Origin of the sequence: Micromonospora sp. CA-259024 (assembly GCF_050936255.1) — a bacterium.
GTDB lineage: Bacteria > Actinomycetota > Actinomycetes > Mycobacteriales > Micromonosporaceae > Micromonospora.
Genome location: NZ_JBNJND010000001.1, coordinates 2277044 through 2332320 on the forward strand (window position 1 = coordinate 2277044; position 55277 = coordinate 2332320).

58 protein-coding genes (1 of these 58 cut by a window edge) are annotated in these 55277 nt (G+C 71.8%); 25 read left to right on the forward strand and 33 right to left on the reverse strand.

All coding sequences use genetic code 11. The features are described 5' to 3' along the window. The 3 genes in view from ACQEUX_RS09945 to ACQEUX_RS09955 are tightly spaced (at most 2 nt apart) and all read right to left on the reverse strand, a layout consistent with a single transcriptional unit that may run on beyond the window. Nucleotides 1–151: the 5' portion of a carbohydrate ABC transporter permease gene (locus tag ACQEUX_RS09945; RefSeq protein ID WP_433044542.1), read on the reverse strand. The gene continues 713 nt to the left of window position 1, outside the view; the window shows 151 of its 864 coding nt (coding positions 1–151); the start codon lies at nt 149–151; the stop codon falls past the left edge of the window. A gap of 2 nt (nt 152–153) precedes the next feature. Beyond that, complete coding sequence (locus tag ACQEUX_RS09950; RefSeq protein ID WP_433044545.1) at nt 154–1152, reverse strand: carbohydrate ABC transporter permease; 999 nt, start codon at nt 1150–1152, stop codon at nt 154–156. Next, a complete protein-coding gene (locus ACQEUX_RS09955; RefSeq protein WP_433044548.1) occupies nt 1149–2456 on the reverse strand; it encodes an ABC transporter substrate-binding protein in 1308 nt (435 codons plus the stop codon). Before ACQEUX_RS09955 ends, ACQEUX_RS09950 begins: the two co-directional genes overlap by 4 nt. A gap of 138 nt (nt 2457–2594) precedes the next feature. Here ACQEUX_RS09955 and ACQEUX_RS09960 point away from each other — a divergent pair, with 138 nt between their 5' ends. Then, nucleotides 2595–3638, forward strand: a complete 1044-nt coding sequence (locus tag ACQEUX_RS09960; protein WP_433044551.1) for a LacI family DNA-binding transcriptional regulator — start codon at nt 2595–2597, stop codon at nt 3636–3638. Between the two features lie 224 nt (nt 3639–3862). After that, nucleotides 3863–4900 (forward strand): LacI family DNA-binding transcriptional regulator, encoded by a 1038-nt coding sequence (locus ACQEUX_RS09965; protein WP_433044554.1) that lies wholly within the window; start codon nt 3863–3865, stop codon nt 4898–4900. A 127-nt stretch (nt 4901–5027) separates the two neighbouring features. On the opposite strand, the gene ACQEUX_RS09970 is transcribed toward ACQEUX_RS09965, so the two are convergent. The 3 genes from ACQEUX_RS09970 to ACQEUX_RS09980 all read right to left on the reverse strand — a co-directional run bounded on the left by ACQEUX_RS09970 (nt 5028) and on the right by ACQEUX_RS09980 (nt 8064). Continuing rightward, entirely contained in the window at nt 5028–5792 is a 765-nt protein-coding gene (locus tag ACQEUX_RS09970) for a peptidylprolyl isomerase (RefSeq protein ID WP_433049725.1), read from the reverse strand. Between the two features lie 129 nt (nt 5793–5921). Then, nucleotides 5922–7178 carry a D-alanyl-D-alanine carboxypeptidase family protein gene (locus tag ACQEUX_RS09975; protein ID WP_433044557.1) on the reverse strand — a complete coding sequence of 419 codons (1257 nt, stop codon included), beginning with the start codon at nt 7176–7178 and terminating at the stop codon, nt 5922–5924. Between the two features lie 136 nt (nt 7179–7314). After that, nucleotides 7315–8064 (reverse strand): MerR family transcriptional regulator, encoded by a 750-nt coding sequence (locus tag ACQEUX_RS09980; protein ID WP_433044560.1) that lies wholly within the window; start codon nt 8062–8064, stop codon nt 7315–7317. A 166-nt stretch (nt 8065–8230) separates the two neighbouring features. On the opposite strand from ACQEUX_RS09980, the gene ACQEUX_RS09985 reads away from it, so the two are divergent. Next, on the forward strand, nt 8231–10525 hold the full coding sequence (locus tag ACQEUX_RS09985; protein WP_433044563.1) for an ATP-binding cassette domain-containing protein: 2295 nt from the start codon (nt 8231–8233) through the stop codon (nt 10523–10525). 64 nt (nt 10526–10589) lie between these two features. Here the strand turns inward: ACQEUX_RS09985 and ACQEUX_RS09990 are convergent, their stop codons facing one another. The 3 genes from ACQEUX_RS09990 to ACQEUX_RS10000 form a co-directional block, all read right to left on the reverse strand. Further along, nucleotides 10590–11009, reverse strand: a complete 420-nt coding sequence (locus ACQEUX_RS09990) for a protein-tyrosine phosphatase family protein (RefSeq protein ID WP_433044567.1) — start codon at nt 11007–11009, stop codon at nt 10590–10592. Nucleotides 11010–11638: 629 nt separating this feature from the next. Then, the gene (locus ACQEUX_RS09995) at nt 11639–12196 is read right to left on the reverse strand and encodes a hypothetical protein (protein ID WP_433049728.1); all 558 of its coding nucleotides are present in this window, start codon (nt 12194–12196) and stop codon (nt 11639–11641) included. A 940-nt stretch (nt 12197–13136) separates the two neighbouring features. Next, nucleotides 13137–13919 (reverse strand): DedA family protein, encoded by a 783-nt coding sequence (locus ACQEUX_RS10000; protein ID WP_433044570.1) that lies wholly within the window; start codon nt 13917–13919, stop codon nt 13137–13139. Between ACQEUX_RS10000 and ACQEUX_RS10005 the strand changes: the two genes are divergently transcribed. The 3 genes from ACQEUX_RS10005 (at nt 13918) to ACQEUX_RS10015 (ending at nt 15775) form a co-directional block, all read left to right on the forward strand. After that, the gene (locus ACQEUX_RS10005; RefSeq protein ID WP_433044573.1) at nt 13918–14688 is read left to right on the forward strand and encodes a carbon-nitrogen hydrolase family protein; all 771 of its coding nucleotides are present in this window, start codon (nt 13918–13920) and stop codon (nt 14686–14688) included. The genes ACQEUX_RS10000 and ACQEUX_RS10005 overlap by 2 nt on opposite strands. Before the next feature lie 101 nt (nt 14689–14789). Continuing rightward, nucleotides 14790–15230, forward strand: a complete 441-nt coding sequence (locus ACQEUX_RS10010) for a VOC family protein (protein WP_433044576.1) — start codon at nt 14790–14792, stop codon at nt 15228–15230. 47 nt (nt 15231–15277) lie between these two features. Beyond that, nucleotides 15278–15775: a DinB family protein gene (locus ACQEUX_RS10015; protein WP_433044579.1), complete on the forward strand. Its 498-nt coding sequence runs from the start codon at nt 15278–15280 to the stop codon at nt 15773–15775. 9 nt (nt 15776–15784) lie between these two features. Here the strand turns inward: ACQEUX_RS10015 and ACQEUX_RS10020 are convergent, their stop codons facing one another. After that, nucleotides 15785–16660, reverse strand: a complete 876-nt coding sequence (locus ACQEUX_RS10020) for an alpha/beta fold hydrolase (protein WP_433044582.1) — start codon at nt 16658–16660, stop codon at nt 15785–15787. A gap of 101 nt (nt 16661–16761) precedes the next feature. Between ACQEUX_RS10020 and ACQEUX_RS10025 the strand changes: the two genes are divergently transcribed. After that, complete coding sequence (locus ACQEUX_RS10025; RefSeq protein ID WP_433044585.1) at nt 16762–17286, forward strand: GNAT family N-acetyltransferase; 525 nt, start codon at nt 16762–16764, stop codon at nt 17284–17286. Here ACQEUX_RS10025 and ACQEUX_RS10030 read toward each other — a convergent pair. The 6 genes from ACQEUX_RS10030 to ACQEUX_RS10055 form a co-directional block, all read right to left on the reverse strand. Further along, nucleotides 17276–17917: a histidine phosphatase family protein gene (locus ACQEUX_RS10030; protein WP_433044588.1), complete on the reverse strand. Its 642-nt coding sequence runs from the start codon at nt 17915–17917 to the stop codon at nt 17276–17278. The two genes, ACQEUX_RS10025 and ACQEUX_RS10030, sit on opposite strands and share 11 nt — an antisense overlap. 33 nt (nt 17918–17950) lie before the next feature. Beyond that, nucleotides 17951–19432, reverse strand: coding sequence for a serine/threonine-protein kinase (locus ACQEUX_RS10035; protein WP_433044591.1), 1482 nt, complete (start codon nt 19430–19432; stop codon nt 17951–17953). A gap of 132 nt (nt 19433–19564) precedes the next feature. After that, entirely contained in the window at nt 19565–19768 is a 204-nt protein-coding gene (locus ACQEUX_RS10040; protein ID WP_433044594.1) for a hypothetical protein, read from the reverse strand. A 2-nt stretch (nt 19769–19770) separates the two neighbouring features. After that, entirely contained in the window at nt 19771–20814 is a 1044-nt protein-coding gene (locus ACQEUX_RS10045) for a LacI family DNA-binding transcriptional regulator (RefSeq protein WP_433044597.1), read from the reverse strand. A gap of 157 nt (nt 20815–20971) precedes the next feature. After that, entirely contained in the window at nt 20972–21853 is an 882-nt protein-coding gene (locus ACQEUX_RS10050; RefSeq protein ID WP_433049731.1) for a helix-turn-helix domain-containing protein, read from the reverse strand. A 147-nt stretch (nt 21854–22000) separates the two neighbouring features. Then, a complete protein-coding gene (locus ACQEUX_RS10055) occupies nt 22001–22240 on the reverse strand; it encodes a DUF397 domain-containing protein (RefSeq protein WP_074309213.1) in 240 nt (79 codons plus the stop codon). Nucleotides 22241–22508: 268 nt separating this feature from the next. On the opposite strand from ACQEUX_RS10055, the gene ACQEUX_RS10060 reads away from it, so the two are divergent. Further along, nucleotides 22509–23159, forward strand: a complete 651-nt coding sequence (locus ACQEUX_RS10060; protein ID WP_433044601.1) for a GGDEF domain-containing protein — start codon at nt 22509–22511, stop codon at nt 23157–23159. A 16-nt stretch (nt 23160–23175) separates the two neighbouring features. Here ACQEUX_RS10060 and ACQEUX_RS10065 read toward each other — a convergent pair whose 3' ends face one another. From ACQEUX_RS10065 to ACQEUX_RS10075, 3 genes are all read right to left on the reverse strand, one after another. Further along, complete coding sequence (locus tag ACQEUX_RS10065; protein ID WP_433044604.1) at nt 23176–24219, reverse strand: phosphotransferase enzyme family protein; 1044 nt, start codon at nt 24217–24219, stop codon at nt 23176–23178. 61 nt (nt 24220–24280) lie between these two features. Continuing rightward, nucleotides 24281–24754, reverse strand: a complete 474-nt coding sequence (locus tag ACQEUX_RS10070; protein ID WP_433044607.1) for an SRPBCC family protein — start codon at nt 24752–24754, stop codon at nt 24281–24283. Next, complete coding sequence (locus ACQEUX_RS10075) at nt 24738–25082, reverse strand: ArsR/SmtB family transcription factor (protein ID WP_433044610.1); 345 nt, start codon at nt 25080–25082, stop codon at nt 24738–24740. The genes ACQEUX_RS10070 and ACQEUX_RS10075 overlap by 17 nt, the downstream gene beginning before the upstream one ends. Nucleotides 25083–25254: 172 nt before the next feature. On the opposite strand from ACQEUX_RS10075, the gene ACQEUX_RS10080 reads away from it, so the two are divergent. Continuing rightward, nucleotides 25255–25905 carry a flavodoxin family protein gene (locus ACQEUX_RS10080; protein ID WP_433044613.1) on the forward strand — a complete coding sequence of 217 codons (651 nt, stop codon included), beginning with the start codon at nt 25255–25257 and terminating at the stop codon, nt 25903–25905. Nucleotides 25906–25969: 64 nt separating this feature from the next. Here ACQEUX_RS10080 and ACQEUX_RS10085 read toward each other — a convergent pair whose 3' ends face one another. Then, on the reverse strand, nt 25970–26461 hold the full coding sequence (locus ACQEUX_RS10085; protein ID WP_112676409.1) for a type II toxin-antitoxin system PemK/MazF family toxin: 492 nt from the start codon (nt 26459–26461) through the stop codon (nt 25970–25972). Between the two features lie 101 nt (nt 26462–26562). Between ACQEUX_RS10085 and ACQEUX_RS10090 the strand changes: the two genes are divergently transcribed. Genes ACQEUX_RS10090 through ACQEUX_RS10105 form a run of 4 tightly spaced genes read left to right on the forward strand, consistent with a single transcriptional unit; the run spans nt 26563 to nt 29297 of the window. Further along, the gene (locus tag ACQEUX_RS10090) at nt 26563–27078 is read left to right on the forward strand and encodes an NUDIX hydrolase (RefSeq protein ID WP_433049734.1); all 516 of its coding nucleotides are present in this window, start codon (nt 26563–26565) and stop codon (nt 27076–27078) included. Between the two features lie 26 nt (nt 27079–27104). Further along, a complete protein-coding gene (locus tag ACQEUX_RS10095; protein WP_433044617.1) occupies nt 27105–28346 on the forward strand; it encodes a hypothetical protein in 1242 nt (413 codons plus the stop codon). Then, complete coding sequence (locus ACQEUX_RS10100; protein ID WP_433044620.1) at nt 28343–28558, forward strand: helix-turn-helix domain-containing protein; 216 nt, start codon at nt 28343–28345, stop codon at nt 28556–28558. Before ACQEUX_RS10095 ends, ACQEUX_RS10100 begins: the two co-directional genes overlap by 4 nt. Continuing rightward, nucleotides 28551–29297 (forward strand): phosphotransferase family protein, encoded by a 747-nt coding sequence (locus ACQEUX_RS10105; RefSeq protein WP_433044623.1) that lies wholly within the window; start codon nt 28551–28553, stop codon nt 29295–29297. Before ACQEUX_RS10100 ends, ACQEUX_RS10105 begins: the two co-directional genes overlap by 8 nt. A 17-nt stretch (nt 29298–29314) precedes the next feature. On the opposite strand, the gene ACQEUX_RS10110 is transcribed toward ACQEUX_RS10105, so the two are convergent. The 6 genes from ACQEUX_RS10110 to ACQEUX_RS10135 all read right to left on the reverse strand — a co-directional run bounded on the left by ACQEUX_RS10110 (nt 29315) and on the right by ACQEUX_RS10135 (nt 35041). Beyond that, the gene (locus ACQEUX_RS10110; RefSeq protein ID WP_433044626.1) at nt 29315–30454 is read right to left on the reverse strand and encodes an FUSC family protein; all 1140 of its coding nucleotides are present in this window, start codon (nt 30452–30454) and stop codon (nt 29315–29317) included. A gap of 295 nt (nt 30455–30749) precedes the next feature. After that, on the reverse strand, nt 30750–31298 hold the full coding sequence (locus tag ACQEUX_RS10115) for a DUF2267 domain-containing protein (RefSeq protein WP_433044629.1): 549 nt from the start codon (nt 31296–31298) through the stop codon (nt 30750–30752). Nucleotides 31299–31339: 41 nt separating this feature from the next. Then, nucleotides 31340–31738, reverse strand: coding sequence for an NUDIX hydrolase (locus ACQEUX_RS10120; RefSeq protein ID WP_433044632.1), 399 nt, complete (start codon nt 31736–31738; stop codon nt 31340–31342). A 61-nt stretch (nt 31739–31799) separates the two neighbouring features. Next, nucleotides 31800–33152, reverse strand: a complete 1353-nt coding sequence (locus ACQEUX_RS10125) for an MGH1-like glycoside hydrolase domain-containing protein (protein ID WP_433044635.1) — start codon at nt 33150–33152, stop codon at nt 31800–31802. Between the two features lie 29 nt (nt 33153–33181). Continuing rightward, nucleotides 33182–34003 (reverse strand): TIM barrel protein, encoded by an 822-nt coding sequence (locus tag ACQEUX_RS10130; protein WP_433044637.1) that lies wholly within the window; start codon nt 34001–34003, stop codon nt 33182–33184. After that, on the reverse strand, nt 34004–35041 hold the full coding sequence (locus tag ACQEUX_RS10135) for a zinc-dependent alcohol dehydrogenase (protein WP_433044640.1): 1038 nt from the start codon (nt 35039–35041) through the stop codon (nt 34004–34006). Nucleotides 35042–35156: 115 nt separating this feature from the next. On the opposite strand from ACQEUX_RS10135, the gene ACQEUX_RS10140 reads away from it, so the two are divergent. The 4 genes from ACQEUX_RS10140 to ACQEUX_RS10155 are packed head-to-tail and all read left to right on the forward strand — an operon-like array spanning nt 35157 to nt 39030. After that, the gene (locus ACQEUX_RS10140; protein WP_433044643.1) at nt 35157–36551 is read left to right on the forward strand and encodes an ABC transporter substrate-binding protein; all 1395 of its coding nucleotides are present in this window, start codon (nt 35157–35159) and stop codon (nt 36549–36551) included. Beyond that, nucleotides 36548–37504: a carbohydrate ABC transporter permease gene (locus ACQEUX_RS10145; protein WP_433044646.1), complete on the forward strand. Its 957-nt coding sequence runs from the start codon at nt 36548–36550 to the stop codon at nt 37502–37504. Before ACQEUX_RS10140 ends, ACQEUX_RS10145 begins: the two co-directional genes overlap by 4 nt. Further along, complete coding sequence (locus ACQEUX_RS10150) at nt 37504–38370, forward strand: carbohydrate ABC transporter permease (protein ID WP_433044649.1); 867 nt, start codon at nt 37504–37506, stop codon at nt 38368–38370. The genes ACQEUX_RS10145 and ACQEUX_RS10150 overlap by 1 nt, the downstream gene beginning before the upstream one ends. Before the next feature lie 54 nt (nt 38371–38424). Continuing rightward, nucleotides 38425–39030 (forward strand): class I SAM-dependent methyltransferase, encoded by a 606-nt coding sequence (locus ACQEUX_RS10155; RefSeq protein ID WP_433044652.1) that lies wholly within the window; start codon nt 38425–38427, stop codon nt 39028–39030. A gap of 33 nt (nt 39031–39063) precedes the next feature. Here the strand turns inward: ACQEUX_RS10155 and eccB are convergent, their stop codons facing one another. Then, on the reverse strand, nt 39064–40440 hold the full coding sequence (eccB, locus tag ACQEUX_RS10160; RefSeq protein WP_433044655.1) for a type VII secretion protein EccB: 1377 nt from the start codon (nt 40438–40440) through the stop codon (nt 39064–39066). Nucleotides 40441–40566: 126 nt separating this feature from the next. On the opposite strand from eccB, the gene ACQEUX_RS10165 reads away from it, so the two are divergent. Both ACQEUX_RS10165 and ACQEUX_RS10170 read left to right on the forward strand, forming a co-directional pair. Next, on the forward strand, nt 40567–41286 hold the full coding sequence (locus ACQEUX_RS10165; RefSeq protein ID WP_433044658.1) for a spermidine synthase: 720 nt from the start codon (nt 40567–40569) through the stop codon (nt 41284–41286). A gap of 211 nt (nt 41287–41497) precedes the next feature. Continuing rightward, complete coding sequence (locus ACQEUX_RS10170; protein WP_433044661.1) at nt 41498–41674, forward strand: hypothetical protein; 177 nt, start codon at nt 41498–41500, stop codon at nt 41672–41674. 12 nt (nt 41675–41686) lie between these two features. Here ACQEUX_RS10170 and ACQEUX_RS10175 read toward each other — a convergent pair whose 3' ends face one another. Next, nucleotides 41687–43489, reverse strand: coding sequence for an acyl-CoA dehydrogenase (locus ACQEUX_RS10175; protein WP_433044664.1), 1803 nt, complete (start codon nt 43487–43489; stop codon nt 41687–41689). A 151-nt stretch (nt 43490–43640) separates the two neighbouring features. Between ACQEUX_RS10175 and ACQEUX_RS10180 the strand changes: the two genes are divergently transcribed. From ACQEUX_RS10180 to ACQEUX_RS10195, 4 genes are all read left to right on the forward strand, one after another. Beyond that, nucleotides 43641–44063: an MmcQ/YjbR family DNA-binding protein gene (locus tag ACQEUX_RS10180; RefSeq protein ID WP_433044667.1), complete on the forward strand. Its 423-nt coding sequence runs from the start codon at nt 43641–43643 to the stop codon at nt 44061–44063. A 189-nt stretch (nt 44064–44252) separates the two neighbouring features. Then, the gene (locus tag ACQEUX_RS10185) at nt 44253–45290 is read left to right on the forward strand and encodes an L-dopachrome tautomerase-related protein (protein WP_433044670.1); all 1038 of its coding nucleotides are present in this window, start codon (nt 44253–44255) and stop codon (nt 45288–45290) included. 115 nt (nt 45291–45405) lie between these two features. Further along, nucleotides 45406–46011 (forward strand): DUF4291 domain-containing protein, encoded by a 606-nt coding sequence (locus ACQEUX_RS10190; RefSeq protein WP_433044673.1) that lies wholly within the window; start codon nt 45406–45408, stop codon nt 46009–46011. A gap of 46 nt (nt 46012–46057) precedes the next feature. Then, nucleotides 46058–46753: an alpha/beta fold hydrolase gene (locus ACQEUX_RS10195; protein WP_433044676.1), complete on the forward strand. Its 696-nt coding sequence runs from the start codon at nt 46058–46060 to the stop codon at nt 46751–46753. A gap of 30 nt (nt 46754–46783) precedes the next feature. On the opposite strand, the gene ACQEUX_RS10200 is transcribed toward ACQEUX_RS10195, so the two are convergent. From ACQEUX_RS10200 to ACQEUX_RS10210, 3 genes are all read right to left on the reverse strand, one after another. Next, on the reverse strand, nt 46784–48043 hold the full coding sequence (locus tag ACQEUX_RS10200; RefSeq protein ID WP_433044679.1) for an MFS transporter: 1260 nt from the start codon (nt 48041–48043) through the stop codon (nt 46784–46786). Then, the gene (locus tag ACQEUX_RS10205; protein WP_433044682.1) at nt 48040–48636 is read right to left on the reverse strand and encodes an ArsR/SmtB family transcription factor; all 597 of its coding nucleotides are present in this window, start codon (nt 48634–48636) and stop codon (nt 48040–48042) included. Before ACQEUX_RS10205 ends, ACQEUX_RS10200 begins: the two co-directional genes overlap by 4 nt. A 64-nt stretch (nt 48637–48700) precedes the next feature. Then, entirely contained in the window at nt 48701–50284 is a 1584-nt protein-coding gene (locus tag ACQEUX_RS10210; protein ID WP_433044685.1) for an LLM class flavin-dependent oxidoreductase, read from the reverse strand. Nucleotides 50285–50397: 113 nt separating this feature from the next. On the opposite strand from ACQEUX_RS10210, the gene ACQEUX_RS10215 reads away from it, so the two are divergent. Then, nucleotides 50398–50985, forward strand: coding sequence for a MarR family winged helix-turn-helix transcriptional regulator (locus tag ACQEUX_RS10215; protein ID WP_433044688.1), 588 nt, complete (start codon nt 50398–50400; stop codon nt 50983–50985). 42 nt (nt 50986–51027) lie between these two features. On the opposite strand, the gene ACQEUX_RS10220 is transcribed toward ACQEUX_RS10215, so the two are convergent. Next, nucleotides 51028–53025: a Xaa-Pro dipeptidyl-peptidase gene (locus tag ACQEUX_RS10220; protein WP_433044691.1), complete on the reverse strand. Its 1998-nt coding sequence runs from the start codon at nt 53023–53025 to the stop codon at nt 51028–51030. A gap of 129 nt (nt 53026–53154) precedes the next feature. Further along, entirely contained in the window at nt 53155–53817 is a 663-nt protein-coding gene (locus ACQEUX_RS10225) for a hypothetical protein (protein WP_433044694.1), read from the reverse strand. A 492-nt stretch (nt 53818–54309) separates the two neighbouring features. On the opposite strand from ACQEUX_RS10225, the gene ACQEUX_RS10230 reads away from it, so the two are divergent. Beyond that, nucleotides 54310–55272 carry a helix-turn-helix transcriptional regulator gene (locus ACQEUX_RS10230; protein WP_433044697.1) on the forward strand — a complete coding sequence of 321 codons (963 nt, stop codon included), beginning with the start codon at nt 54310–54312 and terminating at the stop codon, nt 55270–55272. Nucleotides 55273–55277 lie beyond the last annotated feature (5 nt).

Below are 55277 nucleotides of genomic sequence, written 5' to 3' on the forward strand. Positions count from 1 at the left end.
GGGTGGTGCGGAAGCCACCGACGATCACGTAGACCACCGGGGCGATGGAGACGGCGGCGACCGCGAAGGCCAGCCCGTAGGTCAGCGGACTGCCCCACGAGAACGGACGGCGGTGCGGCGACGAGGGGGACGTCAGCGCGTTCTCGGCCACGGTCAGTTCCTCCTTCCGGTGACGGCGCCCTCGATGTCGCGACGGAGGAGAAAGCGCTGGAACAGCAGCGCCGCGACGAACGAGATGACGAACAGGATCACAGCCACCGCGTTGCCGTAACCCCAGAGCCGGGCGAAGAAGCCGTTGTCCACCATGTAGGTGGCCATGGTGGCCGAAGCTCCGAGCGAGCGGACCGCGGGCACCGAGGTCACCCAGATCACGTCGAAGACCTGCAACGAACCGATCATCGACAGGAACATCCAGATCCGGATCGTCGGGCCCAGCAGCGGAAGCGTGACGTGACGCTGGGTCTGCCACCAACTCGCGCCGTCGATGGCGGCGGCCTCGGTCAGCTCGGGCGGCACGTTCGACAGTCCGGCGAGCAGGAGAATGATCGCGAAGCCGACGTACTTCCAGGTGAGGACGACCAGCAGCGTCCAGATGACGATGTCGAGGTCGGCGAGCCACGCCTGCACCAGGCTGCCCAGGCCGATCTGCCGCAGCAGCACGTCGATGGTCCCACCGCCGGTGAGGATCAACTTCCACATGATGCCGACGGTGACCTCGGCGAGGACGTACGGCACGAACATCAGGAGCCGGAACATGGTGCGGCCGCGGAAACGACGGTTGAGCAGCAGGGCCACGGCTAGGGCGATGGGGCCCTGGAGCAGCAGTGACCCGAACACGATGATGGCGTTGTTGCGCAGAGCGTCCAGGAAGATCGGGTCCTGGAAGGCGAGGATGTAGTTGTTGAATCCGACGAACTCGGTGGGCGGCCCAACCCCGCGCCAGCGGAAGAGGCTGTAGTAGACCGCGAAGCCCATCGGCACCAACACGAACATCACGTAGACGGCGACCGCCGGCGTGGTGAGCCCGATGATCTCGTACCACTTGCGTCTGGTCTCGGCAGCGCGGGACGACGGGCGCCGGGCGGCCGGGGGGCCCGCCGGCGGCACGGATGCGCCGCCGGCGGGGCTGAGGGTCGGGTTGGTGGAGGTCACTTCTTCGCGGCCGCCTTCATCGCCTCGACGACCTTCTCCGGGGTGCCGCTGCCGGCGAAGATGGCGACGACCCCGTCGTTCATCGCGTTGCCGACGGTGCTGCCGAACGCCGTGTCCAGCCAGAGCTGCACATACGTCGCACCGGAGGTGGCCTCCAGGATGGACTTCAGGCCGGGGTCGGTGACGCCGGCCTCCGCACCCTTGGCGGCGGGCAGGCCGGTGCCGGTCTCGGCGTAGCCCTTCTGCACCTCGGGGCTCACGATGTACTTGAGGAACTCGACGCACTCGGCCGGGGCGTTCTTGGCACAGGCGAACCCGTCGCCGCCGCCGAGGGCCGCCTTCGGGTCACCGGCGGAGCCGGCGATCGCCGGTACGGGGAACCAGCCGAGGAACTTCTTGAGCGCCTCCGGGTCCGCGGCGACGGTCTCCAGGGTGCCGCGGTTCCAGTCGCCCATCAGCTCCATCGCGGCCTTGCCGTTGGCGAGCAGACCGTTGGCGCTGGTCGGGTCGTTCTGGCCCGGCGTGGCGATGAAGTTCGGCTGGAACGGGTTGGTGCCGATGAAGGACTTCAGGTCCTGGCCCGCCTTGACGAAGCACGGGTCGTCGAAGACCAGGTCCACCGACGCCTTCTTCAGCGTGTCGACCGAGCAGGCACGCAGCGCGAAGTTGTACCACCAGTGCGCGGCGGGCCACTTGTCACCGGCGCCCAGGGCGATCGGGATGACGTTGATCGCCTTGAGCTTCGTGACGGCCTGGTTGAGCTCCTCGATGGTGGTGGGAGGAGTGGTGATGCCCGCTCGCGCGAACATGTCCTTGTTGTACCAGATGCCCTCGATGCCCATCCGGTACGGCAGGCCGTACTGCTTGCCGCCCACCTGCCAGATCTCGGCCGCGCTGCCGACGTTGGCAATCTCGGCCTTGGCCTCGTCGGTGATGTCCTTGAGGTAGTCGGCCTCCACCTGTTCACGCATCTCGCCGCCGCCCCACGCCTGGAAGATGTCCGGCGGGTCGCTGCTCAGCAGCGCAGCGGGGAGGCGGGTGCGCTGGAGTTGGTTGGTCTCGATCCCCTCGATCTGGATCGTGACGGTCGGGTGCAGTGCGGAGAAGTCCTTCGCGACCTTCTCCCAGTACGTCTTGCCAGGCCCGTCCTGGGAGGCGTTGTGCCACCAGGTCAGGGTCACCGGGTTCTTGTAGAGCTCGTTCTCGGCGGGTGCCTCGCTGTCGCCGCCGTTACACCCGGCGACAAGCAGTGCGGTGGTCACGAACAGCGCCAGGGTGGCGCCCGCGCGGTGCTTCATCGCCATCGACACGTCTCCTCGACTAGCAGTGGCGGTACTTAGGTGCGGCGAGTTTTACAGTCCCGTAACGGGGTGTCAACCGTTGTCGATAACGTTTTCGATTCCCTTGCGAGGAGTCCCAGCTGGCCCTCTATCATCGTCGGCGTGACGTTCCCCGAGCGTGTCAAGATGTCGGACGTGGCCCGTACGGCCGGCGTCTCGGTGGCGACCGTGTCGAAGGTCGTCAACGGTCGCTACGGCGTGGCGCAGGCGACCGTGGCGCGCGTCCGGGAGGTCATCCACCAGCTCGGCTACGAGGCCAGCCTCGGAGCGCAGAGCCTGCGCAGCCATCGGACGAACGTCCTGGGCATCCTGGTCGCCGAGTTCGAGCCGTTCTCGACCGAGCTGCTCAAGGGCGCGTCGAAGGAGGTCGCCGGGACCGGCTACCAGCTGCTGGCCTACTCCGGCGGCGACGGCGACGGCACGGCCGTCGGCTGGGAGCGGCGCTCGCTGGCCCGCCTGTCCGGGACGCTCATCGACGGGGCCGTGATCGTCACGCCGACGGTGGTCGAGACCAAGCAGGGCTTCCATGTCGTGGCCGTCGACCCCCACACCGGCCCGTCGGGGCTGCCCACCGTCGACTCCGACAACTTCGCCGGCGCGGTGCTCGCGACCAACTATCTGCTGTCACTCGGTCACCGCCGCATCGGCCACGTCAGCGGTCGCCCCGACCTCGAGTCGGCGCGCCTTCGCGAGGCCGGCTTCCGCCGGGCCATGGCCGACGCGGGCGTCGCGGTCGACGAACGACTCGTCCGCGTCGGCGGTTTCCGGGTCGAGAGCGCCGCCGCCACGGCCGCGGATCTGTTGGCCCTACCCGACCGGCCGACCGCCGTCTTCGCCAGCAACGACCTCTCCGCGATCTCCACGATGGACACCGCCCGGAGCATGGGCCTCAGGGTGCCCGACGACCTGTCCGTGATCGGCTTCGACAACATCCCCGAGTCGGCGCTGGTCACCCCGCAGCTCACCACGATCGCGCAACCCCTGCAGCGCATGGGCGCCGAGGCGATGCGGCTGCTTATCGACCTCGTCGGCGGCGTCGAACGCGACCCGCACGTCCGGCTGCCGACCGAACTGGTCGTCCGGTCTTCCTGCGCCCCGTACACCCCCTCCCCCGGGCCTGATCGGCCGCCGTCGGCCAGCGGCTGAACGGCGAGGTCACGGGCGCTGCGCCGGGTCCGACGACGCGCCGGCCCGTGCCGATCAGCCGGACTTCCGGGAATTCTCCGCAACCTCCCGGAACACGGCGGCGATGCGCCCTGTCGCCAGCCCCCCGGTCCGTGCGGCAAGATGACCGATGGGACGGGCACGCTGCTCCGGGGCATCCCGGTGCCGGCGTTCGGCCCGCTCCCGAAAGAACAAAGGAGACGCGGGTGGACGCGGACGACGGACGCAGGGTCACCATCAGCGCCATCGCGCGAGAGGCCGGAGTCTCGGTGCCGACCGTGTCCCGGGTGCTCAACAACCGCTCAGACGTGGCCCCCGGCACCCGGGAACGGGTCGAGGAGTTGCTGCGCCACCACGGCTACCGGCGTCGCGTCAGCCGCACGGTGCAGCCCGCCGGCCTGGTCGACCTGGTCTTCAACGACCTGGACAGCCCCTGGGCCGTGGAGATCATCCGCGGGGTCGAGGACGTCGGGCACGCCGCCGGCATGGGCACCGTGGTCTCCGCGATACACCGACAGTCCACCGCCGCCCGGCAGTGGCTGCAGAACCTGCGCACCCGGGCCACCGACGGCGTCATCTTCGTGACCTCGCACGTCAGCCCGCCGCTCTACGCCCAACTGCGGCGACTCAACGTGCCCGTGGTGGTGGTCGACCCGGCCGGCGTGCCCGCCATCGACGTGCCGACCATAGGGGCCACCAACTGGGCCGGCGGACTCGCCGCGACCGAACACCTGCTCTCGCTCGGGCATCGGCGGATCGGGTTCGTGGCCGGGCCGACGCACCTGCTGTGCAGCCGAGCCCGGCTGGACGGCTACCGGGCCGGGCTGGAGGCCGCCGGCCTGCCGCTGGAGGAACACCTGCTCCGACCCGGCGACTTCTACCACGCGTCCGGCTTCGCCGCCGGGTCCTCGCTGCTGGACCTCGACGAGCCGCCGACGGCGATCTTCGCGGCGAGCGACCAGATGGCGTTCGGCGTCTACGAGGCGATCCGGCAACGCGGCCTCCTGGTCCCGGGCGACGTCAGCGTGGTCGGCTTCGACGACCTGCCCGAGGCGCGGTGGGCGTCGCCGCCACTGACCACTGTGCGGCAACCGCTTGTCGAGATGGGTCGGCTTGCCGCGCGGACCGTCCTGCGACTCGCCCAGGGCGAGGCCATCGACTCCCCCCGGGTGGAACTCGCCACCGAACTGGTGGTCCGCGACAGCACGGCCGCGCTGCGGGTCGGGTCGTCGCGAGCGTCGTGACGGCCGACCCGCAGCCGCCGGGCGGCCCCGAGCACTTCCGGTCCGGGCCCGAGAATTCCGCCAAAACCGCCGGCGACGCCGCGCCGGCCGGATCGGTTCCCGGTCGGCGCGGCGCCGAGATGAGCCGTCAGCGGTGGTGGTGCCGCAGGGCCTTGCGGATGTCGACCGGCAGCGCGGGCGCGCCGTCGACAGGCGCCGGGTCCTCCTCGGTCGGGGCCACTCCCCCCGCCGCGATCCGGTCGAGCGTGGCCAGCCCGGCCGGGTCCACCGAGCCGAAGACGGTGTAGTTCGGCCGCAGCGCCGAGTCGGCGTAGACCAGGAAGAACTGGCTGCCGTTGGTGTCCGGGCCGGCGTTGGCCATGGCGAGCGTGCCCCGGGCGTAGAGCCGGCGCTCGCCCGTCGGATCGGTGGGCGCCGGGGGCAGGTCGGTCGGCAGCTCGTCGGCGTAGCGATAGCCGGGCCCGCCGGAACCGGTTCCGGACGGATCCCCGCACTGCAGCACGCTGAGCGTGGGGTACGCGGTGAGCCGGTGGCAGAAGGTCCGGTCGTAGAAGCGGTGGCGGGTCAGGTGCAGGAAGCTCTGCACCGTGCACGGCGCCGCCGCCCGGTCCAGGAGCAGCCCGATCGGGCCGTGGTTGGTCCACAACGTGACAGGGACGGTGCCCCGGTCCGGCGTACGTCGCGGGTCGGGCGGCAGCGGGACCGGTCGGGCTGCCGGCTCCTCCGGTGTGGCGAGATAACCGCACGGGCCGTGGGTGCCGCCCGAACCGGCCGGGGCGACGGCCGGGGCGGCCACCGCAGCGGCGCCGCCGGCGGCGACCAGCGCCCCGACGAGCAGCGCCACGCTGGCGAGGCGGGTCAGCGTACGGGTAGGGCGGCGCGGGTCGGGAATGGACTGCGGTCGAGGTTCACGCGACACGGGGATCCTCCTGGACTCGTGGTGCCGGAGCGACCGGAGTCTATGGATCCCGTCAGCGCTTGTCGATCCGTGGCCGACCGACCGGCGGCTGGCCCACCCGAGTCAGGGCGCCTGCCGGCGGGCGGCCCGACGGCGCCACAGCAGCCCGGCGAGCAACAGGACTGCCGCGGCGCCGATCAGCCCGGCCGCCGCCCACACACCCGACGTCCCGCCGCCGACCGGACCGCTCGCGGCGGCCGGTCGCGCCCGTCCAGGGGCGGCCGGCGAGGACGGGGTGACCGTCGGTGTCGCGGACAGCTCCCCGGGCTCGACCAGCCGACCGACCGAGGCCGACCGAGGCAGCGCGAATCCCCAGTCGAGCAGCGCAGCGCCCTGCTCCCAGCCACGCATCGGCTGCGGCTCGCCGCCCAGCAGTGTGACCACCAGCCGGCGACCGTCGCGCTCGGCGGCACCGACGTAGGTGTGCCGGGCCAGGTCGGTGAAGCCGGTCTTGCCACCCAGCGCACCCGGGTACTGGTAGATCAACTGGTTTTCGTTCTGGATCTGGAAGCCCTTGGTCCGCTTGGCCGGCTGGGCCGGGATCTGGGTCCGCTCGGTGAGCACGTACCGACGGAAGGTGGCGTCGGCGAAGCACTCGCGGGCGATCAAGGCCAGGTCGTACGCGCTGGTGAACTGCCCGCGTCCATCGAGCCCGGAGGGGGTGACCGCGTGCGTCTGGAGCGCGCCGAGCCGGCGTGCGTACTCGTTCATCGCCCGCACCCCGCCGGCCGCGCCATCGGCGCCTCCGCCCAGCCGGGCCAGCACGTTCGCCGCCTCGTTGCCGGAGTTGAGCAGCAGCCCCAACCAGATCGTCTCGACGCTGTACCGGCCCCCTTCGACCAGACCGACCGCCGACGACCCGGGCTCGATCTCCATGTCCGCCGCCGTGACCGTCACGACCTGCTTCGGGTCCAGCCGCGGCAGCATGGTCGCGGCCAGCAGCAGCTTCTGCACGCTGGCCGGGGTCCCGTATTCGTGCGGGCCGCAGCCGCCAAGCACCCGCCCGGTGTCCAGGTCGGCGACCAGCCAGGAAGTGGCGGTGATCTTCGGCGGCGCGGGCGCCCCTGCCGGCACGGCCAGCCCGACGGTGTCCAACTCCGGCCCGCCCACGACCCGGTCCTCGGGCACCACCGGCGGCGGGGACGGGCGCGGGGGCCGGGAAACCGCCGGCGCCACCGCCCGTGGGCAGGGCACGCTCTGCGCCGCGCCGCCTCGCCCCGCCCATTCGGCGGCCGGGGCGGGGTGGCCGGCGGCCGGAACGGCCCCGCCGGTGGAGAGCAGGACGGCGGTCGCCGTGGTCGCCAGCAGCCGGACTCTCATGCCAAGCACCCTAATCCGGGACGAGATCCCGCCGGAGGGGGACCACGGGCTGGACCGGTGGCGGCATGCCGTACACGTGTCCTCGGACCGATCGTCGACCACCGGGATCTGCTCGTGCTGCGCTGAGGCCGACCGGTCAGCCAGCCCCGGGTCCGGCCGCCCCGGCGGACGCCCGGTGGCACAGGTAGTCGTGCAGCGCCGCGGAGGCCCGCAACCGGCGCAGGCTGCGGGCGTGCAGCTCCTGCTCACGGCGGGCCAGCTCGGCGCGGACCCGTTGGGCGCTGCCGGTGGTGCGCAGCTCGCCCAGCACCGCCTCGATGATCTCGAACGGGTAGGCGCCCCGGCGCAGCAGCGCGACCACCTGCGCGGCGCGTAACTCGGCCTCGTCGTACACCCGGTAGTTGGTGCCCGGGGCGCGGCCCGGCCGGAGCAGGCCACGTTCCTCCCACAGCCGCAACTGCGGGGTCCGGACGCCGACCAGAGCGGCGACCTCGCCGATGCGGGCGCCACGCCGTGGCGCGGGCCGGGCCGTCGGTGGGCCGGCCAGCACGGTCTCGAAGGCGCCGAGCACCCGGCGGATCTCGGCGCGCTCCCGGTCCAGCTCGGCGTGGCCGTTGTCGAGCGCGGCGAGGGCCGCCGGCAGGTCGCCCCGGTGCACCGCCGCCATGATCTCCCGGGTACGGCTCCAGCCGTGCCCCTCGGCCAGCCGCCGCGCCACGGTCAGCGCCCGCGCGTGCTCGGTCGTGAAGATCCGGTAGCCGCTCGCGGTACGTCGCACCGCTGGCAACACTCCCATCTCGACGTAGTTGCGTACCTGCTGCACGGAGATCCCGACGGTGGCCGCGAGGTCCACGGCGCGCAGGCGATCCTTCGGCCCGGTGTCCACGGCAGCGACCGTACCGCTTGTCACGTGATTTGAGACTTAACGGAGCACTTCTTCATGCCCAGCAGCGGAGTCTCGGCAAAAGTCTCTACACGGGGATGAATGAGACAATGGAACCCGCAACTGCCCAGGGGGAAGAAACCCCGCCACGATTCCGTGAAGGGTTCGCATGTCGCAGCCAGCATGGTCCGCCGCCGACAGCCACGAGATGATCGAGGTACGCGGAGCGCGGGAGAACAATCTCGCCAACATCTCGGTCGACATACCCAAGCGCCGGTTGACCGTCTTCACCGGTGTCTCCGGGTCAGGCAAGTCGTCGCTGGTCTTCGGCACCATCGCCGCCGAGTCCCAGCGCATGATCAACGAGACCTACAGCGCTTTCCTCCAGTCGTTCATGCCGAACCTCAACCGTCCGGACGTCGACTCGCTGCGCAACCTCAGCGCGGCAATCGTCGTCGACCAGGAACGGATGGGGGTCAACTCCCGCTCCACCGTCGGCACTGCCACCGACGCGTACGCCATGCTGCGGATCCTTTTCAGCCGCCTCGGCCAGCCGTCCATCGGCGGCGCCGGGGCGTTGAGCTTCAACCTGCCCGAGGGCATGTGCCCCACCTGCGAAGGGCTGGGCCGGGTCTCCGACCTCGACGTCAACGAGCTGGTCGACGTCGAGCGCTCCCTCAATGACGGGGCGATCACCGTGCCCAACTTCGCTGTCGACTCCTGGTACTGGCAGACCATCGTCGGCTCCGGCCTGTTCGACCCGGACGTCAAACTCCAGGACTTCACCCCGCAACAGTGGGAGGACTTCCTGCACAAGCCGGCCACCAAGATCAAGGTGGGCAGCAACAGCTGGACGTACGAGGGTCTGGCCGTCAAGGTCAAGCGGCTCCTCCTGGCCAAGGACCGCGAGTCGATGCAACCGCACATCCGCGCCTTCGTCGACCGGGCGGTCACCTTCACCAGCTGCGGCGACTGCGGCGGCACCCGACTCAACGCGGCGGCCCTGTCGTCGCGGATCGCCGGGCACAACATCGCCGACTGCTCGGCCATGCAGATCAGCGACCTGGCCGCGTTCGTCAGGGGTATCGACGACGCGGCGGTGGCGCCGCTGATCGCCAATCTGCGCGACCTGCTGGACTCCCTGGTCGAGATCGGTCTGGGCTACCTCAGCCTGGACCGTGAGTCGGCGACCCTCTCCGGCGGTGAGGCGCAACGGGTGAAGATGGTCCGGCACCTCGGCTCCAGCCTCTCCGACGTCACGTACGTCTTCGACGAACCCACCGTCGGCCTGCACCCGCACGACATCGCCCGGATGAACGACCTGTTGCTGCGGCTGCGCGACAAGGGCAACACCGTGCTGGTGGTGGAACACAAGCCGGAGACGATCGCGATCGCCGACCACGTGGTCGACCTCGGTCCGGGGGCCGGCGCCGACGGTGGCCGGATCTGTTTCACCGGCGACGTCCCCGGGCTGCGCCGCTCCGACACGCTCACCGGCCGGCACCTGGATCACCGGGTGACCCTGCGCGACGAGGTACGCCGACCGACCGGGCAACTCGCCATCCGCCAAGCCGACCTGCACAACCTGCGCGACGTGGACGTGGACATCCCGCTCGGGGTCCTCACCGTGGTCACCGGCGTGGCCGGCTCCGGCAAGAGCTCACTGATCCACGGGTCGCTGCGCGGTCGCTCCGGGGTCGTCATCGTCGACCAGTCCCCGATCCGTGGCTCACGGCGCAGCAACCCGGCCACCTACAGCGGGCTGCTCGACCCGATCCGTACCGCCTTCGCCAAGGCCAACGGGGTCAAGGCCGCGCTGTTCAGCGCCAACTCGGAGGGCGCCTGCCCGGCCTGCAAGGGGATCGGGCTGATCTACACGGACCTGGCGATGATGGCCGGCGTGGCAAGCGTCTGCGAGCGGTGCGAGGGACGGCGGTTCACCGACGAGGTGCTCACGTACACGCTGCGCGGCAAGAACATCAGCGAGGTGCTGGCCATGTCGGTCACCGAGGCGTACGCGTTCTTCCCCAGCGGGGCGGCCCACGTCATCCTCGGCCGGCTGGTCGACGTCGGGCTGGGCTACCTCAGCCTCGGCCAGCCGCTGACCACCCTGTCAGGCGGGGAGCGGCAACGGCTCAAGCTCGCCATCCACCTGGCCGAGAAGACCAGCACGTACGTGCTGGACGAGCCGACCACGGGCCTGCACCTGGCCGACGTGGACCAGTTGTTGGCCCTGCTGGACCGGATGGTCGACGCCGGCAACACGGTGATCGTCATCGAGCACCACCAGGCGGTCATGGCACACGCGGACTGGCTCATCGACCTCGGCCCGGGCGCCGGGCACGACGGCGGCCAGATCGTCTTCACCGGCACGCCCGCCGAGCTGGTCGCCCACGGCGACACCCTCACCGCCAACCACCTCCGCGAGTACGTCCGCGAACCGGCGGCGGTCGTTCAGAGGTAGGCGCGTCTGGGGTGCGGGCTGCCTCCGCGGCCCGTCGCACCCGCCGTCGCGTCTGTGACGGCGCTCAGGCGACGCGGCGCAGCCAGCGCCGCTGCCAGGGGGTCTCCACCGCCTTCGGGTGGTAGCCCGCCCGGACCCACGGCACCGCACGCTCGACCGGCAGGCCGTCGAGGATCGCCAGCGCGGCCAACGCCGTTCCGGTACGCCCCACCCCACCCCGACAGGCCACCTCGACGCGTTCACCGTCGTGCGCCCGCCGCAGCGCCACCCGCAGGGCGTCGAGGGCATCCGCCCGATCGAGCGGCACCCAGAAGTCGGGCCACCGGATCCGCCGGTACGGCCAGGCCGGCTCCGGCCCGGCCGCCAACAGCAGGGCGAAGTCGGAGGGCGAGGTCGCCGCACCGATGCGGCGTCCGCGCACCGTCGCACCGCCGGGGAGTACGAGCACACCCGGCTGCTCGGACCAAGGCTGAGCAACAGTCACTCGAGCATTGTGCCGCCATCATCCCGACGGGGCGGACACAGACAGCGCCGCCCCCGGCCGGTGGGCCGGGGGCGGCGCTGGTGTCGGTGTGCAGGTCGCCTCTCGGCGAGTGGCACGACGCGGCTCCAGCCGAACGGTATTCCGCGAAGGCAATATTAGGTGAGGCCCGGGGACACTGAGTCACACCGACACTGTCCACAACCAGCCCGACCCCCACCTTGTTCCCCCGACCCCACACGCCACTGGCCGGCACCCTGTCCCCCGCATCCACCCACCGCCGCGCGCCACCGCGCCATCCCGCCACCGCGCCATCCCGCCACCGCGCCGGATGGTTGCGCCGCCGCACGGGCCGCCAGGTCAGCGGGGCGACGCTCAGCGTCATCCCGGCACCGCTGATCGCGCCACCCCACAGTCGCGCAGCGAGATCTTGGACAGATTCTGCTAGCAACCAACAAGAACTGTCCAAGATCTGCGGCCAGCCACCGCGTGGGGCAAGGGTCATTCGCTCTCGCACGCACCGACCAACGCGTCCCGCAGCCCACACCAGCCCGATGCGGATATGCCGCTGGCCGGCACCCCGGGTGTGGGGTGCCGGCCAGTCGGTGTCGTGCTCGGTGTTGTGCGGTGGGTCAGCTGTTCCAGTGCTGGGCGACCAGGTCGGTGGCCTGCTGCTCCCACTGGGCGTACGCGTCGGGGTAGGCGGAGACCTGGACGGTCTGCGCGGCGTCGGTCAGGGGCATGTCCTGCCACCCGTCGACCTGCTTCAAACCCTTGAGGAACGCCGCCGTCGAGTAGGCGGGGTCGGTGATCTGCTCCGGCGTACCCCAACCCGAGCTTGGGCGCTGCTGGAACAGGCCCAGCGAGTCGTGGTCGTTCATGTCGCCGAGGTGACCCAGGTTCTCCAGCTTCGACTCCTGCAGACTCGTCGCGATCGAGATCACCGCGGCCCGCTCCGGCAGGCCGGCCTTCTTCGTCGCGGCGATGATCGCCTTCACGTTCGCGGTCTGCTCATCGTTCAAAGTGATGTGCGACTGCTCGCCCTGCGGCTTCGGCGCCGACTGCATCGCGACCGCGACCGGCTTGGTATCGGCCGGGTTGGCGTGGGCGGCGATCGGACCGGCGAACACACCACCGGCGAACGCGAGACCAGCAACGGACAGCATGCTCTTACGAATGATCGTGTTCATGAGAGTTAGCTCCTTCGGGGGTAAGGACACCCGCACGCGCCGATAGGGGGTCGGCACCAGCAGGGTGAGCACCTCGTCCGGGCGCATCAAATCCAAGGGGAAAAGTCTTCGGGGGGTCGGCGCCTACGCTGTGTCTCGGCGCCGGGGTCGGCGGCCTACGAGCGGAGGGCTCGTGGCGCCGGGTCTGTGTGTAACGACCGGGGGCCGCGGGCCATTCCCCGGGCGGCCCATCGGCACCCTCATGGAGGCGGTGACCGGGCGGTCGTTCGTGGGGACCGTAACGACCGGGGGCCGGAGGTCATTCCCCCGGGCGGCTGAATGGCAGCGCGGCCGGGCGGTCGTTCGTGACGACCAACGAGGCCCGGCATTCCAACCCGGGAGGCCGGGCGGCGGGCGGGTGGTGCTGCGATCGTCAGGATATGTAACGACCCCGGCCCGGCCATGATTCCAGGCCACGGGTGCCACCGGTCACACCCCAGACGAACACTCGACCGGACAAACCACCCAGACAGCCCGGCCGAGGCAGGCACAAACCGCATCAGCCAGGCGTGATCCACTCGGGATCACCAAAACCGCGGTATCTGGGACGCGGGGACACCCCGACATCCGCAAACCGGAGTTGATCACGAAGCCACCGACAAACGCCCCCGACAACACCACCACCGCCACCGCCACCGCCACCGCCACCGCCACCACCGCCACCGCCACCGCCACCGCCACCGCCGAGCAGCGGACAGAAGGGCCCTGCCGAGGTCTGCGGGGCTTGGCACCGGGCGCGGCTCGCGCGGGCGGTTGCTGGCGCTGCGGAAGTGCCTGGAGGAACGGGGACATCCACCTGCGGGCTCCCGCCTGTGGGATCACCCCGGAGCGACGGGAGCCCGAAACGACCGTCCGGGCCCAAAACGGGCGCCAGCACCCACCCAGGCAGACGGTGTCGGGGCTAGTGCTTGTCGGATGCCCAGGAGCCGCCCCGGTAGAGGGTGCCGCGACCATCCGGGTCGGGCACACCGTTGAACGGGCCCGGCTCAGGGCTGGCCGGTTCGGGGTTGCGGGCAGCACGCCGGGCTCGCAGCACGCGGGACCCGACGAACCAGGCAGCCGCCGCCACGCAGACCACGATCACCACTTTCTGGAGCGCGCCGACGTACCCCTCGACGAGGTGCCAGTTGTCGCCGAGCAGGTAACCGGCGAGCACGAACGTGGTGTTCCAGATCAGGCTGCCCAGCGTCGTGTAGAGCAGGAACGTGCTCACCGGCATGCGCTCCACCCCTGCGGGGATGGAGATCAGGCTCCGGAAGATCGGAATCATCCGGCCGAAGAAGACCGCCTTCACGCCGTGCCGGAGGAACCACGCCTCGGTCCGGTCCACGTCGCTGAGCTTCACCAGCGGAAGCCGGGCCACGATGGCGCGCATCCGATCGCGCCCGAGGGACGCGCCGATCAGGTAGAGCGCCAGGGCACCCACCACCGAGCCCAGTGTGGTCCAGAAAATCGCACCGATCAGGCTGATCCGGCCCTGCGCGGCGACGAACCCGGCCAGCGGCAGGATCACCTCGCTGGGGATCGGGGGGAACAGGTTCTCCAGCGCCACCGCCAGGCCGGCGCCCGGACCGCCAAGCCGTTCCACCAGGTCACTGACGTAGCCGACGATCCCACCCTGCGGCGGTTCCGCTGCGGCGGTGGGGGTTCCGGTGGCGAACACGGCGTGGGACGTTCGAATCATGCCCACACCGTACGAAGTGATCCTGAGAGCCGACCATCCGGCCGCGCGGGTCGGCCACACCCCCGCGAGTGCGGACAGCCGTACCCCGCTGCGGCTCGCGGCGGTGCAGCCGCCGTGCGTACCCCGGGATGTCGCGGCGAACGCGGGGGCACACGCCGACGCGGTCCGCGCGGCGCGTGCCCGGGTGGTGGTCTTTCCGGAGCTGTCGCTGACCGGGTACGAGTTGGATGCCCCGGTCGTGTCGGTCGACGACCCGCGGTTGGCGCCGCTGGTCGAGGCGTGCGCCGAGACGGGCGCGCTGGCCCTGGCCGGCGCACCGGTCGCGGGCGACCACATCGCGATGCTGGCCGTGACCGGGGCCGGTGTAACGGTGGCGTACCGGAAGATGTGGCTCGGGGACGCGGAGTCCCGCCGGTTCCGGCCGGGCGACACGCCGGTCGTGCTCACTGTGGACGGATGGCGGGTGGGGTTGGCGATCTGCAAGGACACCGGCGTCACCGCGCACGCGTCGCGAACCGCGGCGCTCGGGATCGACGTCTACGCGGCGGGCGTACTGGAGTTGGCGCGCGACTCCGCCGTGACGGACCAGCGGGCGCACCGGATCGCCACCGCCCACCGGGTCTGGGTGGTGGTGGCGAGCTTCGCCGGGTCGACCGGGGGTGGCTACACCGAGGCGGCGGGGCGGTCGGGGGTCTGGACACCGGAGGGCGAGGTGTACGCCCGCGCGGGCACCGAGCCAGGAGAGGTGGTCAGCGCCAGCGTCAGTTGAACCGCTGTCAGTGTCGTGGACGCGAGTACCGCGCTCGCCGTCGTGCCGGAGGAGCGGTGAATGCCTGGTGAAGTGTCGTACGTCTCAGGCAGGATCAGCACATGAGCACACTTCCCTCTCGACTGTCCGTGGTCACGGTGGGAGCACGTGACATCGCCGCGCTGCGGTCGTTCTATCGATCGTTGGGGTGGCCCGAGTTGCCGGCCAGCGATGACGGCTGGTCGGCCTTTCTGCTCGGTGGCGTCCTGCTCGCGCTCTTCCCGCTGCCGGAGCTGGCCGCCGAAGCGGCGCCGGGCGTGTCCGAACCGGCCGGTGGCTGGTCCGGCGTCACCCTGGCCTGCATCGTCGACAGCCGCGAGGAGGTCGACACGGCCTTCGCCGCGGCCGTCGCGGCGGGCGCGAGGGTGGTGGCGGAGCCGATCGACCGGCCGTGGGGCGGCCGCTCCGGCTATATCGCCGACCCCGAGGGCAACCGCTGGGAGATCGCGTGGGCGGGCACGGCACGCTTCGACGCGCGCGGCGCTCTCGTCTCCTTCGGCTGAAGGGTGTGCTGATTGATCCTCGACGACGGTCTTGGGATGCTTCGCGGGTGACTTCCTTTCCGGGGACCTTCGCTGAAGATGTCATCAGCCAGCCGGCCCAGGCCCAGTTCGAGGCGTTCATCGACGAGCACCGCAGGGCGCTCAACGGCTACCTGGACGGGCTGACCGAGGAGCAGGCGCGCCGCTCGTTGGTGGCGTCCCGGACCACGCTGCTGGGTCTGGTGAAGCACGCCGCGTTCGTCGAGAAGGTCTGGTTCGACGAGGCCATCACGTGTCGGCCCCGCTCCGAGATCGGCATTCCCGCGACGCCGGACGAATCGTTCATCCTTGACGACGACGACACGATCGCCACCGTCCAGCAGGCCCACCGCGAGGCCTGCGAAGCGTCCCGCCGTGCGACATCGTCGCTGGGTCTGGACGACCTGCTCCGCGGCAACCGGCGTGGGCCGCTGCCGCTGCGCTGGGTCTACCTGCACGTGCTGCGCGAGTTCGCTCAGCACTGCGGGCACGCGGAGATCCTGCGTGAGCAGCTCCTGGCCGAGTGACGCGGTCGGTCAGCCGGCGTCCAGCACCTCCCGCAACCGTGCCGCGAACTCCTCGGGCTTGCCCGCGTAACCGAACTCGCCACCGAGGAAGCCGCCGTGGTGACTCGGGAACACCAGGGCCTTCTGACCGAGCATGGCCGCCAGGCCGAGGGCCGTCCGCGCGGTGTACGTCCCCGCCGACTCCTCGCCGACCGCGATCACGATCCGGGTCGGTGCTGCGGTGAGCAGGCCCGCGTCGGGCCGGTAGTCGGAGATCGCCCACGAGCTCTGCGACAGCAGCGGGTCGTCGCGGGTGCCGTCGTCGTCGGTCGACATGCCGAACATCGCCGGGTCGGGCGCGGGCTGGGCGAAGTAGGCATCGGTGAACTCGCCCTGCCACGACGTCATCGCGATGAACGCGGCCATACCGGCACCGGTGCCCTTCGCCTGGTACGCCTCGTAGAAGCCGGCCCGGGCGCGCTCGGCGGCACCGGCATCGGGGAGCACCGCGTTGATCGGCGGCTCGTGCGCCACCAGCGTGACGACGTCGCGCGGGCAGGTCGCGACGAGTTCGAGTGCCGTCACCGCACCGCCGCTGCTGCCGAACACGTCGACCGGGCCGGCGCCGAGCGCCTCGATCAGCAGGTGCAGGTCGGCCGCCTGCTGCTGCGGTGTGTGGTCGATTCGGCCGTCCTTGCGGATGCTACGGCCCAGCCCGCGCGGGTCGTAGGTGACGACGGTGCGGTCCGCGAAGTGCGCGGTGAGCGCGTTGAAGCCCTCTGCCGTCATCGGTTGGCCGATCATGAGCAGCGCGGGGCGCCCGCCGGACGGAGGTAGCGGGCCGCGGACGTCGTAGACCAGGTCGACGCCGGGTAGGGCGAGGGTGCGCGTCTGCGTTGTCGTCATGTCGGTGAGACTACGGTCGACGGTAACCGGTGGGCGACTACGCCGTGCTGGCGACATCCATCGGGCTTTCTCGGGTTCCGGGCCGCCGCTACCATCGCCGCATGCCGGAGTTGGTCGCGCCCACCGTCCGCCTGCACGCCGCCTGGTTGGAGGCGCACGACGAGTGGGGTCCCGGCCACCACGAGGACGGTTTCGGGCTGCGGTCGACCGACGAGGTGCGCTCCCCGGGCGGGTTCGCGGCCTGGGTGACCCGGCTGTCCGACCGGTCGGATCCGGAGAAGCCCCTGCACGCTGGCCAGGTGCGGTGCACCTACCGTTGGATCGTCGAGGATGACCGGGTGCTCGGCGGGATCGCGCTGCGACACGAGCTCAACGACTACCTGCTGCGGGTCACCGGCCACATCGGCTACGGCATCCGGCCGTCCGCGCGCCGCCGCGGGCTGGCGACGTGGGCGCTGGGCCGGATACTCGGTGAGGCACGGGCGCTCGGGCTGGATCGGGTGCTGCTCGCCTGCGCGGCGGACAATGTCGCCTCGACGAAGACGATCGAGCGCCACGGCGGCGTCCTCGAGGGCATTCGGGACACTGAGCTCGGCCCCGCACGGCGGTACTGGATCACGCTTTAGCCCACCGGCCGGTGTCACCGAAACGACGGAGGGTCCAACGGGCCGGCGGCCAACCGCCCGGGTCGTGGTCGGTGGTCCACTCGGTGATCGAGGCCGGCGGCACGTCCAGGTCGAACGCCCGAAAGACCGGCTGCGCGGCGAGCGCGTGGAACGCACCCTCGACGGTCTCGCTGTGACCGACCAGGACCACTGTGGCGCCCCGGTGCCGGTGTGCGATCTCCATGATCGCGCGGCTGACGCGGACCACCAGTTCGGCCCAGCTCTCGTTGCCCTCCTCGAACGGCCGGAAGACACCCCCACCAGCCACCGCGTGTTCCGTGCGGAAGCGGGTTGTCGGCAGGCCGTCGGCGTACGGGGGTGTGTGCCAGGTGCACAGGCCGCAGTCGGCCACGGGTCGGACGCCGAACGCCGCCGCGATCGGTTGGGCGGTCTCGACAGCCCTGCGCAGCACGGACGAGTAGACCGCCACCGGTCGGTCGGCGGCGACGTCACCGGAGAGCAGATTGGCCAGTTCGTGTGCCTGCTCGTGGCCGAGGGCGGTGAGGCCCCGACAACCACGTGGTCCACCCACGATTCCCTCGATCTGGTGGAGCGACTCGCCATGTCGCACGAAGATCAGACGTGTCCGCATCGGGACATCATGCCAGCGGCATCGACGGGGATATCAGTCGTCCGTACGGCCGGGAGAAAAGCCACCGGCCTGAGAGAGCAGAACGTCGAGCTGGGCACCCGTCTGCGCTGGTAGCCGGTCGCGCTGCACCAACTCGGCGATGCGTTCCCGCAGGTCGGCGACGCGCTTGGCCCGGTCCCTGGTGCGGCGGTTCAGGTCGGCGAGTTCGTCGCGCAGATCTTCGGCGGTTCTCGGGTCGACGTCGCCGCGGGCGACCGCGGCGGCGAGGACGGCGGCGAACTCGCTGGTCACCTCCCGGAGGCTGACCGGTACCTGCTGCCCGACGGTCGGGGGCGGGGTGCTGGTGGCGGGTGGCGGCGAGGACGGTGCGGCCGGCGTCGGCGATTGCGTCGTGGGCGCCGGGGCGGAGGTCGACGACGGGGCGGCGAGCTGGGCGGAGTCGCCTGTGCCCGGGAGGTTGCCCTGGGACAGCAGTGCGCCGAGGCCGACCAGTACGGCGAGGCCGGCCGCGACCAGCACGGCGAGGGGCCGGCGCGATCGGCGGCGGGCGGGCACGGCGGCAACCGGGGCGGGACGGGCTGCCGAGCGGTCGATCAGGGTGGGCGGGTGGGCCGCCGGCAGGATGCGCAGCAGCTCGGTGGGTGGTTGGGCCGCCGGCAGGATGCGCAGCAGCTCGGTGGACGGCTCGACCGGCTGGCCGGCTCCGAAGCGGCGGGCCAGGTGCGCGGCGCTGGGCCGGTCGGCCGGGTTGGCGGCAAGGCAGGCGACGGTCAGCTCGGCGATGTCGGCGGGCAGGCCGGGCACCTGCAGCGGCGGCACCGGAGTGGCGCGCCGGTGCACCTCCAGAGCGTCCTCCCAGCTCTGCACGGGCAGCGGCGCCCGCCCGGTGAGGGTGCGGTAGAGCAGTGCGCCAAGAGCGTAGACGTCGCTGGCGGGGTCGGGCGGACCGGCAGCCAGCCGCTCCGGGGCGAAGTAGGCGGGCGTGCCCATCAGCGGCCCGCCGGACTGACCGTCGAGCCCGCCGAGTGCGGCGATGCCGAAGTCGAGCACCTTGGCGCCGGTGTCGGTGAGCATGACGTTGCCCGGCTTGACGTCGCGGTGCACGACGCCGATGCGGTGCGCGGCGGCCAGTGCGGCAGCGATCTGCCCGGCCACCCGGACCGCCTCCGGCCAGGGCAGCGGCCCGGTCCGCAGTCGGTCGGCGAGGTTGTGGCCGTCGACGAGTTCCATCACCAGGTACGGGACCACGACGCCGCCGGCCAGGGTCGCCTCGGCGTAGTCGTACACCTGGGTCACGTGCGGGTGGGCCAGCCGGGCGGCCGCGCGGGCCTCGCGTTGGATGGTGGCCCGCAGTTGCGGGTCGGCGGCGAGCTGCCCGGCGAGGACCTTGATCGCGACGGGCCGGCCGAGCACGTCGTCGTCGGCCCGCCACACCTCGGACATGCCGCCGAGGCCGATCCGCTCGCGCAGGACGTAGCGGTCGTGGAGACGGAGGGTGGGGATGAAGGGCGACATGGCTTCACCAGTTTGCCTGGCCGCGCCCTCCTCGACCACCCTCCGTCCCCAGCTCCGCACTGTTCGTCACGTCCGTACCGAAATGCGTCCTGGACAGGCCCGGCCGGTGGTCGGCCGGGCCCCCCGAGTCGGTCAGGAGCAGCGGGGACCGGCGGGCAGTGGTCGCGGCTGGATCCGGTCGGCGAGCCGGCGCAGGGCGACGGCGGCGGCCTGCCGCGTCGGGCTTAGCAGCGCCGGCCGGGCGCGTTCGACCTGGACCGGGGCATCCGGTCGGGCCGAGTTGACGTGTCGGTTCATGGCGTCGAGCGCGCTGATGTATCCGGTGGGAAGTTCCATGGTCATCTCCTCGGGACGGGTCCGGTGGAGCCCCGGACGACGAGTGCGGTGGGCAACAGCACATGGCCGGCTGCCGCGTCGGCCGGTGGATCGAGAAGGAGCTCGGCGGCAATGCGGCCCTTCTCCTCGGCGGGTTGCCGAACGGTGGTGAGGCCCGCCGCGGCGGCCTCGGGGACGTCGTCGAATCCGGTCACCGAGACGGGTGGACGACTGCCGGCCGGCCGCTCGGCCAGCGCGTCCAGCACCCCGAGGGCGAGCACGTCGGAGCCGGCCAGCACGGCCGTCGGCGGCGCGGGCCGGTCGAACAGCCCGGCGACGGCCGCAGCCCCGGCCTGACGGCTGTTACCCGGGGCGTTGATCAGGGTCAGGTCGGCCCAGTCGACGCCGACCTCGGCAAACGCGTCGGCGAACCCGGCGAGCCTGCCGTGGGTGGTCGGGTGCGGCACCTGGTCGACCCCGGCCAGGGTCAGTGGGCCGGCCGGCGCGTCGGGCAGCACCGAGTCGGCGAGCAGGGCAACCTGGCGGTGGCCCAGGCCGGCGACGTGCGCGGCGACGCTGCGGGCAGCGGCCCGCTCGTCGATGCCGACGAACCGCTCGTCGGGGCCGGCGTCCGCACGGGCGGCCGTGCTGACGAAGGGCAGCCCACGATGCCGAATCACCTCCAGCGCCCAATTCTCGTCGGCGACGCAGTAGACGCAGAAACCGTCGACCGCGGCGTTCTCCACCGCGCGGCGGGCGTCGGGCTCGGCCCGTGACAGCGGCACCAGCAGCATGCTGGTGCCGTGCCGCTCGGCGGCCGCGCCCACACCGGCGAGGAAGCGGACCGCGAACGGGTCGGTGAAGGCGTAGGACAGTTGCGAGGTGAACAGCACCCCGATCGAGCCGACGAAGCCTCGGCGCAGCGAGCGCGCGGTGGGGTTGGGGCCGGGGTAGCCGAGCTGACGGGCGGCGTCCATGATCCGTCCCCGAAGGGCGGCGGAAAGCTGGTCCGGACGGCTGTAGGCGTTGGACACGGTGCTGCGGGAGACGCCGACAGCGTCCGCCACGGCTTGCAGTGTTGGCTTCACCCGGCACCCCTCTGTATCGATCCAGTCTGTATCGATACAGAGGCTAACCCGACGAGTCGGTGTCGGTCAATACGGTGTGCGGTCGAGCGGGCCGGGCGCGGTCAGGTCAGGCGGGCCCGAGGTGATGCCCGGGAGGTCACGCCGGGTAGAGGTCGTCCAGCAGGCGGCCGAGGATCTCCGACGTACGCTCCGGTGGCTCGGCCTCGACACAGAGCCGTTCCATGGCCACCGCGTAGTAATCCAGATCGTCGCGCTTGTCGAGGTAGAGGGCGCTGGTGAGCTGTTCGATGTAGACGATGTCGGGCAGCTCCTGGTCACCGAAGCGCAGGATGGTGAAGGCGCCCCCGGCGGCGGCGTGGCCGCCCGCGGCGAACGGGATGACCTGAAGCCGGATATGGGGTGACTTCGTCGCCTCGATGAGCGCGGTGAGCTGGTCACGCATCACCGCCGGGCCGCCGATCGGGCGACGCAACGCCGCCTCGTCCACCACGGCCCAGAGCTGCGGCGGGCTCTCCCGGCGGAGCAACTGCTGACGTTGCATCCGCAGGGCGACGCGCCGGTCGATCTCGGCCGGACCGGCCGTGCCGTGCCCGAGCAGCACGACCGCCCTGGCGTACTCCCGGGTCTGCAACAGGCCGGGCACGAATTGCACCTCGTAGCTGCGGATCAGCGCGGCCGCTGCCTCCAGGCCCAGGTACGACTGGAACCAGGTGGGCAACACGTCGCCGTAGCGGTGCCACCACCCGGGATTGTTGGCGTCCCGGGCGAGCTTGAGCAGCGCCTCGCGCTCGTGCTCCTCGGTGACGCCGTAGAGGGTCAGCAGGTCGGAGACGTCACGCTCCTTGAAGCCGACACGGCCCAGCTCCATCCGGCTGATCTTGGATTCGGAGGAGCGGATCTCCCAGCCGGCGCCCTCCCGGGTCACCCCGCTGGATTCCCGCAGACGGCGCAACTGGGCGCCGAGCAGTATGCGCAGCACGGTCGGCCCGGTTGTCGGGCCACCCTCGGCGGGAACCATCGTCACGTGCGGACCTCCGGATACCGACCCACTGCGGCCGGGCACCCCGGCCCGGCCGACGTGTAAGCATGCCATGGACCGACAGTGAGGTGAACTCCTCCGGACCGGTGAAGTCATCGTCGCCGGGACGGTCCCGCCCCGGGACGCTCAGTTGATCAGATGGTCGAAATCGCCGTCACGTGCGCCGAGCACGAAGGCGGCGATCTCATCCACCGTGTAGATCAACGCCGGCCCCTCCGGATGTCGTGAGTTGCGAACCGCGATGCCCGCTCCCCCGGGCAGTTCGGCGAGTTCGACGCAGTTGCCGCTGGGGTTGCTGCGGCGGCTTTTCTGCCAGCTCAGCGGAGGCAACTGATGGATCGGTACGCCATTGGGTGGCTGCTGCATGTTGGCGTCTTTCTGCTCACGAGCCCGCCGGTGGCCGTGGGAGGAGCGGTGACGGCGAGGGGTGCGGTATCGACATTGGACAGTCCTGCACGTGCATCTGCTATTGCATCTGCACCGGACGGCGAGCATGATAACGCACGTGATCGGTGCTTATCCGTTCACTTTGAGTTACCCCGATCGGGGCAACGAGCAGGGAAAACTGGGCCCGACGCGGCACGCGCGCCGCGTCGACCGATGGCTGGAGGCGGTCGCGGCGATGGGAGGTCTCGTGCCGGATCCGATGAGTGTCGCCTCCGGCATCTGTGCGGCAGGAGCCCTGCTCTCCTCCTGGCAGCTCCGTCGGCGGGCACTGCGGGCCGAGGCCGAGATCGAGCACCTCCAGGCCGAGCTCGCCGCCGAACGGCACGCCGCCAGCCACGACCCGCTCACCGGGCTGCCCAACCGCCGCGCCTTCTACCGCCTGGCGGCTGCCCTGCTCACCGACGCGGACGGCCAGCCGTTGATCGCCGTCGTGCTCGACCTCGACGACTTCAAGCAGATCAACGACCGGTACGGGCACGCCGCCGGCGACCAGGTGCTGATCAGCGTGGCCGAGCGGCTCGCCGGTTTCGCCGGGGACAACCTCATCGCCCGCCTCGGCGGCGACGAGTTCGCCGGCCTGCTCTCCAGCCCCACCATCGACCGGCGCTGGATCGAGCACTCCACCCGCCGACTCAGCGAGACCGTCGCCGCGCCGATCCGGCTGAGCGGGTGCAGCGTCCGGGTCACCGCCTCCGTCGGGCTCGCCCCGGTGACCGGCCCGGCCCAGCTCTCCGAGGCGCTCAGCCGCGCCGACGCGGCCATGTACCAGGCGAAGAGCCTGGGCGGCGCCCGGTCGCCCCGGCAACTGGTCGACAGTGCCCACCTGGCGGACCGCTGACCGGTCCGCCGCCCGCTCAGGTGGGTGCCCCGAACCACCGGGGCCGCCGACTGAGCTCACGCAGCGCCGCGTCGGCGAGAGTGACCAGGCCGACCGGTGACACCAGCCCCCGCACGATCCGCGCCGCCCGATCCCGGTCGGCCGCCCCGGCGTCGGCATTCAAAGCCTGGTCGGTCCAGTCGCTGAGATCGTCGAGGGCGCGGACCGCGAGGAACCAGGCCCGGCGGGCCGGGTCGATGTCGACCGGGCCGTACCCGGCGAGGGCAGCCTTCTGCTGCTCGGCGGTGACCGGCGCGAAGGCGAGCACCCCGCCGACGACGAACATCAGGTCACACTCGGGCGGAGCGAGTACCGCGTCGTCCCAGTCGATCAGCCAGACCTGCCCGTCCGCGCCCAGCAGCAGGTTGCCCAGGTGCGGGTCACCGTGGCAGACCACGCCCGGCCCCGGTCGATCCCGCTGATCGGCGGCGAGGCGCTCGATCTCGCGGCTCAGTGTGCTGACCCGGTCGGCCGCCGCCGACCACACCCCCGCCAACTCCGCGACCAACGAGCCGGCGAGGTCGCTCGGGTCCGGGTCGCGCAGCCGCTCGGCCATCGCGCGGGTCGCGGCCACGATCGACGGGTACGCCGCCCCGCCGGGCGGCAGCAGCCGCCTCAGCTCGTCGATCACCGGCACCGCGTGCACGGCGGCGAGCACCTCGCCGTACGCGCGCCAGTGCGCCTCGGTCATCGGGCCGTCAAGCGCCCGCAGGCCAGAGGCCCACGGCACCACCGAGAGCCGCTGGCCGTCGTGCTCGACGAACAGCCGTCCGTCGTGGGTCCGCAGCGGCGCGGCGATACCCGGCACCCCCTGCCCGGCCAGGTACGCCGTCACGACCAGGCCGGCCGGGGTGCCGCCACCGCTCAGCTTGACCGCGTACCGGGCGCCGTCGGCGGCCTGGGCCAGCCACAGTCGGGCGTGCTGGTCCGCACCGTGGGCCACGTCGTCCATCCTGGACAGAGAAAGCCCGAAGTCCGCCCGGACCCGGTCGACCACCTGCCGCCGCACGTCCTCGATCATGCGGACACCATGCCAGCACACGGGCCAGCGACCCACCGGTTAGTCCGCTCGCGGCCTCAGGTCAGCGCAGCGTGGTCAGGTATCGGTCCAGCGCGGCGTACGACTCGGCGGCACCCTGCGCCATGCCGGAGTCGACCATGCCGTCGCGCTCCGCAGTGGTGTCGAAGCGGGTGGTGCTCGTGAGGATGGTCCGTCCGTCCTGCTCGGTGAAGACCAGCGTCTCCACCGCCACATGGCCGGGCATGCCCTCGAACTCGAAGGTCTGCACGATCCGCTCCGGCACGACGATCTCCCGGTATTCACCACGGAAGGCGTAGTCGTTGCCGTCCGAGGCGTGCTCGACGCAGCGGTAGTGGCCGCCCTCCCGGAAGTCGATCTCCACGTCCAGCGGGTTGCCCCGCCCCCACCAGTGCTTGAGGTGCTCGGCCTTGGTGTGCGCGGCGTAGACCAGCTCGCGCGGGGCGTCGAAGGACCGGGTGAGGGTGATCTCCCGGTCGGACGGTAGGTCGATGGTCAGCTCAGGGTGCTCGCTCATCGTGGGTCTCCTTCAGGTCGCGTAGGTAGTCGTCCAAGGTGTCGTAACGGTCGTCCCAGAGCCGGCGATACTGGTCGACCCAGTCGGCGAGCGTCCGCAGCGGCGCCGGGTCGAGCCGACAACGACGCCACTGCGCCTCGCGGGCCCGCACGATGAGCCCGGCGCGTTCCAGCACGGCGAGGTGCTTGGAGATCGCCTGAACGCTGATCGGGAACGGCGCCGCCAACTCGTTGACCGTGGCCTCGCCGGTCGCGAGCCGGGCCAGGATCGCGCGCCTGGTCGGATCTGCGAGCGCGGCGAACACGGCACTGACCGGATCTGCTGTCATTTGTCGCTCTCAACCATGTGGTTAATCAACCCTTGGGTTGAATATACAACTCCCCCCGTCCATGTCAACGGCCTTCCGCCACATCGGGGCCAACGCCGCGGCGGGTGTTTCCGGGATGCCCTCCGGGTATGAGAAGAGCGGCATCCTCAGACGACGGCCGGAAGGAACCGATGTGGCGAGCATTCGCGCCCTCGTTCTCAACTGCACCCTCAAGCCGTCGCCGGCCCCGTCCAGCTCGGAGCAGCTCGCTCGGGAGGTGCTCGCCGAGTTGGCCAGGCAGGGCGTGGAGGGTGAACTGGTCCGGGTCGTCGATCACGACGTGCGCTTCGGGGTGTCCACGGATGAGGGCGACGGCGACGGTTGGCCGGCGATCCGTGCCAAGCTGCTGGCGGCCCAGGTGCTCATCATCGCCACACCGATCTGGCTCGGTCAGCCCGCCAGCGTCTGCAAGATGGTGCTCGAACGCCTCGACGCCGAACTCTCCGAGACCGACGCCGAGGGCCGGCTCCTCACCTACGGCAAGGTGGCCGGTGTCGCCGTCGTCGGCAACGAGGACGGCGCGCACCACACCATCGGCCAGGTGCAGCAGGCACTCAACGAGGTCGGGTTCACCCTCGCCGCTGCCGCCGCGACCTACTGGGTCGGCGAGGCACTGCACACGGTGGACTACCGCGATGCCGGCCCCAAGCCCGACACGACCGGGCGCACCACGAAGGCGCTGGCACTGAACACCGCACACCTGGCCCGGCTGCTCGCCGACCAGCCGTACCCGCCGCCGGACGCGCAGGGGGCCGCGGTAGGCCCGAGCCACGAGCCGGCCTGACCACTGGACATCTCGACACCGCGTCCTGGGACGCCTCGAACAGCGAGCAGAACTACCGGCGAGGTCAGCGCCAGCCGTAGCCGGCGCGCAGCGCCTGCCCGATCCGGTCGAACCGTGGCCGGTCCAGCACCGCGCCCTCACGGCGGATGCTGTCCTCGCGCATCGTGAGCACCCGGTCCAGCCGGACCCAGCTCGGCCGGTTGTCCCGGTCCCACTCACCCGGCCCGAGCGCGAACCAGTGCCGCTGCCCGTCCCGCTCACTCTGACTGGACAGCATCAGCCCGAACAGCGTCCGGCTGTGCCGCCCGACGACGAGCACCGGCCGGTCCTTGCCCTGCCGGGGGTCGTCCTCGTACGGCACCCATGTCCAGACGATTTCCCCCGGGTCGGCCTGGCCGTCCCGCTCCGGGGCGTAGGTCAGCTCCCGACGCTGCAGCGCACTCACCTGACGGCGGCGGGCCACCTGCGCGGGGGCCGGCCCGGTTCGCCGGGGCGACGGAATCACCGCACCCACCCGAGAGATCCGAGCCGCGACATTCCTCAACAGACCAGCCACGGCGGGCAGCCTACCCGCCGCCGTGCCGGCCGCCCGCATGGGCGTTGCTACGGCAGACTGGTGCCCCGCATCACGACGACGTGGAGGTGCTCGCAGTGACCATGAGTGAGGTGCCGCGTGACCTGCCGATCCTGGAGCGACGTGCGGTGCGGCTGGTGGTCACCGACGACACCGACCGCGTGTTGCTGTTCCACACCCGCGACCCGGACCATCCACGGCTGGGCACCTGGTGGGAGCTGCCCGGCGGTGGCATGGACCCCGGGGAGACCTACCGTGACACGGCGGTGCGGGAGCTACGCGAGGAGACGGGCATCGTGGTCACCGTCGACGAGGTGGGCGCCCCGACCTGGCGACGACGGGCGAGCTTCCTGCACCGTCAGGTACGGCACGTCCAGGACGAGGTGATCGTCGCCGTACGGCTGGCGGTCCCCGGTCCGGACGTGGACGAGGCGCACCGGCTCGACTACGAGCGGGAGGACTACTTCGGCTTCCGCTGGTGGCCGGTGCCGGAGGTGGTGGCAAGCCGGGAACGGTTCTACCCCGGGCAGCTCCCCGGTCTGATCACCCCCTTTCTCGCGGGCACGGAGATCGACGAGCCGTTCGAGCTGTGGTCGTGAGCCGGACGGGCGGGCAGAGTAGGGGCATGCCGACCCACCTGCACGGGCCGCTCTCCACGTACGCCGCTCGATTGCACGCCGCGATCGGCGACCGGCACCACGTCGCCTCGCCGCTCGGCGCCTGGCTGCTGCTCGCGGTCTGCGCCACCGCGGCGGCGGAACCCGACCCTGCGGCCGAGGAACTGGCCCACGCCCTGGGCACCGACCTGGCCAGCGCGGCCGAGGTCGCCCGAACGCTGCTGGACGCACCGCATCCGCTGGTCGCGTCCGCCACCGCGCTGTGGCACCGGGCGGGTCAGGTCGACGGCGGGCCGGCGGAGTGGCGGACCGCGCTGCCCACGACGACCGACGTCGGCGCGCTGCCCGACCAGGCCGGGTTGGACGCCTGGGCGCGCGAGCACACCCTCGGCCTGATCGAGACGTTCCCGCTGCGGGTCGGGCCGGACGTGGTGCTGGCTCTGGCCAGCGCGGTGGCCACCCGGGTCTCCTGGGCGACCCCGTTCGAGGTCGCGGACGCCCGCGCGCTCGGTGCCGGCAGCGGCTGGGCCCGCCGGTTACGACGGGCGCTGCGGAGTCCGAGCCACGGCCACCGATGCGCCATCGTGTCGACCAGGCGGGCCGGTGACGTGATCCTGCACGCCGCGCCGGCCCGGATGACCGACGGAGCGGGGCTGGTGGTCCTCTCGGTGGCCGCCGCACCGCAGGTGCCGCCGGCCGAGGTGCTGGCCGTCGCATACGACCTGAGCACCGGCGCGGCCGACGGCGCGCAACCGGCCGGCAGCCGCTCCCTGTTCGACCTGCCGCTCGGCGACACTCCCCTCTGGACGCTGCGCGAGGAGCGGGTACGAACCCGGGCCCGCGACGGCCGCGAGGAGCGACACGTCGCGGTGCTCCCCTGCTGGTCGGCCCGGAGCGAGCACGACCTGAGCGCTTCGTCGCTCGGCTTCCCGGCCGCGTCGGCAACGCTGGCGAAGACGCTGGCTCTTCCGCTGGAGAGTGTCGAGGCGCGACAGACGGCGATGGCCCGGTTCGGCCGGTTCGGTTTCGAGGCGGCGGCGGTGACCGGCATGTTCGGGCTGACCAGCCTGCCGCCGGAGGGCGTCGCCCGCACCGCCGAGTTGCGTTTCGGCCATTCGTACGCCGTGGTGGCCATCGCGACCGACACCCGGGCCGACGGTGTCACCGGGCCGTGGCACGGGGTGCCGGTCTTCTCCGGCTGGGTCGATGAGCCGGAAGAGCTGCCCGAGGCCGACGCCGTCGACCGGTGACCCGGGCCGGCGACCAGAGGCGCGGTCCGAGGAACAGCGCCGAAGCCGCCGGCGTGTCCCCCATGACCGTGTACCGGCACTTCCCGACAAAAGAGGACCTCGTGCTCATCGACCAGCACACCCCACTCGTCGCCGAGCGGATCGTCGCATCGCCGGCCACGCAGCCCCTGGTCCGCCGCATCGGCGGCGCGCTCATCCGCCGGGATGCGTGATGAGCCGCCTCCCGAAGGACCAGGTGGCCAGGACGCTCAGTTCGAGGACGAGGTGGTCACGATCGAGCGGCGGTTGACCGGTACGACCTTGGCGGGCGCCCTCGCCGCCGGCACCATGCCGCGCGAGGACGCGTACGCGGTCATCGTCGAGGTCGTCGCCGCGCTTGCCGCTGGTGGCGCACTCCCGGCGGCCCGAGAGCTGGCCGTGCTGGGCGAGAACTCCCCGCTGTTCGCAGCCGGAGAGGACTTTTCGGTGGCACTCGCGCGGCTCGCCGAACGCCGGGCCGAACGTTTCCGGCCGGTGTTGAGCCGGGCCGTCGTCGACTTCGACGAGAAGGCCGCCGCGCTCACCGGACGCCTGGTCGACGTCGACAGTGGCCGCCGAGCCGTGATCCACGGTGACCTGATCCCGGGGAATGTCCTGGTCGACGCCTCAGGCAGGCCGAGTGCGGTGCTGGACTGGGGCTTCCTGACGACCGAGGGCGACCCGGCGTTCGACGCGGCGGTCACCGCGGCGATCTTCGACATGTACGGGCCGGAGGCGCCGGACGTCGAGCAGGATCTCCTCGACCGCTTGGAGGCGCGGATGGGCTGTGACCGGACGGCGATGCTCGTCTACCGGGCCGCCTACTCGCTGATCACGGCGAACGCCTACGACCCGACGGGTCAGGACGGCCACTTCGCCTGGTGCGTGGCGGCGCTCAACCGAACCGACGTCACCAAGGCGCTCCTGGGCTGACCTGCGCTTGGATGGGCTCACCCGCCGGGGTGGACGGAGTCCTCGCCGGCCTGCGCCGCCTTCCGTACCTCGTCGTTCGCCGCGGTCGCGTCGTAGCCGGCTGCGCGGAGCAGGTCGCTGGCGGCGGTACGCAGCTGGGTGACCACCGCGTCCCCGAACTCGTCGACGCCCCGGGCGCGGGCACGGCCAGCCTGGTGGACCGCGTCGCGTACCGCTTCGCCGGTTCTCTCGGTCGGTCGCCCGGCGCGATGTTCCTGGCGCAGCAGCTCAACCGCGTCGGCGAGCCGTCCGACGCTGGTGGGCAGATCGCGGGGAATCGGCTCGTTGTACTGCAACGCCATCGCTGATCGGCGGGCCACTCCCCGGCTGTGCTCGATGACCCGTTCCACCTGCTGGCTCGCGCGGGCGAACCGCTCCACATCCTGCCGGCGTAGCCAACGGGCAGGGGCGAGGCTGACCACCTCTTCGGCGCCACTCAGTGCCTGGTGCATCCGGTCAAGGTCGGGGCCCATGTTGCGTAGTGCGTCCAACGCTCGGACTGCCCGCTGCTGATCACCGGTGGTCAGCGCTGCGGACACCTCCCTCAGCTGACCGGCGAGGCAGTGGTAGATCGGGGCGGCGTCCCGGTCGAGGATCCGCATCGGGTTCAGCGGCACCAGCAACGCGACCACCACGAGGCCCACGGCGCCGCCGACCATCGCCTCGACGATCCGAGGCCATTCGAGGTCGCTCTGAGCAGGAGCGAGGGTCGCGAGCAGCACCGCCGTACCGCCGGCCTGGCCGACGGCCGCCCCGCTGCGTCCGAACAGGACGAGCGTGGCAAGGACGGCACACCCGACGACGAATCCGGTCTGCCAGAACCCGGTGCCCAGAAAGGTCAGCAGGAGGTCGGTGGTGGCGATGCCGAGGCCAACTCCGAGCAGCAGTTCGATGGTCCGGTGGGCACGTTGGCCGAGCGCGGCGACGATCGTGCCCACGGCGGCGGAGGGGGCGAAGATCGGCGCGGGGTTGCCCAGCAGATCATGTCCGATCGACCAGGCCAGAGCTGCCGCGAGCCCCGCCTGCACCGAGATCACCAGGGCCGCTTCCAGCTGACTCAGCCGCAGTCGCCCCGCCCGGCCACCTCGACCGCGAAGCTGGGCAGCGGCCGCCTTCATGCGTTCCACCGCACGGCCGCGCCGAGTGTGGCTGACGCCATGCCGGCGGCGACCATCGGGATCCACCGAGCACTCGTACCACGCCGCACCCCGGCCAGTCCGGACAATCCCGACACCAGCAGCGAGGATCCCTCGCCCGACAAGCGTGCACCGGCAGGTCAGCGGCCGCTCGGAGCGCCGTGATCGACTCGGGTTCCCGGACCTGGGGGTGTCACGGGCACGGGGATGCCCCGATTTCCAGGAACGCGAGTGGATCTCGCCGGACCGGGAAGGGACGGGCCGGGAGCGCGCCGGGTCAGGGCTCGTACCGCTCGGGCGCGGCCCTGCCGTCGCCGTCGCGCGGCAGTCGCGCCACCATCTCCCGGAACTCCCGTACGGTCATCGCCTCGCGCAGGGTCGCGAAGACGGCTCCGGTTCCCGCCCGGGCGGTGGCCGGGTCCACCCCGGCCCGCTGCCCCACCCGACGAAGGAACTCCGCCGGGCCGGCACCCGCCGGCGGTGGAGCCGCGGCAGCGCCACCGACATCCGGACCCAGCCCGGCGTCCAGCCCGTCCACGTCGAGGCCCGGGCCGACCGCCCCGGTCGGATGCGGAGGAGGGTCAAGGCCCCCGGCCCGGCCCGTGGTGGGGGCGGTGGTCCCGGCCGCATCCGGGGCCGGACCGGTCAGGTAGCCGTCGACCTCGTCCGGAAGGTGCCCGACGAGGTCGTCTGGCGCTCCGCCGGTCACCCGCTCGGCCATCGTCTGCAGCACGGCACGGGCGAGGGCGGCGGCCTGCTCGGTCGGCAGGCCGGACCGCCGGGACACCGCGTCGATGAAGTACGGAAACCCGTCGCCGTCGGTCACGCCCGGGCGGTTACCCCCGGTCGGCGTCGGCAAACTGTGCGTCAGCGCAGCAGGCCCTCCGCCAGCAGGTGGTCGAAGATGAGGTGGTCGACCGGCGAGGTGCGGTGCCGGTCGGCGTACCCGAGCCACGCCATCTCGGCGATCTCGCTGGCGGGCCGCAACCGCCCCTGATATCCGCCCCGGTAGCAGGTCATCCGTACGGTGACGCCGGCCGGGTGGCTGTGCGCCTGGCTGGTGAAGGTGCCCAGGTGCACCGCGTCGCGCACGTCCACCTCGACGCTCAGCTCCTCGCTGATCTCCCGACGCAGGGTTTCCAGGTCGGTCTCGCCCGGCTCGCGCTTGCCACCCGGCAGGTACCAGACGTCCTTGCCCGCAGACCGGGTGCTCAGGACCCGCCCGTCCTCGATGAGGATCCAGGCCACCTTGTCGATCTCGGGCACGCCACCCCTTCCGGTCGATGAGAACGGGCACGCTACCACCCTGCCCCTGCCGGAAACAGGATCAGGGCCCGGGTTCGTCGACCAGCAGGTCGAGCAGCAGCGCGGCGGTCCAACTGAACGCCGGCGAACCCAGCCCGGCACCGGTGTCCGGGTGGAAGTACTCGTGGCAGCCGGCACCGGCGACCAGCCCGATCATCGATCTGCGCAGCCCGGCCGCCAGCTCGGGGTGCCCGTGCGCGAGCAGCCCGCGCCGGACCAGCCAGCCGATGTTCAGCCAGCTCGGCCCCCGCCAGTAGCGCAGCGGCTCGAAGTCGGGCGCGGTGCGGTCGTAGGTGGGCAATGGCCGGTCCATTCGCCGGGCGACCCCGAAGCGCGCCGACCGGGCCTCGACGACCAGCGCGCCGACCTGTCGGCTCGGCAGGTCGGGCAGGATCAGCGGCGTCAGCCCGAGCACGGTACGGGCGTTGAGCAGCCGGTCGGTGCGCAGGTCGCGGGGCTGGAACGTGCCGGTGCCCGGGTCGTAGAGCCGTCGTACCAGGGCTTCGGTGATCCGGGCCGCGCGGGCCCGGTGCGGCCCCGGGTCGTCGCCGATGAGCGCGGCGATCTCGGCGAGGGCGTGTTCCGCAGCCCCGAACGCGGCGTTGAACAGCGGGCACTCCACCAGGAACGGGTGACCGCCGGCCAGGTCCCGGTCGGAGTAGCCTCGGTCCCGGTAGGCGGCGACGATCGCCAGGTAGCGCGCGTAGTCCAGGTCCGTGGGGCGGTGCGCGGCGTCGGCGTGCGTGGTGTCGTGCCGACGGTACGCGCGCATGACGGCCGCCTCGGCCGGGACCGCGGCCATCGGCTCGTCCCAGGCCGGGCTGTTGTCCAACCCGGACTCCCACGGGTGCACGATGCAGACCAGCCCGTCGCCGGTCAGATCACGCCGCCCGGCCAGGTAGCGCTGCTGGGCGACCAGGGCGGGATAGAGCCGGCGAAGCGCGGCCAGGCCAGCCGGGTCGGGTGCCCACCGGTACGCCAGCCACGCGGCGAGCGCGTGCACCGGCGGCTGGACCAGGCCGGAGGTGTCCGCAGCCGGCGCGCCCTGGGCGTTCGCCGAGCGCCACATCTCCGGCCCCGGGAAGTACGCGCCGACCCGCATCGCCGGGTTGAACACGATGTGCGGCACCCGTCCGTCGGCCCACTGCGCCCGGAACAGGCTCGCCAGCTCCCGCCAGGCCCGTTCGGGGCGGACCTGGGCCAGCCCGATCGCGATGAACGCGGAGTCCCAGCTCCACTGGTGCGGGTAGAGCGTGCGCGACGGCACCGTGTGGTCGTGCTCCCAGTTGGCGTCGAGCGTGTCGACCGCGAGCTGGCGCAGCCCGGCCGAGTCGGCCGGCCCACCGGTGCGGACGGGGTCGGAGGCGGCGGTCACACCGACGCGCCTCGGTCTGGCACCGGCGGTCACGCGGCGGCCCGCCGGGGCAGCGCGTGTCGCAGCACCGTGGCGGCCTGCTGCAGGGCTCGGACCGGGTCACCGCGCAGGCGACACTCCAGGGCCAGCCAGCCCCGGTAGTCCAGTTCCAGCAGGGTACGCACCAGTGCCGTCCAGTCCAGGTGCCCCGCTCCTGGCTGGTACCGGTTGGAGTCGCTGACCTGCACGTGCCCGAGGTACGGCGCGGCGGCCCGCAGGGCGCGGTGCATGTCGTCCTCCTCGATGTTCATGTGGAAGGTGTCGGCGACCACCCGGACGGAGGGCAACCCGAGCGCGGCGCAGAGCGCGACCGCCTCGTCGAGACGGTTGACCATGTGGTCCTCGTACCGGTTGAGGGGTTCCAGGAAGAGGGTGACCCCCTCGGCCCGGGCGTGCTCGCCCAGCGCGCCGAGGGCGTCGAGGAGCACCTGCCGGTCGCCGGCCGGCGGGCGCGGCGGCTCGAACGGCGGTAGCCGCCGGGAGAACATCCCCCAGGCCGCCGGGGTCATCACCCCGACGCCGCCCAGCTCGGCTATCACCGAGAGCTGGGAGCGCAGGTTGCGGACGGCGTCGGCGGACCGCGCGGGGTCGAAGTCGCCGATGAAGTGGTCCATCTCGACGCAGACGGTGGGCATCACCACCCCGGCGGCGCGGGCTCGGCGCAGCTCCGGCAGCCGGCGGACGAACGCGAGGTCACCGCGCCCGCGTAGCTCGATGCCCTGGTAGCCGAGAGCGGCCGCGAGGGCGTACTTCTGGATCAGGTTGGTGCCCGGCAGGAGTTGTTCCTGGCAGGCCAGCGCGATGGTGGTCATCTAGAACCTCAACACCACTTGGAGGACGTCACCGGCGCCGCGGTCGAGCAGCGCGAGGGCGTCGGCGACCGCGCTGGCGTCGACGATGTGGCTGACCAGCGGCAACGGGTCGACGCTGTGTTCGGCCACCAGGTCCATGAAGGTCTGCGCCACCCGGTCTCCGGTCCACCGGCCGGCCATGCTCGGCGCGGGGGTGGGGCCGGAGACCTGGGCGGCCACCAACTGGATGCGGTTGTGGTGGAACTCCTCGCCGAGGCCGAGCGCGTCGGCCTGGCCCTGGTAGAAGCCGGCGGCCACGACCCGGCCGGCGTGTGTGGTGGATCGGATCGCCTCGTGCAGCGCCGGGTACGCGCCGGACAACTCCAGGCAGACGTCCGCGCCCCGGCCACCGGTGGCCCGACGGAGCACGGCGGCGGCGGACTCGGCACCGGCGTCCACGGTGGTTCGCGCCCCGTAGCGGGCGGCGTGTTCCAGCCGGTCGGGCACCCGGTCGACGGCCACCACCCGGGCGCCGGAGAGCACGGCGAGCCGGGTGGCGAGCAGCCCGATCACGCCCTGCCCGAAGACACCGACCCAGTCGCCGAGGTGCAGGTCGGCGGCGAGCACAGCGGTCAGCGCGATGGCGCCGGGCCGGGCGAAGACCGCAGCGAGTGGGTCCAGCCCGGCGGGGAGCGGACGGACCGCCCCGGCCGCGAGCACGGCCTCGGCCCGGTGCCCCCAGATGCCCCAGACGAGCTGTCCCGGGTGTCGGTCGGTGACCTCCGGTGCGACCTCGACGACCTCGCCGACCTCCTCGTAGCCGAAGCCGATCAGCGGGTAGGGCACCGGGGTCTGTCGGGGCACGAACATCCGGGCGGCGTCGTCCCAGTCCTTGCTGAGCCGGGGATTGCTGCCTCGGTAGAGGGTGAGCTCGGTGCCGGCGGAGATGCCCGAGTAGCGGGTGCGGACTCTGACCTGGCCGGGGCCGAGCGGATCCGGTGGGCAGGGCTCGAGGCTGATCCGTCGAGGCCCGGCGAGAGAGACCACCCAGTTGCCCATGTGTCACATCCCGGTAGCACTGGGTTCCAGGATAGCAAAAAATGGCTATATGTCTTGTCATTGATCAATCGAAGGTGTTGAATCCGGCATGTACCCTTCGAGAGGAGTGCCACCGATGTCAACACCTCCGAGGCGGATACTCGCCACCACCCTGATCCTGGCACTGGCAACGTCCACCCTGCTGGCCTGCGGAGATGACGAACCGGACAGCAACAACAAAAAGATCACCGTCTGGAGCCTGGAGGACGTCGCCGACCGGGTCACCGCCACCAAGGCGATCATCGCCGACTTCACCGCCAAGACCGGGATCCAGGTCGACCTCGTGACCGTCAACGAGGACCAGTTCCCCTCCCTGATCGCCGCCAACGCCGCCGCCGGCGACCTGCCCGACGTGGTCGGCTCGGTCTCCCTGGCCGGCATCCGTACGCTCGCCGGCAACGAGCTGCTGCACACCTCGGCGAACGCGGAGATCGTCGACAGGCTGGGCCGGCAGACGTTCTCCCCCCGGGCGCTGGAGCTCACCTCCGACGACGGCACGCAGCTCTCCGTCCCCAGCGACGGGTGGGGGCAGTTGCTCGTCTACCGCAAGGACCTGTTCGCCGCCGCCAACCTGCCCGTCCCCGACACGTACGAGCGGATCACCGCCGCCGCCACGAGGCTCAACACCGGCGGCGTCGCCGGAATCACCGCGGCGACCGCCCCCAGCGACGTGTTCACCCAGCAGACCTTCGAGCACCTGGCGCTTGCCAACGGCTGCCAGCTCACCGACGACTCCGGCAAGGTCACCCTGGATTCACCCCAGTGTGTCGAGGCGTTCCGCTTCTACGGCGACCTGATCCGCACCAGCTCGGTGAAGGGCGCGCAGGACGTGGACACCACCCGAGCCACCTACTTCGCGGGCAAGGCGGCCATGGTGATCTGGTCGCCGTTCATCCTCGACGAGCTGGCCGGGCTGCGCAGCGACGCCAAGCCGACCTGTGCGCAGTGCCAGGCGGACCCGGGGTTCCTCGCGAAGAACAGCGGGTTCGTCACCGCGATCAAGGGCCCGAACGGCACCGAACCGGCACAGTACGGCGAGATCAGCTCCTGGGCCGTGCTGGACGCCGCGGCGACCGACCCGGCGAAGTCCTTCGTGGAGTACATGCTCAGCGACGGTTACCCGCGCTGGTTCGGCATGTCCCCCGAGGGCCGCTTTCCGGTGCGCAAGGGCACCCCGGCCGAGCCGGAGGCGTACCTGACCGCCTGGAACACCAGCCAGGCGGGCGTGGACGCGAAGAAGCCGCTCGCCGAGGTGTACGGCGACGAGGTGCTCGCCACGCTGCGCCGCAGCCCGGACACGTTCGGCCGGTGGGGGCTCAGCCAGGGGCAGGGCAAGCTGGTCGGCGCCATGCTCGGCGAGTTGCCGGTGCCCAAGGTGTTGGGCGACCTCATCTCCGGCAAGTCCGACGCGGCGGCCGCCGCCACCCGCGCCAAGAAGGACGTCGACGCCATCAAGGCCGGCGTCAATTGACCACCACCGCACCCGGCCCCGGCCGCTCCCCCACCCGGGAGCGGCCGGCGCCGGCCCGCCGCCGACCGCTGACGCTGCGCCGCCGCGAATCCCGTGCCGGGCTCGCGCTGGTCGCGCCGACCCTGCTCGTCACGATCGCCGTGATCGGCATCCCGATCGTGTGGACCGTGGTGCTCGCGTTCCAACGCGTCCGGCTCGCCACGCTGCGCAAGACCGGCCTGTTCGGCGAGTTCACCATGGACAACATCGATCGGGTGCTGCACACACCCGGCTTCGCCGACACGCTCTGGGTCACGCTGATCTACAGCCTCGGCGGCACCGTCGGGTCGATCCTGCTCGGCCTGGTCGCCGCCCTGGTGGTCCGCCGGCCGTTCCGGGGCCGCACCCTGGTCCGGGCGTCCATGCTGCTGCCGTACGTGGCGCCGGTGGTCGCGGTGACCTTCGTCTGGCAGGTGATGCTCGACCCGCAGCTCGGCATCGTCAACCACTGGGGTCAACGGCTGCTCGGCTGGGACGCCCCGGTCCCGTTCCTCTCCCAGGAGTCGACCGCGCTGGCCACGGTGATCGTGTTCGAGGCGTGGCGGTACTTCCCGTTCGCCTTCCTGTTCCTGCTGGCCCGACTCCAGGCGGTGCCCGGCGAGTTGGAGGAGGCCGCCCGGGTCGACGGCGCCACCCCCACCCAACGGTTCCGGCACATCCTGCTGCCGCAACTGCTGCCGGTGATCGCCCTGCTGGGCGTGCTGCGCTTCATCATGACGTTCAACAAGTTCGACGACGTCTACCTGCTCACCGGCGGGGCGGCCGGCACCGAGGTGGTCAGCGTGCGGGTGTACGAGTTTCTCACCGCTCGTACCGACATCGGCGCCGCCGCCGCGCAGGCGGTGGTGCTGGCCGTGGTGCTCATCGTGTTCGTGCTGATCTACCTGCGCTTCTTCGGACGGAGGGTGAACTGATGGACCGGGACGTGATCGAGACGGTGAGCCTGCGCTGGCTGCGCCGCCTGGTGATCGCCGTGTTCCTGGTGGTCACCGTCTTCCCCTTCTACTACATGCTGATGCTCTCGGTGCGCCCCATCGAGCGGCTGCTGCTCGACCCCGGCGCGTTGGTGGTCGGCTTCGGTGAGCTGACCGTGGCCACGTACGCCGAGGTGCTCAAGGCCACCGACGACGGCGGACAGGGGTTCCTCACCTTCATCCGCAACAGCGGGCTGGTCGCGGTCGCGGCGACCCTGCTCACCCTCGTGGTGGCGATCCCCGGGGCGTACGCGGTGGCCCGGCTGCGGTTCTTCGGCCGGCGGCAGGTCGACTTCCTGTTCCTGGCGGTCTACCTGTTCCCGTCGATCGTCATCGCGATCCCGTTGTTCGTGGTCTTCACCCGGGCCGGGCTGCGCGGCTCGCTGTTCGGCCTGGTACTGGTCTACATCTCGCAGACGCTGCCGGTGTCGGTCTACATGCTGAAGAACTACTTCGAGACCATCCCGGTCAGTCTGGAGGAGTCCGCCGCCATCGACGGCGCCGGTCGGCTCGGCATCATCCGGCGGGTCAGCCTGCCCCTCGCCATGCCGTCGATCATGGCGGTCGCGCTCTACGACTTCATGATCGCCTGGAACGAGTTCCTCTTCGCCCTGCTGTTCCTCGTCGACAAACCCGACCGGTGGACGGTGTCGCTGGGGCTGTCCCTGCTCGCCGACGGAGTGGAGGTGCCCAAGACGGTGCTGATGGCCGGGTCGGTCGTCCTCACCCTGCCCATCGTGATCCTCTTCTTCGCCAGTGAACGGCTGCTCACCGAGGGGCTGACCAGCGGCGCCGAGAAGGGATGATCGTCTCCCCCGGGTCCCCGGCCACGCCCCCACCGGCCCGGTTACGGTGGCCACATGGCCAACCCGACCCGCTGGGCAACCGACACCGGTCCCGAGCACTCGCAGTGGTATATCGACCGGTTCCGCAAGCTGGCGGCCGACGGCGCGGACCTGGCCGGCGAGGCCCGACTGGTGGACGCCCTGGTCGCGCCCGGCTCGCGGATTCTCGACGCCGGCAGCGGCACCGGCCGCGTCGGTGCCGCTCTGGCCCAGCGCGGGCACACCGTGGTCGGGGTGGACGCCGACCCCGCGCTGGTGGCTGCCGCCCGCGCCGACTATCCCGGCCCGACGTGGCTGGTCGCCGACCTCGCCGAGCTGGACCTACCGGCGATGGGTGAGGCGGAACCGTTCGACGCGGCGGTGCTGGCCGGCAACGTGCTCGCCTTCGTCGCCGCCGGCACCGAGCCGGAGGTGCTGCGCCGCGTCGCCGGCCACCTGCGGCCGGACGGAGTGCTGGCCGTGGGCTTCGGCACCGAGCGCGGCTACCCGCTGACCGCGTTCGACGCCGACGCCGTGGCCGCCGGGCTGCGCGTGGAGCAGCGCTTCGCCACCTGGGACCTCCGCCCGTGGCGCGACGACGCACCGTTCGCGGTCAGCATCCTGCGCCGCCCGGCCGACTGACACCCGGCCCCGCCCCGATCGGCCGTGTCACCCTCAGTCGGGGGCGGCGACGGCCCGAGCGGCGGCCGGGTCCAGGGTGGCGCCGGCGGGCACGAGGCTGACCAGGCCGGCCGGCAGCCGCAGCGGACGCACATCGCGGTAGCCGAGCATCGCGAGCACCTCACGGTCCGACAGCACGTACCGGCGGCCCAGGTCGGTGACCACGGAGACCGCGCCGCCGGACGCACCCGGCGCCGCCGCGGCCTCGACCACCGCCCCGCGACCCGGCTCCACCACCACATGGTCGGCCAGCACCGCCCCGCCGGTTGGCGCGGTCCGCGGCACGGCCGCCAGGTCTCGCAGCGGTACGCCCCAGCGCACCTCACCAACCCCACCGTCGTCGGCGACGCGGGTGCAGAGCGCACCGTCGTCGCCGGCCGCGAGTCGGGGCGGGGTCGGCGGCGGGGCGGTCGGGCCGCTGGGGGCGAGGTCGGGCACCGTCGGCAGCGCGGCGAACCGGCCCAACGTCATCGGCTCCGGTGCACCCTGCCCGGTGCGGGCCAGCAACAGCCCCGCCTGCAGTTCGGAGATGCCGGCCAACCCGGCGTCGAGGGCCACCGCGTACTGCCGGCCGCCGCCGGAGTTGCTCACCAGGTAGACCGTGCCGATCGTGGCGCCCGGCACCCGAGTGGCGGGCCGGCCCAGGCGGGGCAGGTCGAGCGGGGCGAGGTCGGTGCCGGCGGGCAGCGAGTTGAGCAGGGCGGGCGCCACCGGCACCGCCTGTGCCCGGGTGGTGGCGAGCGCCGCCAGCACCCTGCTGGGATCGCGGACGAGATAGCGCCGTTGGTGCCAGACCAGGTGCAACCCGCCGTCGGGGTGACGCAGCAGCAACGCGTCGTCGCCCAGGGGCCGGCCGCCATGGGGCTCGGTGCCGATCAGCAGCGCGGAGCGGGGCCTCTCGCCGCCCGTGACCGTCGAGCAGACGGTCCACGCCGCGGTGGCCAGCCGGCCGGGGGCGGGCAGCGAATCGGGGGCGTCGGCGATGCCCAGGGGCAGACCGCGTGGCACGCCGTCGATCGTGCGTCGGGAAACCAGCACGGTCTTCGACCTGTCCGCGCCGACGATGAGCAGCGCCGAGGCGTAGTTGAGCACCGGGTGCAGCTTCTGCTCGCGGTAGACGAACCGGGCGCCGGACTCCTTCTCCACGATCACCGCGCCCGGGTCGCGCCACCCTTTGCCGCCACCGGCGAACAGGCCGTAGAGCGCCGAGCCACCGAGCCCGATCGCGGCGACCAGGACGCTGGCCAGGCCGGCGCCGGCCAGCCGCCGAAACGGCGACTGCGCGGGGTCGGTCTCCCGCATGACCAGGGCGGCGACCGCCCGCTGGACGCTGAACTGGTAGGAGTGCAGCTGGTCCTGCCGCGACGGCATGAGGTCCCTTCCGGTGGATCGGCCGGGCACAGAATATGCGCTACGTCGATGTCCCGCGGACCCTGCGTGGTCGTCACGGGGCAACCGGTACCATCCGGGGACGAATCCGACGGCGAGAGGGCACCCGTGGGCGCGCGTTTCGAAGAGCTGGCCTGGCGGGAAACCCCGATCGGGGCGATCAGCCTGCGTCGGCGCCGCGACCCGGCACTCCAGGTCGAGGTGTACGAGGTCAAGCTCGACGACGAGTACCTGATGTCCAGCCTCTTCCCGGTCGCGGAGATCGAGCTGGCTCGGCTCGGTCTCGCCGAGGTGGCCGGTGACTCGCTCGACGTGGTGGTCGGCGGTCTCGGGCTGGGATACACCGCCTGCGCGGCGCTGGGCGACCCGCGGGTGCGTTCGCTGCTGGTGGTGGAGGCGATCGAAGACGTGATCGACTGGCACCGTCGAGGGCTGCTGCCGTTCGCGGCGGGGCTCGCCGAGGACCCGCGGACCCGGTTCGTGCAGGCCGACTTCTTCGCGGCGGTGGCCGGTGAGACCGGCTTCGACGCCGAGGTGCCCGGGCGGCGGTTCGACGCCGTGCTGCTCGACGTCGACCACTCCCCACGCAACGTCCTGCACCCCAGCCACGCCGCCTTCTACCCGCCGGCCGGGTTGCGCCGGCTGGCCGCCCTGCTGCGCCCGGAGGGGGTCTTCGCGCTCTGGTCGGACGACCCACCGGACGCGGACTTCACCGCGGCGCTCACCGAGGTGTTCGCGAGCGTGCGGGCGCACGTCGTACCGTTCGCCAACCCGCTGACCGGCGGCGAGTCCGCCAACACCGTCTACGTGGCGCGCACCGGGAGCTGAGCCGGCTGGGCCGGTCCTACGCGTACGTGGTTCGTGCGCTCACGGCGAGGTCCTTGATCGACTCGGGTCTCAGAAGCTCGGGCCATCCCCACGCCCCCGGACACCCCGACATCAAGGACCCCGAGTCGATCGCTCCGGCATGGTGTCGGCCGAATGGGGAACGTGGCCCGGGGGTCGCCGCCGCGGGCGCGACCGGTTACCGGAGGTGGACATGCGTGCACTGCTCTGGGTCGTCGGCGTCGTCGCCGGCGTACTGATCCTGCTCGGGCTGCTCCTCGAAGCCGTCCGCTGGTTGATCATCATCGGTTTGATCGCGCTGGTGATCGTGATCATCCTCGGCGTGGTCAAGGGGCGGCAGGCGATGCAGCACCAGAGCCGCCGACGGTGATACCGCGCCCGGTCAGAACCAGTCCGCGCGCATGTCGAGGGTCGTCCGGTCCCGGCTGTCCAGCAGGTCGAACTGCGGACCGGTACGGGGCAACTCGACTGTGAAGAAGTAGCGTGCGGCCTGCCGCTTGCCGGCGTGGAACGCGTCGCCGGCCCCCTCTGGCGGCAGCGCCAGCACCTGCTCCAGCCACATCCACGCGATCACCACATGCCCGGCCACCTCCAGGTAGGTGCTCGCGTTGGCCAACGCGAGCACCGGGTCACCGTCGGCCCAGAGCCGACGGGTGACCGTGTCGACCCGGTCCACTGCGGCGGCCAGCAGGTCCGCCAGGCCGGCGGCGTCTCCCCCGGTCTGGCGGGCCCGCGCGATCGTCTCCCCGATCGTCGCGGTCAGCAGGGCCAGACCCGCACCGTCCCGCATGGTCATCTTTCGCCCCAGCAGATCCAGCGCCTGGATGCCGTGGGTGCCCTCGTGGATCGGGTTGAGCCGGTTGTCCCGGTAGTGCTGCTCCACGTCGTGGTCGCGGGTGTAGCCGGCACCTCCGAGCACCTGGATCGCCAGGTCGTTGGCGGCCAGGCACCACTGCGACGGCCAACTCTTGGTGATCGGCGTGAGCACGTCCAGCAGCAGGTGCGCGCGCTCGCGGTCGACGTCGGCCGGGGCGGTCTTCTGCTCGTCGAGCAGCCGCGCGCAGTAGAGCACCAGCGCCAGCGCCCCCTCCACGTAACTCTTCTGTGCCAGCAGCATTCGTCGTACGTCGGGGTGGTCGATGATCGGCACCTGCGGCGCGGCCGGGTCCTTCGCACCGACCGGCCGGCCCTGCGGCCTCTCCTTGGCGTACGCCAGGCTCTTGAGGTAGCCGGTGTAACCCAGTGCGGTGGCGCCGGCGCCGACCCCGATGCGGGCCTCGTTCATCATGTGGAACATCTGCGCCAGACCCTGGTGCGGCGGCCCGACCAGATGACCGACGGCGCCGGGGCGGCCGCCCGGTTCGTGCCCACCGTCACCGAAGCTGAGCAGGGTGTTGGTGGTGCCCCGGAAACCCATCTTGTGGTTGAGGCCGACCAGCACCACGTCGTTGCGGTCGCCGAGCGACCCGTCCGCGCCGACCAGCACCTTGGGCACGATGAACAGGGAGATGCCCTTCACCCCGGGCGGACCGCCGGGGATCCGCGCCAGCACCAGGTGGACGATGTTCTCGGCCAACTCGTGGTCGCCACCGGAGATCCACATCTTGGTGCCGAAGAGCCGGTAGGAACCGTCCGCCTGCGGCTCGGCGCGGGTGGTGATGTCGGCCAGTGAGCTGCCGGCGTGCGGCTCGGACAGGCACATGGTGCCGAAGAACCGGCCGTCCAGCATGGGCCGGACATAGGTGTCCACCTGCTCAGCGCTGCCGTGCGCCAGCAGCAGGTTGGCGTTGCCCAGGGTGAGGAACGGGTACGCCGAGGTGGCGACGTTGGCGGCCTGGAACCACGTGAAGCAGGCCGCCGCGACGGCGTGCGGCAGTTGCAGGCCGCCGACCGAGGCGTCCATCCCGGCGGTGAGCAGGCCCGTCTCGGCGAAGCTGTCCAGTGCCGCGCGGACCTGCGGGATCAGCCGTACCCGCTGCCCGTCGAAGGTGGGCTCGGCGAGGTCGGCGGCGCGGTTGTGCGGGGCGAACTGTTCGGTGGCCACCCGCTCGGCGAGGTCCAGTGCGTCGTCGAAGGTCTCCCGGGAGTGCTCGGCATAGCGGGGACGGCCGACGAGCTGGGTCACCCGCAGCCAGTCGTGCAGCAGGAAGTCGAGGTCGCGACGGGAGAGCAGGGTGGACGGCACGGCACTCCTCAGCGGGCACGGGTGGATCGGTCCGGGGCGACGGCCCAGCGTCACCCCGGCCCATCCTGGCGGATGAGTTTGGCGCACACCACCGGCGCGGTCGGCTCCCAACGAGCGAAGGTTGTCACACCGGCCGGCTAGCGTCACCGCCGTGAGCGCACCCGGAGACGTCCCGCCCGAGATCCTCGACCGGGTGCGGCCAATCTGCCTCAGGCTGCCGGAAACCTACGAGGAGTCGGCCTGGGTGGGCACCCGCTGGCGGATCCGCAAGCGGACCTTCGCCCATGTGCTCACCGTCGACCCCGACCGCCAGGTGGCCCACGCGCGGGCCGCCGAGGTCGACCAGCCCGCCTGCCTGCTGATCTTCCGGTCGCCGCCCGACGAGATCGCCGGGCTCCTGGGCAGCGGGCACCCCTTCTACAAGCCGCAGTGGGGTCCGACCGTGATGGGCATGGTCCTGACCGGCGACACCGACTGGGAGGAGGTCGCCGAGTTGCTCACCGAGAGCTATCTCATGCTGGCCCCGAAGCGGCTCGCCGCCCTGGTCGGCCTCCCGGCTCCGCCCGCCGGCTGACCGCCCGAGCCCTGCGGCTCGCTCTACGGTCTCGCGGTTGAGCCCGGTGTCGTCCCGTCGGTCGCCCAGAGGCGCTCCCGGGGCCGGCGGTTTCGCCCGGCATGCTCCGGGGATACCGCGCTGGACGGTCGGATCCGTCGGGCACCGGCTGGAGGCGAGGTCGCCGTCGGGCGGGTGAGGAGCGCGTCGATGTCCATGCTGCCCACCGAGGAGGACGGTCGGTTGACCCCGGTCCTCAGCGAGGACCGGGTGTGCACGGGCGTGACATCCCTGCGGGGGCGGGTCTTCCTGAGCTACCCGTCGGCGGACGGGCCCGGCGTCCAGGTGGTCGAGGTGCTGCCGGACGGCGGCCGCAAGCCGTACCCGGATGCCGCGTGGAACCAGGCGAACCAGTCGCCGGACGGCGCGTTCGTGCACGTCAACGGGTTACGTGCCGGCCCGGACAGCCGACTGTGGATCATCGACTCGGGCGCGCCGCAGCTCGGCGGCCAGCAGGTGCCGGGCGGTGCTCGGTTGATCGTGGTCGACCCGGACGGCGACCGGGTGGTCCGGGTCTACCACCTCGACGAGGCGGTGCGCCCGACCAGCTACGTCGACGACGTCCGATTCAACAGCGCCGTCGCGTACCTCACCGACGCGGGGACGCCCGGCCTCATCGTGCTCGACCTCGACTCGGGTCGGTCCCGGCGGGTGCTGGACGGTCATCCGAGCACGGTGGGTGGGCCGGTGGTCGCTGACGGGCGGGCGTTGCGTGACCCGGACGGCGGCGAGGTACGCCTGCACGTCGACCAACTGGAGGTGTCACCGGACGGTCGCTGGCTCTACTACCAACCGGCCTCCGGCGGCATGTCCCGGATCGGCACCCGCTGGTTGGACGACCCATCGGTGTCCACCGACGAGATGGCCCGGCGGGTCGAGCGGTGGTGCGACACTCCCAGCACCGGCGGCACGGCCATCGACGCCACCGGCACCATCTACCTGAGCGACGTGGAGCGACGGCGCGTCCTCGCCCTCGCTCCGGATGGCAGCGTGCGTACCCTCGTCGCCGACCCCCGACTGGCCTGGGTGGACGCGATGTGGCTCGATGCCGACGCCCACCTCTGGATGCCGGCGGCCCAGTTGCACCTGACCGCCGGGCTCCACGGCGGGCATTCGGCCGTCGACTATCCGGTGTGGATCTACCGGATGCCGGTCGACGCCGGGCCGCCCCCACTGGACCACGCCTGAGTGTCCGGGCGGGCAGCGCTGGTGCGCGTGCACCCGGAGGTTCGCACCGGGTTCGCATCGGCCCGGGTGCGAAAACCCGTGGAGAAGTCGCGGCCCAATCGGTGAAGATCAGGAGGTGTCCGTTCCCGCTCGTCAGATCCGTGCTCACCACTCGACCGACACGATCACCGTGTACCAGGCGTACCCACCGGAGATCGCGCTGCCGGCGGTGGCCGCCGGTCGCTTCGTGGCCCCCTTCAAGCGCGACCGGATGACCTGGATCAAGCCGTCCTTCCTGTGGATGATGTACCGCTGCGGCTGGGCCACCAAGCCCGGGCAGGAGCGTGTGCTGTCCGTCGACATCACGCGGGAGGGCTTCGAGTGGGCGCTGGCGCGAGCCTGCCTGAGTCACTACGACCGGGCCGTGCACAGCGACAGGTCGACGTGGTCGCGGCAACTGAGGACCAGCCCGGTACGGGTGCAGTGGGATCCGGAACGGACACTGCACCTGAGCGCGCTGCCGTACCGGTCGTTGCAGGTCGGATTGTCCGGCGAAGCGGTCGCACGGTACGTCGACGACTGGATCGTCGCCGTCACGGACATCACCCCCACCGTCCACCGCGTGCGGGAACTTCTGCGCGCCAACGACGTACGAGCGGCAACGGCACACCTGCCCGCCGAGCATCCGTACCCACTGCCGGCCGAGATCGCTGCCCGCTTCGGCCCGACGGGCGGCGGGTAGGCGTCGCGCCACCGGGCTGTCGCAGGGCCGCGCTAGGGTCCCGGCCATGGCTGATTTCGTGTTGGTGGCGGGGGCGTGGCTGGGGTCGTGGGCATGGGACGAGGTGGTGCCGCCGCTGCGGGCGGCCGGCCACGCCGCTCACCCACTGACGCTCTCCGGTCTCGCCGAGAAGCAGGGCGTGCCCGCCGGGCAACAGACCCACGTGCGGGACATCGTCGACGAGATCGAGCGCCGTGACCTGCGCGACGTGGTGCTCGTCGGGCACAGCTACTCGGGCATCCCGGTGGGTCAGGCCGCCGAGCGGATCGGCGACCGGTTGACCCGGGTGGTGTTCGTCGACTCGGAGGTGCCGGTCGACGGCGGGTCGTTCGCGTCCGGGTGGTGGCAGGGCCAGGCGGCGTTCGAGGCGCTGCTCGCCGACAACGGCGGCTACTGGCCGCCGCCCGGTGCCGCCGACCTCGACGGTCAGGGTCTCACCGACCAGCAGATCGCCCGCCTGATCGAGGGCTCCACGCCGCACCCGGGAGCGACGCTGAGCGAGCCGGCCGTGCTGACCCGGCCGCTGGCTGAGCTGCCGGCGACGTACGTCAAGTGCCTGCTCGACGGGCCCGAGCCCAATGAGACTGTGACCAAGCTGCTGACCAGCGAGCACTGGCGACTGGTCACCATGGACACCGGCCACTGGCCGATGTTCTCCCAGCCGACCGAGCTGGCCCGGGTGTTGTTGGCGGACGCCGCCTGACCTGTTGCCGCGCGTGGGCGTGGGCCTCGGTCAGGCTTCCGGGCCGTCGTCGAGGGTCCTGATGTGGCGTACCGGTGACGCGAGCAACCAGAGCACGGCGAGCACTCCGCCCAGGCCGGCGACGACCAGGGCCGGCCGCAGCCCGATGGTGGTGCCCAACGCTCCACCGACCAGTGCGCCGAGCGGTCGGATGCCGTAGTTGACGGCGCTGTACGCGCCGGCCCGGCGTCCTCGCGCGTCGTCGGGGGTCACGGCGGTGAGGAGGGCGTTCAGGTTGACGTCCATCAGCATCACCCCGACGCTGGAGACCAACTCGATGGCCGCCAGCATGGCCACCTTCGTCCAGGTGGGTCCGGACACCAGCGCGGTCAGCGCGAGCGGCGCGGGATAGAGCACCACGCCGATCATGGTGGTACGGCCCAGACCGATGGCGCGCGAGATCCGTGGCGCGAGTGCCGCGCCCGCGAGCCCGCCGAGCGCTCCGAACCCGAAGGCGATGCCGATGGCGCCGGCTGACAGGTCGAGTTCGCGGCTGGCGTAGAGCACCAGCAGCGCGCTGGAGATGAAGGTGAAGAAGTTGACCGTGCTGGTGCAACCGAGGGCGGCCCGCAGCACCGGGTGCCGCAGCACCAGCACGAGCCCTTCGCGGACGAGGCCGAGAGTGGACGACCGACGCGGGGGTGGAGGCGACTCGGTCACCGGGATGCGGCGGAGCAGCAGCGCGGAGCCGAGGAAGGACACCGCGTCGACGACGATCGCGACCGGCGCGCTGAGCGCCTGGACGAGCCCACCGCCGACGGCCGGGCCGGCGATGAAGGACAGTGACCGGCTCATGCTCAGCTTGCTGGTCGCGTCCACGTACGCCGATCGCGGCACCAGGGCCACGAAGAATGCCTGACGCGCCATGGCGAACAGCACCGCTCCGGTGCCGGTGAGCAGTGCCACCAGGTAGAGCTGGGTGAGGGTGATCGCGTCGAACAGGTAGGCCACCGGCAGGCTGAGCAGCACTGCGGCGCGAATGAGGTCCGCGATGATCAGGAGTCGCTTCTTGTGAGTGCGCTGGTCCACCCAGGCACCCAGGAAAAGGCCCAGCAGGTTGGGCAGCCAGATCAACGCGGTGAGGACGCTGACCTGCACGGGCGTCGCGGCGAGCAGGGTGACGGCGATCAGCGGCAGGGCCAGTTCCCCGACCCGATCACCGAACTGGGAGATCGTCTCGCCGAGCCAGAAGGTGCGGAACCGCCGGTCGCGGTGCAGGGCCGGCGGGGGCACGGTGTCGATGGCGGTCACGACGCGGCCGGGTCGTCGCCGGGCTCGGGCAGGAGGTAGCGCAGCATCCGGATGATCTGGGCGCCGGCCGGTGGCGCGTCGTCGTCCTTGCGCCGCACGTACGGGGCGAGCAACTCCTCGATGGCGGCCTCCAGCTGCCGCAGCTCGTCCGGGGTGGCCACGAACCGGGTGTCGGCCAACCCGGATACGCCGCGCCACTGCGCGTCCAGCCGGGGTTCGTCGTGCAGCAGCCACCGCTGCGGCACCTCGGCGGCGCGGGCGAACATCTCGCCGCGCAGCTGACGGGCCGCGGCCTGCCCCTCGGCGTCGTCGGGCAGCGTGAAACGGAAGCCCCGGGCAGCGGCCTGCCACCAGCGCTCGCGCTTGCTGGTGGTGCCCTCCGCGTCGACGACCAGGCCGAACGTCGCGAGGTGGCGCAGGTGCCAGCTGACCACCGACGGTGTGGCACCGACGTGCGGCGAGAGCCCGGTGGCGGTGGCCGGGCCGTGCCGCTGGAGGCGGTCGAGGATGGCCAGCCGGACCGGGTGTGCCAACGCCCGCAGCGCCTGCGGCTCGGTGATCTCGAAATCCCCGTACGGATTCTTGAGAGACATGTTTCGAAAGTAGTCTCTCAGATCGCGTCTGGCAACCCCGGACCATGCCAGGCCGCCGTGCTGGTCAGCCGACGCCCAACCGAGCCAACGGCTCGACCAGCTCACGCTCCTCGTAGCTGAGGTGCGACAGCAGGGCGTCGGTCAGCAGGTCCACCGCCGCCCGCAACTCGGTGAGGCCGTCCGGGGACCCGACATACGCGACCAGGGCCCGGTCGACACCCTCCAGCACGTCGTGGATGACGTGGTGCTCCTGTTCCAACCGGTCGACGACCGGGCCGAGTCGGGGGTCACGCGCCCGGAGCCGGGGGAAGAACGACTGGTCCTCGATGGTGTGGTGGGTGGTGACGATGCGGCAGTACGACTCGCAGTAGACGCCGAGCGTCCACCGGTTCTGCCGCATGGTCATCGTGTTGATGTGCGACCGCGCCGCACCGGCGTCGATCTCGCCGGCCGCCACCTGCTCGATCAGGTCGTGAATCTGGGCCAACTCGGCGCGCAGGCCGTCGTGAATCTGCACCAGGTGCTGGCCGGTGGCCTGCTCGTGCGGCGTGTAGGTGCGGTTCGGGTCGGGCGCCGGCCCGGTCGGCCGGGTCGACTCGTCCCAGACCTGCTGGTCGCTGCGGCGCACTCCGTCGTCGGGGGTCGGCACCACGGCGAACGCGCCTCCGGTCACGGTCGCACGGCTCGGCGGTACCGGCGGCACGGCCGCCGGCTCCGGCTCCCGCTCCGGCTCCCGGTTACGCGCCGGTGCCGTACCGCGGTCGCGCTCGGCCGCCACCAGCTCGCGGACGGCGGGGGCCACCTCACCGGCGAACCGGCGCAGGTCGTCGGGGTCGTCGCTGGCGAGGATGAAGGCGCTGACGCCCTCCCCCAACGCCAGCTCGGTGAGCTCCCGCACCCACTGCTCGGCGGGTCCGTTGAGCGGGCCGCGCCCGCCGACCGAGAACTGGCCGGCGATGTTGAGCAGACGGCGCACGTCCCGGGGCGACCGGCCCGCCTCCTGCGCGGCGTCGTCGATGATCGCGTTGCCCTTGGCCAGGTCACCGGGCTGGAGGTAGCCCAGCGTGGGCAGCCAGCCGTCGGCTCGGCGACCGGTGAGCTGAAGCATCCGGGGCTTGTACGCGCCCAGCCAGATCGGCACCGCGTGTGCCGGAGCCGGCCCACGCTTGGCGCCCATCACCCGGTAGAACTCGCCGTCGACACGAACACCACCGCGCGTCTCGGCGTCCCAGAGCTGACGGATGACCTCGATGGCCTCCTCCAACGCTCGTACGCCCTGCCCGGGGGTCAACCGCCGGCCACCCATCGCCTCAATGGCATCCCAGAACGCGCCCGCACCGAGGCCGAGACTGACCCGGCCACCGCTGAGCAGGTCCAGGCTGGCCACACTGCGGGCGAGCACCGCCGGCGGACGCAACGGCAGGTTCGTCACGTTCGCCGCCAGGTACACCCGGTTGGTCCGGGCGGCGACGAAGCTCAGCAACGTCCAGGTGTCGAGGAACGCCGGCTGGTACGGGTGGTCCTGGAAGGTGACCAGGTCGAGCCCCACCTGCTCGGTAAGGACGGCGACGCCGACCGTGTGGTCCGGATCGCCCCCGCCGGGGGTGACGAAAGATCCGAAGACCAGATCGTGGCCGTAGTCGCTCATCTGCGAGCCTCCCAATTCACGCGACGCGTCGGGCGATGCGTCATGACCTCAACCTTAAGCCATACAGATAATCTGCTACCAACAACGTCTGTCTTCTGCGCTACTGTCGGGGGATGACGGGTGCCACTCACCGGCCGGACCGGCCCGATCCGAACGACGACGACCTGGGCTGGATGCTCGGGGTCGTCTTCCGTGGTTACGTCCGGGCGGCCGACCACGCGTTCACCGACTTCCCCGGCGGCCCCCGCGGCTACCAGTTGCTCACCGCGGCGATCAACGGGCCGGCCCGCAACCAGGGTGCGATCGCCGAGGAACTCGGCATCGACCGCACCGTGCTCACGTACCTGATCGACGACCTGGAGCGGCCGGGTTTCGTCGCCCGGCGGCCGGACCCGACCGATCGGCGTAACCGGCTGATCGACGCCACCGACGCCGGCCGCGCGGCGTGGGAGCAGCGGCGGTTGGCGCTGCGGCAGGTCGAGTCGCACCTGCTGGGGGCGCTCGCGCCAACCGAGTCGGCGACGCTACGGGCACTTCTGCAGAAGGTCTCCTGCTCGGCCCAGGCGGCGGACCCGTTGCGTGACCTCTGCGAGGTTGTGGCGCAGGTGCGGCCCACCCCGGCACCGACGGTGCCCGCCCCGAGCCCGGCCGTACGCGGCCGGCGGACAGCCACGCCCCGAGCCGCCCGCCGTACCGGCTGAACCCCTGGAGTGCCCGATCGGGGCCGAGCCCGGCCGGACCGGTCAGGGCACCTGCCGGGTGTCCCGGGCCGTCCGGGCAGCCGACGGGTCGGCCGGTGCGGCGACCACCGGCGGTGCGACATCGACGGCAGGCAGCCCGGCCCGACCGGTGACCGGGAGAATGAGCTCACTGCGGCCCAGGTCGACCCGGACGGTGGCGTCCCGGTCGTCGGTCTCGGTGAACTCCGGGTCGCTCTGGCCGAGCACCAGGCCGAGCACGTGCCCGGCGGGCAGCACCGCGTCGTACGCGTTCAGCGGCACCGTCACCGTGTACCACCGATCCGGGCGCAGTGGGGTGCTGAACCCCAGCGAACGGTGGTGTGCGGCGTCGAGCCACCCCCGGGTCAGCACGGCGTGGTCGGAGACCTCGGTGATCTCCTCGGTGTCCCGGTAGCAGGCGTCGTCGACGTCGGTGGAGGATCCCCAGCACGACTCGGTGTCCAATGTCCGCACACCCTCCGAGCTGCGGTACTGGAGTCGCTCGGCGGTGCCGTAGTCGACCAGCCGGGCCGTCAGCTCGGTGGTCGGCCGGTCCACCCGGACCCGCAGCCGCACCGACGGGCTGCCGGAGATCCGCAGCGGAGTGGTCAGCGCCCCGGAGAGGAAGACCAACCGGCCGGACGTCGCGGCGTTCGGCGCGGCGACCAACTCGCTCTCGAACAGTGACTCGTCGACGTACGCCCGCTCCTGGCCCGGTCGCGCGCCACGCCCACCGAGGGTGCCGGTCGCGCCGTCGCCGGCGCCGAGGGCGACCCGGACGTCCCGGGTGCCGGGGGCAGGCCAGTCCCGCTGCGTCGTCCACGTGCCCGGCGCGGTCTCCAGGTCGACCCGTGGCTCGTCCATCACCCCGTTGCGCAGCCCCTGCAACCAGTAGTCGAACCAGCGGTGCAGGGCGGCCACCCACTCGGCGCGCCGAACGTCGAACGGGTCCTCGTGGCCGGCCTGGTAGAGCCAGAGCTTGCGCGGCACGCCCTGCTCGGCCAACTCCTGCCACCAGCGGGCGAATTGGTTGGTCGTAACGTTCAGATCGTTGACGCCGTGCGCCACGAACACGCTGGCGCGCACCCGGTCGGCCGCGGGCCGGTAGTCGCGCTGCGCCCAGAACCCGTTGTCGTCACCGGTCTCCTCGGCGCTGTCCGCGCGCAGCCGGGCCAGCACGTCCGCGCAGGCCTCTTCGGTGCGGCCATTGACGTACGAGTGCAGAAAGCCGGGATAGTCGGTGGCGCGCAGGACACCCTGGTAGCGCATGTAGTCGTACCAACTGGAGATCGCCGAGATCGGCACGATCGTGGCCAGCCCCGGCACACCGGTGGCGGCGACCCCGTTGGCGACCGAGCCGTCCCACGACTTACCGATCATGCCGACCTGTCCGGTGCTCCAGGCGGCGCTCACCGGCCGGCCGTCGGCGGTGAACGCGCGGGCTCGCCCGTTGAGCCAGTCCACCACCGCCCTGGCGCTGCCCACCTCCGCCGGGCCACCGACGTCCTCGCAGCCCGTCGAGCGGGCGGTGCCCGCGAGGTCCACGGCGGCGAAAGCATACCCGCGCGGGACGAAGTAGTTGTCGTAGAAGAGCGGCGCCTTGGCGATCACGCCCGCCGCGTCGTACGTCTTGAGCTCGCCGTCGTTGCCCCGACCGCAGCAGAGGTAGTAGGGCGAGGCGTCCATGATGACCGGCACGCGGACCCCTGTCGCGGCAGCCTCCCGGGGCCGGACGAGGTCAACCGCGACCCGGTCCCGCACGCCGTCGCCGTCGGTGTCGGCGCGGGTCTCGACCCAGACGCTCTCCCGGATCGCGTCGGCATAGGAGTAGGCGGGGACCGTCCGGTCACCCACGACGTGCGGCGGAACCGGGCGGTGCCGTGCCGCCGACTCGGCCGCCACCGGGGCTGCGGACACCGGAGAGGCGGCCACCGGGGCTGCGGGTAGTGCCGCGACCAGCAGGCCGACCAGGCCGCTGGCGACCCGCGCGCGGGTGCCGGTGGACGACGGAGCAGGCGTCATCGGTGTCCTCCCAGGGGCCGACCGTGGATCACATTCCATCGCATCGATGTCCCTCTTGCCTAGTGCACGCGTCGATTCGGGGCGCCGGTCGACAGGTCCACCGGGACCGGCGAGCGAAGCGGGCCGTGGTCAGATCCGGGCGCGGGGCAGCCAGCCGAGGAATCGGAGCCGGACCCTGGTCGGCGGCAACGTGGGTAGGTCCTGGGCGGCGGCGACGAGGCAGGAACCGAGGTAGACCGCGAGTGCGGCGCGCGCTCCCCCGAACTCGGCGAGCAGCTGACTCTGTTTCGTGGCGCAGGGCCACTCGCCGCCGCATCCGGTGCAGGTCCAACTCGGTGGGTTGGGCAGGTGCTCCGGCAGCTTCGCGCGGCGGTACCGGCCGACGACGCTGTTGTCCGAGCGCACGTCGCGTCGCCGCCGCACGGGGCCTCCGTTGCGCTGCGCGGCCGGGTGGACACCGGGCAGATAGCGCCCGACGGTGCCGAAGAGCACTCCCACGCGGATCAGGGCGTCCGGCCCGACGTGATGGGTCAGCAACGCGGTCATCACGTAGTGCCCGAGCAGGTCGAAAGAGTCGCGGTTCAGACTCAGGTCACGGCAGAGATCGACGAAGTCCGGCGTGGTCAGCGGAACCCGGTCGTCGAGTGCCCGGCGCAGCACCTCGCGCAGTGCCTCCCCGAGCCGCCCCGACGCGTCACCCTCACCCAGCGCCAGGCTGTCCTCGTCCGCCACCCGGGCCAGCGCCTCGCCCACCGCCAGCCGAACAACGCGGTCAGGGTCAGTGTTGTCCAACGATCACCCCTCCGTAGGCCGGTCACCCGGCAGCCGCCCGCTCTCCCTGCGACGTCCGTGGGAATTGCGAATAGATTTCGCCGCCGATAGTGCGGGTGGCTAGGGCAGCAGGCGCAGAAACACCAGACGACTAGCCGGAAAGCGAAGTCGGTCTGCCGACACACCGCAGTGATTCGCGGGACGGCACGACGCGGCTGTCGTATGGTGAAATTCCCATCGACAGATATTGCATCCCGGAAACCTTCAACGGTCAGGCCAGATCCGACACCGCCTCGACCGGTCGCCGCCGTCCCGCGCGCGACGTTCGACCCCGACTCCGACGTCTCGTCACCCTCACCGCCGGTCCGCCCCAGAGGACGCGGACGGACCTGGCTCAGCCGACGCACCGCCGGGCATCACACCGGGACACCACCGAGCACAGTGGCACGTCCCGACCTCGCCGCCGGCGGCGGTCCGCCGCCCGGCGACACCTTCACCGGACGGAGACAGCGGATGACGTCACCCCCAGTGCGGACCCAACAGTTCGACAGCCGTGACCCGGCGGCCATTCACCGCTTCCTGTCCACGATGTACGACCCGAGGTTGCGCATCCACAGCAGAAACGGATACCGCCTCACTCATCGCCGCGTCGACACCGGCTCCTTCGCCATCGCGACCACGCGCCAGACGGGGCAGCTCGACATCGGCGCGAGCGCCCTCGGCGGGCTGGTGATCGGACGCGCCCACACCGCCCGAGTCGATCGGGCCTGCGCCGGATCGACCAATCGGTTCGGCCCCGGCGACGTCTTCCTCGTCACCAGGCCCGAAGCGCCATGCACCGCACGCTGGCAACCCGGCGAGGTGGAGCTCTGCGTGCTGGACCTGTCCGTTCTGGCGCAGGTGGCGACCGCCGCGCCGGCGCGGCGGCCCGGCCAGATCCGATTCACCGACCTCGGTCCCGCCGACGCGGCGCTCGCCCGGCAGTGGCGCAACACCACCAGCTTCATCAGTGAAGTCGTGTTGAACAACCCGACCACCAGCGCACAACCACTGGTGATCGGCAACGCCGCGCGAATGCTCGCCGCGGCGGCGCTCATGGTCTTTCCCAACACCGCGTTCACCGAACCGACCAACGCGGACCGACACGACGCCAACACCGCCACCCTGCGGCGGGCGATCGCCTTCGTGGAGGAACACGCCGGCCGGGACATCAGCGCGGCCGACATCGCCGGCGCCGCCGGCGTCTCGCTGCGGGCGGTACAACTCGCCTTCCGCCGCCATCTCGGCACCACGCCGATGGCGTACCTGCGACGGATCCGCCTCGGTCGGGCCCACAACGACCTGGTGCGGGCCGATCCAGGCCGGGAGACCGTCTCGGCGATCGCCAGCCGGTGGGGATTCGCCAGCCACAGCAGGTTCACCGCCCGGTACCACGCCAGCTACGGGGTGCCGCCCCGCGAGACGCTCAATGCCTGAGTCGG

Bases quoted from the DNA above. Each gene is read 5' to 3' on its own strand.
- ACQEUX_RS09955 (WP_433044548.1), bottom strand. From the start codon at position 2,456: ATGGCGATGAAGCACCGCGCGGGCGCCACCCTGGCGCTGTTCGTGACC.
- ACQEUX_RS09975 (WP_433044557.1), bottom strand. From the start codon at position 7,178: ATGAGAGTCCGGCTGCTGGCGACCACGGCGACCGCCGTCCTGCTCTCC.
- ACQEUX_RS09985 (WP_433044563.1), top strand. From the start codon at position 8,231: ATGTCGCAGCCAGCATGGTCCGCCGCCGACAGCCACGAGATGATCGAG.
- ACQEUX_RS09995 (WP_433049728.1), bottom strand. From the start codon at position 12,196: ATGAACACGATCATTCGTAAGAGCATGCTGTCCGTTGCTGGTCTCGCG.
- ACQEUX_RS10005 (WP_433044573.1), top strand. From the start codon at position 13,918: ATGCCCACACCGTACGAAGTGATCCTGAGAGCCGACCATCCGGCCGCG.
- ACQEUX_RS10000 (WP_433044570.1), bottom strand. From the start codon at position 13,919: ATGATTCGAACGTCCCACGCCGTGTTCGCCACCGGAACCCCCACCGCC.
- ACQEUX_RS10010 (WP_433044576.1), top strand. From the start codon at position 14,790: ATGAGCACACTTCCCTCTCGACTGTCCGTGGTCACGGTGGGAGCACGT.
- ACQEUX_RS10020 (WP_433044582.1), bottom strand. From the start codon at position 16,660: ATGACGACAACGCAGACGCGCACCCTCGCCCTACCCGGCGTCGACCTG.
- ACQEUX_RS10025 (WP_433044585.1), top strand. From the start codon at position 16,762: ATGCCGGAGTTGGTCGCGCCCACCGTCCGCCTGCACGCCGCCTGGTTG.
- ACQEUX_RS10030 (WP_433044588.1), bottom strand. From the start codon at position 17,917: ATGCGGACACGTCTGATCTTCGTGCGACATGGCGAGTCGCTCCACCAG.
- ACQEUX_RS10035 (WP_433044591.1), bottom strand. From the start codon at position 19,432: ATGTCGCCCTTCATCCCCACCCTCCGTCTCCACGACCGCTACGTCCTG.
- ACQEUX_RS10040 (WP_433044594.1), bottom strand. From the start codon at position 19,768: ATGGAACTTCCCACCGGATACATCAGCGCGCTCGACGCCATGAACCGA.
- ACQEUX_RS10050 (WP_433049731.1), bottom strand. From the start codon at position 21,853: ATGGTTCCCGCCGAGGGTGGCCCGACAACCGGGCCGACCGTGCTGCGC.
- ACQEUX_RS10055 (WP_074309213.1), bottom strand. From the start codon at position 22,240: ATGCAGCAGCCACCCAATGGCGTACCGATCCATCAGTTGCCTCCGCTG.
- ACQEUX_RS10065 (WP_433044604.1), bottom strand. From the start codon at position 24,219: ATGATCGAGGACGTGCGGCGGCAGGTGGTCGACCGGGTCCGGGCGGAC.
- ACQEUX_RS10070 (WP_433044607.1), bottom strand. From the start codon at position 24,754: ATGAGCGAGCACCCTGAGCTGACCATCGACCTACCGTCCGACCGGGAG.
- ACQEUX_RS10075 (WP_433044610.1), bottom strand. From the start codon at position 25,082: ATGACAGCAGATCCGGTCAGTGCCGTGTTCGCCGCGCTCGCAGATCCG.
- ACQEUX_RS10090 (WP_433049734.1), top strand. From the start codon at position 26,563: ATGAGTGAGGTGCCGCGTGACCTGCCGATCCTGGAGCGACGTGCGGTG.
- ACQEUX_RS10095 (WP_433044617.1), top strand. From the start codon at position 27,105: ATGCCGACCCACCTGCACGGGCCGCTCTCCACGTACGCCGCTCGATTG.
- ACQEUX_RS10105 (WP_433044623.1), top strand. From the start codon at position 28,551: ATGCGTGATGAGCCGCCTCCCGAAGGACCAGGTGGCCAGGACGCTCAG.
- ACQEUX_RS10110 (WP_433044626.1), bottom strand. From the start codon at position 30,454: ATGAAGGCGGCCGCTGCCCAGCTTCGCGGTCGAGGTGGCCGGGCGGGG.
- ACQEUX_RS10130 (WP_433044637.1), bottom strand. From the start codon at position 34,003: ATGACCACCATCGCGCTGGCCTGCCAGGAACAACTCCTGCCGGGCACC.
- ACQEUX_RS10135 (WP_433044640.1), bottom strand. From the start codon at position 35,041: ATGGGCAACTGGGTGGTCTCTCTCGCCGGGCCTCGACGGATCAGCCTC.
- ACQEUX_RS10140 (WP_433044643.1), top strand. From the start codon at position 35,157: ATGTCAACACCTCCGAGGCGGATACTCGCCACCACCCTGATCCTGGCA.
- ACQEUX_RS10150 (WP_433044649.1), top strand. From the start codon at position 37,504: ATGGACCGGGACGTGATCGAGACGGTGAGCCTGCGCTGGCTGCGCCGC.
- ACQEUX_RS10155 (WP_433044652.1), top strand. From the start codon at position 38,425: ATGGCCAACCCGACCCGCTGGGCAACCGACACCGGTCCCGAGCACTCG.
- eccB (WP_433044655.1), bottom strand. From the start codon at position 40,440: ATGCCGTCGCGGCAGGACCAGCTGCACTCCTACCAGTTCAGCGTCCAG.
- ACQEUX_RS10170 (WP_433044661.1), top strand. From the start codon at position 41,498: ATGCGTGCACTGCTCTGGGTCGTCGGCGTCGTCGCCGGCGTACTGATC.
- ACQEUX_RS10185 (WP_433044670.1), top strand. From the start codon at position 44,253: ATGTCCATGCTGCCCACCGAGGAGGACGGTCGGTTGACCCCGGTCCTC.
- ACQEUX_RS10195 (WP_433044676.1), top strand. From the start codon at position 46,058: ATGGCTGATTTCGTGTTGGTGGCGGGGGCGTGGCTGGGGTCGTGGGCA.
- ACQEUX_RS10205 (WP_433044682.1), bottom strand. From the start codon at position 48,636: ATGTCTCTCAAGAATCCGTACGGGGATTTCGAGATCACCGAGCCGCAG.
- ACQEUX_RS10210 (WP_433044685.1), bottom strand. From the start codon at position 50,284: ATGAGCGACTACGGCCACGATCTGGTCTTCGGATCTTTCGTCACCCCC.
- ACQEUX_RS10215 (WP_433044688.1), top strand. From the start codon at position 50,398: ATGACGGGTGCCACTCACCGGCCGGACCGGCCCGATCCGAACGACGAC.
- ACQEUX_RS10220 (WP_433044691.1), bottom strand. From the start codon at position 53,025: ATGACGCCTGCTCCGTCGTCCACCGGCACCCGCGCGCGGGTCGCCAGC.
- ACQEUX_RS10230 (WP_433044697.1), top strand. From the start codon at position 54,310: ATGACGTCACCCCCAGTGCGGACCCAACAGTTCGACAGCCGTGACCCG.